Annotated in this window: 47 protein-coding genes (1 of these 47 running past the window's edge); 23 read left to right on the top strand and 24 right to left on the bottom strand. The window is 64.6% G+C overall.

Translation table 11 applies throughout. From position 1 onward, the window contains the following. The 3 genes in view from ACH2CY_RS16680 to ACH2CY_RS16670 are tightly spaced (at most 12 nt apart) and all read right to left on the bottom strand, a layout consistent with a single transcriptional unit that may run on beyond the window. A protein-coding gene (locus tag ACH2CY_RS16680; protein ID WP_395020441.1) for a fumarylacetoacetate hydrolase family protein crosses the window boundary here: on the bottom strand, positions 1-665 show its 5' portion. The gene continues 184 nt to the left of window position 1, outside the view; only the first 665 of its 849 coding nucleotides appear in the window; it begins with the start codon at positions 663-665; its stop codon lies off the left edge, out of view. A gap of 12 nt (positions 666-677) precedes the next feature. After that, a complete protein-coding gene (locus tag ACH2CY_RS16675) occupies positions 678-1,433 on the bottom strand; it encodes an SDR family oxidoreductase (RefSeq protein WP_395020440.1) in 756 nt (251 codons plus the stop codon). 8 nt (positions 1,434-1,441) lie between these two features. Next, on the bottom strand, positions 1,442-2,455 hold the full coding sequence (locus ACH2CY_RS16670; RefSeq protein WP_395020439.1) for an aldo/keto reductase: 1,014 nt from the start codon (positions 2,453-2,455) through the stop codon (positions 1,442-1,444). 101 nt (positions 2,456-2,556) lie between these two features. Between ACH2CY_RS16670 and ACH2CY_RS16665 the strand changes: the two genes are divergently transcribed. The 4 genes from ACH2CY_RS16665 (at position 2,557) to ACH2CY_RS16650 (ending at position 7,548) form a co-directional block, all read left to right on the top strand. Next, the gene (locus ACH2CY_RS16665; RefSeq protein ID WP_395020438.1) at positions 2,557-3,768 is read left to right on the top strand and encodes a fumarylacetoacetate hydrolase family protein; all 1,212 of its coding nucleotides are present in this window, start codon (positions 2,557-2,559) and stop codon (positions 3,766-3,768) included. Then, positions 3,765-4,895: an NAD(P)/FAD-dependent oxidoreductase gene (locus tag ACH2CY_RS16660; RefSeq protein ID WP_395020437.1), complete on the top strand. Its 1,131-nt coding sequence runs from the start codon at positions 3,765-3,767 to the stop codon at positions 4,893-4,895. Before ACH2CY_RS16665 ends, ACH2CY_RS16660 begins: the two co-directional genes overlap by 4 nt. Positions 4,896-4,907: 12 nt before the next feature. Next, positions 4,908-5,672, top strand: a complete 765-nt coding sequence (locus ACH2CY_RS16655) for an SDR family NAD(P)-dependent oxidoreductase (RefSeq protein WP_395020436.1) — start codon at positions 4,908-4,910, stop codon at positions 5,670-5,672. A gap of 181 nt (positions 5,673-5,853) precedes the next feature. Continuing rightward, a complete protein-coding gene (locus ACH2CY_RS16650; protein WP_395020435.1) occupies positions 5,854-7,548 on the top strand; it encodes an ABC transporter substrate-binding protein in 1,695 nt (564 codons plus the stop codon). A 62-nt stretch (positions 7,549-7,610) separates the two neighbouring features. Here the strand turns inward: ACH2CY_RS16650 and ACH2CY_RS16645 are convergent, their stop codons facing one another. From ACH2CY_RS16645 to ACH2CY_RS16620, 6 genes are all read right to left on the bottom strand, one after another. Continuing rightward, positions 7,611-8,642: an isopenicillin N synthase family dioxygenase gene (locus ACH2CY_RS16645; protein ID WP_395020434.1), complete on the bottom strand. Its 1,032-nt coding sequence runs from the start codon at positions 8,640-8,642 to the stop codon at positions 7,611-7,613. Between the two features lie 68 nt (positions 8,643-8,710). Continuing rightward, on the bottom strand, positions 8,711-10,816 hold the full coding sequence (locus ACH2CY_RS16640) for a dipeptide ABC transporter ATP-binding protein (RefSeq protein ID WP_395020433.1): 2,106 nt from the start codon (positions 10,814-10,816) through the stop codon (positions 8,711-8,713). A gap of 8 nt (positions 10,817-10,824) precedes the next feature. After that, complete coding sequence (locus tag ACH2CY_RS16635; RefSeq protein WP_395020432.1) at positions 10,825-11,697, bottom strand: ABC transporter permease; 873 nt, start codon at positions 11,695-11,697, stop codon at positions 10,825-10,827. Then, complete coding sequence (locus ACH2CY_RS16630; RefSeq protein ID WP_395020431.1) at positions 11,694-12,635, bottom strand: ABC transporter permease; 942 nt, start codon at positions 12,633-12,635, stop codon at positions 11,694-11,696. Before ACH2CY_RS16630 ends, ACH2CY_RS16635 begins: the two co-directional genes overlap by 4 nt. 148 nt (positions 12,636-12,783) lie before the next feature. After that, positions 12,784-13,962, bottom strand: coding sequence for an endo-1,4-beta-xylanase (locus ACH2CY_RS16625; protein WP_395020430.1), 1,179 nt, complete (start codon positions 13,960-13,962; stop codon positions 12,784-12,786). Next, positions 13,959-15,293, bottom strand: a complete 1,335-nt coding sequence (locus ACH2CY_RS16620) for an O-antigen ligase family protein (protein ID WP_395020429.1) — start codon at positions 15,291-15,293, stop codon at positions 13,959-13,961. Before ACH2CY_RS16620 ends, ACH2CY_RS16625 begins: the two co-directional genes overlap by 4 nt. Positions 15,294-15,896: 603 nt before the next feature. On the opposite strand from ACH2CY_RS16620, the gene ACH2CY_RS16615 reads away from it, so the two are divergent. The 5 genes from ACH2CY_RS16615 to ACH2CY_RS16595 are packed head-to-tail and all read left to right on the top strand — an operon-like array spanning position 15,897 to position 21,409. After that, the gene (locus ACH2CY_RS16615; RefSeq protein ID WP_395020428.1) at positions 15,897-16,697 is read left to right on the top strand and encodes a sulfite exporter TauE/SafE family protein; all 801 of its coding nucleotides are present in this window, start codon (positions 15,897-15,899) and stop codon (positions 16,695-16,697) included. Positions 16,698-16,726: 29 nt separating this feature from the next. Then, the gene (gene cysD / locus ACH2CY_RS16610; protein WP_395020427.1) at positions 16,727-17,641 is read left to right on the top strand and encodes a sulfate adenylyltransferase subunit CysD; all 915 of its coding nucleotides are present in this window, start codon (positions 16,727-16,729) and stop codon (positions 17,639-17,641) included. Further along, positions 17,641-19,527 (top strand): sulfate adenylyltransferase subunit CysN, encoded by a 1,887-nt coding sequence (cysN, locus tag ACH2CY_RS16605; protein WP_395020426.1) that lies wholly within the window; start codon positions 17,641-17,643, stop codon positions 19,525-19,527. Before cysD ends, cysN begins: the two co-directional genes overlap by 1 nt. After that, positions 19,524-20,891 (top strand): nucleotide sugar dehydrogenase, encoded by a 1,368-nt coding sequence (locus ACH2CY_RS16600; protein WP_395020425.1) that lies wholly within the window; start codon positions 19,524-19,526, stop codon positions 20,889-20,891. Before cysN ends, ACH2CY_RS16600 begins: the two co-directional genes overlap by 4 nt. Then, complete coding sequence (locus ACH2CY_RS16595) at positions 20,891-21,409, top strand: adenylyl-sulfate kinase (RefSeq protein ID WP_395020424.1); 519 nt, start codon at positions 20,891-20,893, stop codon at positions 21,407-21,409. The genes ACH2CY_RS16600 and ACH2CY_RS16595 overlap by 1 nt, the downstream gene beginning before the upstream one ends. On the opposite strand, the gene ACH2CY_RS16590 is transcribed toward ACH2CY_RS16595, so the two are convergent. Then, positions 21,406-22,248: a sulfotransferase domain-containing protein gene (locus ACH2CY_RS16590; protein WP_395020423.1), complete on the bottom strand. Its 843-nt coding sequence runs from the start codon at positions 22,246-22,248 to the stop codon at positions 21,406-21,408. The genes ACH2CY_RS16595 and ACH2CY_RS16590 overlap by 4 nt on opposite strands. Before the next feature lie 152 nt (positions 22,249-22,400). Between ACH2CY_RS16590 and ACH2CY_RS16585 the strand changes: the two genes are divergently transcribed. Genes ACH2CY_RS16585 through ACH2CY_RS16570 form a run of 4 tightly spaced genes read left to right on the top strand, consistent with a single transcriptional unit; the run spans position 22,401 to position 26,900 of the window. Beyond that, on the top strand, positions 22,401-23,183 hold the full coding sequence (locus ACH2CY_RS16585; protein ID WP_395020422.1) for a class I SAM-dependent methyltransferase: 783 nt from the start codon (positions 22,401-22,403) through the stop codon (positions 23,181-23,183). Between the two features lie 2 nt (positions 23,184-23,185). Next, positions 23,186-25,540, top strand: a complete 2,355-nt coding sequence (locus tag ACH2CY_RS16580; RefSeq protein ID WP_395020421.1) for a PEP/pyruvate-binding domain-containing protein — start codon at positions 23,186-23,188, stop codon at positions 25,538-25,540. Continuing rightward, positions 25,537-26,151, top strand: coding sequence for a gamma-glutamyl-gamma-aminobutyrate hydrolase family protein (locus tag ACH2CY_RS16575; protein ID WP_395020420.1), 615 nt, complete (start codon positions 25,537-25,539; stop codon positions 26,149-26,151). The genes ACH2CY_RS16580 and ACH2CY_RS16575 overlap by 4 nt, the downstream gene beginning before the upstream one ends. Continuing rightward, the gene (locus ACH2CY_RS16570) at positions 26,148-26,900 is read left to right on the top strand and encodes a phosphocholine cytidylyltransferase family protein (protein ID WP_395020419.1); all 753 of its coding nucleotides are present in this window, start codon (positions 26,148-26,150) and stop codon (positions 26,898-26,900) included. Before ACH2CY_RS16575 ends, ACH2CY_RS16570 begins: the two co-directional genes overlap by 4 nt. Here the strand turns inward: ACH2CY_RS16570 and ACH2CY_RS16565 are convergent. From ACH2CY_RS16565 to ACH2CY_RS16555, 3 genes are all read right to left on the bottom strand, one after another. Next, entirely contained in the window at positions 26,881-27,651 is a 771-nt protein-coding gene (locus tag ACH2CY_RS16565) for an alpha/beta fold hydrolase (RefSeq protein WP_395020418.1), read from the bottom strand. The genes ACH2CY_RS16570 and ACH2CY_RS16565 overlap by 20 nt on opposite strands. 11 nt (positions 27,652-27,662) lie before the next feature. Further along, on the bottom strand, positions 27,663-28,436 hold the full coding sequence (locus tag ACH2CY_RS16560) for a TylF/MycF/NovP-related O-methyltransferase (RefSeq protein ID WP_395020417.1): 774 nt from the start codon (positions 28,434-28,436) through the stop codon (positions 27,663-27,665). Positions 28,437-28,581: 145 nt separating this feature from the next. Beyond that, positions 28,582-30,084 (bottom strand): undecaprenyl-phosphate glucose phosphotransferase, encoded by a 1,503-nt coding sequence (locus tag ACH2CY_RS16555; protein WP_395020416.1) that lies wholly within the window; start codon positions 30,082-30,084, stop codon positions 28,582-28,584. A 536-nt stretch (positions 30,085-30,620) separates the two neighbouring features. Here ACH2CY_RS16555 and ACH2CY_RS16550 point away from each other — a divergent pair. Genes ACH2CY_RS16550 through ACH2CY_RS16540 form a run of 3 tightly spaced genes read left to right on the top strand, consistent with a single transcriptional unit; the run spans position 30,621 to position 34,411 of the window. Beyond that, the gene (locus tag ACH2CY_RS16550; RefSeq protein WP_395020415.1) at positions 30,621-31,376 is read left to right on the top strand and encodes a polysaccharide biosynthesis/export family protein; all 756 of its coding nucleotides are present in this window, start codon (positions 30,621-30,623) and stop codon (positions 31,374-31,376) included. A 28-nt stretch (positions 31,377-31,404) separates the two neighbouring features. Beyond that, positions 31,405-32,634 (top strand): DUF481 domain-containing protein, encoded by a 1,230-nt coding sequence (locus ACH2CY_RS16545; RefSeq protein ID WP_395020414.1) that lies wholly within the window; start codon positions 31,405-31,407, stop codon positions 32,632-32,634. 1 nt (position 32,635) lies between these two features. Continuing rightward, complete coding sequence (locus ACH2CY_RS16540; RefSeq protein ID WP_395020413.1) at positions 32,636-34,411, top strand: GumC family protein; 1,776 nt, start codon at positions 32,636-32,638, stop codon at positions 34,409-34,411. Positions 34,412-34,477: 66 nt separating this feature from the next. Here the strand turns inward: ACH2CY_RS16540 and ACH2CY_RS16535 are convergent, their stop codons facing one another. The 4 genes from ACH2CY_RS16535 to ACH2CY_RS16520 form a co-directional block, all read right to left on the bottom strand. Beyond that, on the bottom strand, positions 34,478-36,865 hold the full coding sequence (locus tag ACH2CY_RS16535) for a tetratricopeptide repeat protein (RefSeq protein WP_395020412.1): 2,388 nt from the start codon (positions 36,863-36,865) through the stop codon (positions 34,478-34,480). A gap of 235 nt (positions 36,866-37,100) precedes the next feature. Further along, on the bottom strand, positions 37,101-38,594 hold the full coding sequence (locus tag ACH2CY_RS16530; protein ID WP_395020411.1) for an undecaprenyl-phosphate glucose phosphotransferase: 1,494 nt from the start codon (positions 38,592-38,594) through the stop codon (positions 37,101-37,103). Positions 38,595-38,752: 158 nt separating this feature from the next. After that, the gene (locus ACH2CY_RS16525; protein ID WP_395020410.1) at positions 38,753-40,354 is read right to left on the bottom strand and encodes an ExeA family protein; all 1,602 of its coding nucleotides are present in this window, start codon (positions 40,352-40,354) and stop codon (positions 38,753-38,755) included. A gap of 65 nt (positions 40,355-40,419) precedes the next feature. After that, positions 40,420-41,217, bottom strand: coding sequence for a CpsD/CapB family tyrosine-protein kinase (locus ACH2CY_RS16520; protein WP_395020409.1), 798 nt, complete (start codon positions 41,215-41,217; stop codon positions 40,420-40,422). A gap of 569 nt (positions 41,218-41,786) precedes the next feature. Between ACH2CY_RS16520 and ACH2CY_RS16515 the strand changes: the two genes are divergently transcribed. From ACH2CY_RS16515 to ACH2CY_RS16505, 3 genes are all read left to right on the top strand, one after another. Next, positions 41,787-42,425 (top strand): hypothetical protein, encoded by a 639-nt coding sequence (locus ACH2CY_RS16515; protein WP_395020408.1) that lies wholly within the window; start codon positions 41,787-41,789, stop codon positions 42,423-42,425. A gap of 166 nt (positions 42,426-42,591) precedes the next feature. Then, positions 42,592-43,107: a hypothetical protein gene (locus tag ACH2CY_RS16510; RefSeq protein ID WP_395020407.1), complete on the top strand. Its 516-nt coding sequence runs from the start codon at positions 42,592-42,594 to the stop codon at positions 43,105-43,107. A gap of 219 nt (positions 43,108-43,326) precedes the next feature. Beyond that, positions 43,327-44,559 (top strand): acyltransferase family protein, encoded by a 1,233-nt coding sequence (locus ACH2CY_RS16505; RefSeq protein ID WP_395020406.1) that lies wholly within the window; start codon positions 43,327-43,329, stop codon positions 44,557-44,559. Positions 44,560-44,570: 11 nt separating this feature from the next. On the opposite strand, the gene ACH2CY_RS16500 is transcribed toward ACH2CY_RS16505, so the two are convergent. Continuing rightward, on the bottom strand, positions 44,571-45,527 hold the full coding sequence (locus ACH2CY_RS16500; RefSeq protein WP_395020405.1) for a sulfotransferase family protein: 957 nt from the start codon (positions 45,525-45,527) through the stop codon (positions 44,571-44,573). Between the two features lie 386 nt (positions 45,528-45,913). Here ACH2CY_RS16500 and ACH2CY_RS16495 point away from each other — a divergent pair, with 386 nt between their 5' ends. Together ACH2CY_RS16495 and ACH2CY_RS16490 are read left to right on the top strand one after the other, a co-directional pair. After that, positions 45,914-47,269, top strand: coding sequence for a hypothetical protein (locus ACH2CY_RS16495; RefSeq protein WP_395020404.1), 1,356 nt, complete (start codon positions 45,914-45,916; stop codon positions 47,267-47,269). Further along, a complete protein-coding gene (locus ACH2CY_RS16490; RefSeq protein WP_395020403.1) occupies positions 47,266-48,324 on the top strand; it encodes a glycosyltransferase family 2 protein in 1,059 nt (352 codons plus the stop codon). Before ACH2CY_RS16495 ends, ACH2CY_RS16490 begins: the two co-directional genes overlap by 4 nt. 50 nt (positions 48,325-48,374) lie before the next feature. Here the strand turns inward: ACH2CY_RS16490 and ACH2CY_RS16485 are convergent, their stop codons facing one another. The 3 genes from ACH2CY_RS16485 to ACH2CY_RS16475 form a co-directional block, all read right to left on the bottom strand. Next, the gene (locus ACH2CY_RS16485) at positions 48,375-49,550 is read right to left on the bottom strand and encodes an acyltransferase family protein (protein WP_395020402.1); all 1,176 of its coding nucleotides are present in this window, start codon (positions 49,548-49,550) and stop codon (positions 48,375-48,377) included. Between the two features lie 97 nt (positions 49,551-49,647). Beyond that, a complete protein-coding gene (locus ACH2CY_RS16480) occupies positions 49,648-50,565 on the bottom strand; it encodes a family 16 glycosylhydrolase (RefSeq protein ID WP_395020401.1) in 918 nt (305 codons plus the stop codon). 140 nt (positions 50,566-50,705) lie between these two features. Next, positions 50,706-51,692 (bottom strand): NAD-dependent epimerase/dehydratase family protein, encoded by a 987-nt coding sequence (locus ACH2CY_RS16475; RefSeq protein WP_395020400.1) that lies wholly within the window; start codon positions 51,690-51,692, stop codon positions 50,706-50,708. Positions 51,693-52,079: 387 nt separating this feature from the next. Here ACH2CY_RS16475 and xrtD point away from each other — a divergent pair, with 387 nt between their 5' ends. Continuing rightward, a complete protein-coding gene (gene xrtD / locus ACH2CY_RS16470; RefSeq protein WP_395020399.1) occupies positions 52,080-53,648 on the top strand; it encodes a VPLPA-CTERM-specific exosortase XrtD in 1,569 nt (522 codons plus the stop codon). Positions 53,649-53,657: 9 nt separating this feature from the next. Here the strand turns inward: xrtD and ACH2CY_RS16465 are convergent, their stop codons facing one another. Then, entirely contained in the window at positions 53,658-54,557 is a 900-nt protein-coding gene (locus tag ACH2CY_RS16465; RefSeq protein ID WP_395020398.1) for a family 16 glycosylhydrolase, read from the bottom strand. A gap of 170 nt (positions 54,558-54,727) precedes the next feature. Between ACH2CY_RS16465 and ACH2CY_RS16460 the strand changes: the two genes are divergently transcribed. Further along, positions 54,728-55,762: a glycosyltransferase family 2 protein gene (locus tag ACH2CY_RS16460; RefSeq protein ID WP_395020397.1), complete on the top strand. Its 1,035-nt coding sequence runs from the start codon at positions 54,728-54,730 to the stop codon at positions 55,760-55,762. Between the two features lie 237 nt (positions 55,763-55,999). Here ACH2CY_RS16460 and ACH2CY_RS16455 read toward each other — a convergent pair whose 3' ends face one another. Both ACH2CY_RS16455 and ACH2CY_RS16450 read right to left on the bottom strand, forming a co-directional pair. Beyond that, positions 56,000-57,259, bottom strand: a complete 1,260-nt coding sequence (locus ACH2CY_RS16455; RefSeq protein WP_395020396.1) for a glycosyltransferase family 4 protein — start codon at positions 57,257-57,259, stop codon at positions 56,000-56,002. Beyond that, a partial coding sequence (locus ACH2CY_RS16450) for a UDP binding domain-containing protein (RefSeq protein ID WP_395020395.1) occupies positions 57,256-57,548 on the bottom strand: 293 nt, incomplete at its 5' end. The genes ACH2CY_RS16450 and ACH2CY_RS16455, both read right to left, overlap by 4 nt.

The raw sequence follows: 57,548 nt of genomic DNA, 5'->3' as shown, positions 1-57,548 counted from the left end.
AACGGCACCTTGTAGACCATCGTCTTGGTGCTGCCGTTCTGATAGCGCTTGCCGTTCACCTCGAGCCACATGTCGAGATTGTTGAAGTCCTTCACCTCGTCCTGGGTGACCAGCCAGGGGCCGATCGGCCCGAAGGTGTCGCAGCCCTTGCCCTTGTCCCACTGGCCGGAGCGCTCGATCTGAAATTCGCGTTCGGAGACGTCGTTGATCACGCAGAAGCCCGCGACATGCTTCATGGCATCCTTCTCGGAGACGTATTTCGCCGCGGTGCCGATCACCACGCCGAGCTCGACTTCCCAATCGGTCTTCTTCGACTTGCGCGGGATCTCGACATTGTCATTGGGGCCGCAGACCGCGCTGATCGCCTTCATGAACAGCACCGGCTCCGGCGGTACGGTCAGGCCGGATTCCGCGGCATGGTCGGCGTAGTTGAGGCCGATGCAGAGGAACTTGCCGATCGAGCCGACGCAGGGCCCGATCCGCGGGTTGCCGCGCACGGCGGGGAGCTTGGCGGGATCGAGCTTGGCCAGCTTCTTCAGCACCGCCGGGCTCAGCGTCTTGCCGCTGATATCGTCCACATGCTTGGCAAGATCGCGGATCTTGCCGTTGGCATCGAGCAGGCCGGGCTTCTCCTTGCCCTTCGGTCCATAGCGCAGCAGTTTCACTGGGTTTCTCCTTTAGTTGGTCCAGCCGCCGTCGATCACGTTGATCGTGCCGGTCGTGTAAGCGGATTCATCGGAAGCGAGATAGACCGCGAGCATGGCGATCTCCTCGGGCGTGCCCACGCGGCCGATCGGCTGGCGGGCGGTGAAGGCCTTGCGCACCTCCTCGGTGTCGACGCCTTGTGCTTTGCCTTGGGCCGCGAGCCGCTCGTCGAGCGAGGGCGACTGCACGGTGCCGGGGCAGATCGCGTTGCAGCGGATGCCCTTGGCGACATAGTCGGCCGCGACCGCCTTGGTGAGGCCGATGGTCGCCGCCTTGCTGGCGCCGTAGACGAAGCGGTTCGGCACGCCTTTGACGCTGGAGGCGACCGACGACATATTGACGATCGAGCCCTTGCCGGCGGCCAGCATGCCGGGCAGGAAGGCGCGGATCATGCGAAACGCCGCCTTGGCGTTCAGGTTGAAGGCGAAGTCCCAGTCGGCCTCGGTCGCTTCCATGATGTTGCCGGCATGGACCACGCCCGCGCAATTGAACAGCACGTCGATATTGCCGGTCGCCTTTCCGAAGGCCTCGATCGCACCTGCATCCAGGACGTCGAGCTTGGCAACGGTGATCCCCTCAACCTCGGCCTTGAGACTTTCAAGCGTCGCCATGTTGATGTCGGTCGCGACCACCTTTGCGCCTTCGCGCGCAAACGCGATCGCGCTCGCCCGTCCGATGCCCTGGCCTGCGGCGGTGATGACCGCGCGCTTCCCTGCCAATCTTGCCATGCTTTCTCCTAAGGTGTCGGTGCGTCTTGCCGCATGAGGCCCGCGCTCTTCAGGTCGCTCCAGAGCGCCTTCGGGATCGGCGTGCGGAACAGCTCGAGGTTGCGTTTCAGCTCATCCACGCTGCGCGAGCCCGGAATGACCGAGCAAACGCTGGGATGGGTCAGCGGGAATTGCAGGGCGGCGGCGGGCAGGGCGACCTTGTGATCGGCGCAGACCTGCTCGATCTTCGCGACCTTGTCCAGGATCGCCTGCGGCGCCGGCTTGTAGTCGTAGTGCACGCCGGGCTTGGCGCCGGTCGCGAGGATGCCGGAGTTGAACGGCCCGCCGATGACGATCGTGGTGCCGCGCTTCTGGCACTCCGGCAGAAAGGAGGTCAGCGCTTCTTGCTCGAGGAGCGTGTAGCGGCCGGCCAGCAGGAACACGTCGAAATCGCCGTAGTCCATCGCCTCCATGCAGACCTGCCACTCGTTGACGCCCAGGCCAATCGCACCGATCTTCCCCGCCGCGCGCAGCTCGGAGAGCGCCTTGTAGCCGCCTTCCATGGCGGCCTTCATATGCTTGGCGTGGCTGTCGCCGTGATCGCCGACGCCGAGATCGTGCATCAGCAGGATGTCGATCTTGTTGAGCCCCAGGCGCTGCAGACTGTCCTCGAAGGAGCGCATCATCCCATCGTAGCCGTAGTCGAACTCCGGCTCGAAGGGCAAAGGCTCCTTCCAGAGATCGCTCGGGTCATAAGGCGTGACGCGCGGCCGAAGCAGGCGCCCGACCTTGGTCGAGAGCACGAAGTCCTCGCGCCTGTGCTTCCGGAGCGCGTTGCCGAAGTAGTGCTCGCTGAGGCCGTAGCCGTAGAACGGCGCGGTGTCGTAGTAGCGGATGCCGTTCGCCCAGGCGAAATCCATGACCGCCTCGGCCTGCGGCCACGGGGTTGGCGCGCGGTGGCCACCCAAAGGCGCGCCGCCTTGGCCGAACCCGGTGACCTTGAGCTGGGTGCGGCCGATCGGCCGGCTCTCGAACTGGCTCATCCTGCTTTTTACCGGAAAACTGACCCTGACAATTGCCGTACAATATGAAAAGGTCTCCCCCAAATAAAGCCCGGTTTTCGGGGCCTCAGAAGGGAATGCGGATGACGAATACGGGGACCAATCCTGGTGCAAAATTGGGCGGCCTCACCGTCGCGGAAATCCTCCCGCAAGACGCCGACCGCGCGACCCTGGTCGGCCGCATCTGGGACCCGGCGGTGGGCGGCCCAACGCCGATCTTGATCCGCCGCGGGCGGGCCATCGACATCAGCCGCGTCGCGCCCACCTTGAGCGCCCTCTTCGAGATCGACCATGTCGCCGCGACCCTGCAGGCCGCCGCCGGTTTGCCGGAGATCGCCTCGGTCGAGGCGCTGATCGCCAACAGCGACGAGCGCCAGCGCGACCCGATGCAGCCCTGGCTGGTGGCACCCTGCGACCTGCAGGCGGTGAAGGCGGCCGGCGTCACCTTCGTGGCGTCGATGCTGGAGCGGGTGATCGAGGAGCAGGCGCGCGGCGACTGGACCAAGGCCGAGGAGATCCGCAAACGCATCACCGGCATCATCGGCGACAACCTCGCGACCGTGAAGCCGGGCTCGCCCGAGGCGCAGAAGGTGAAGGACGTGCTGCTCGCCGCCGGCGCTTGGTCGCAGTATCTCGAAGTCGGCATCGGCCCCGATGCCGAGATCTTCACCAAATGCCCCTCCATGGCTTCCGTGGGCCTCGGCGCCGATATCGGCTTGCACCCGAAGTCGCAGTGGAGCAACCCGGAGCCGGAAGTGGTGCTGGCCTCGAACAGCCGCGGCGAGGTGGTCGGCATCACGCTGGGCAACGACGTGAACCTGCGCGACTTCGAAGGCCGCTCGGCCCTGCTGCTCGGCAAGGCCAAGGACAACAATGCCTCCTCCGCGATCGGACCCTTCGTGCGCCTGTTCGATGCCGGCTTCAGCATCGACGATGCGCGGCAAGCCGTCATCACGGTCAAGGTGATCGGCACCGACGGCTTCGTGATGGAAGGCTCCAGCAGCATGGCGAAGATCAGTCGCGACCCGCTCGATCTCGCCGGCCAGGCGCTGAACGCGACGCATCAGTATCCCGACGGCTTCATGCTGTTCTGCGGCACCATGTTCGCGCCGGTGCAGGACCGCGAGAAGCCGGGCATGGGCTTCACCCATCATGTCGGCGATGCGGTCAGCATTTCCTCGCCCAAGCTCGGCACCTTGTGGAACCGGGTCGATCACTCCGACAAGATCGCGCCCTGGAGCTTCGGCATCAACGCGCTGATGCGCAATCTCGTGCACCGGCAGCTGCTCGGATGACGGAAAGCGTCGACGCAGTCGTCGTCGGCGCCGGGGTCATCGGCCTCGCGATCGCCCGCCGCCTGGCGCTGGACGGGCGCGAGGTGCTTGTGCTGGAGCGGCATGACGCGATCGGCAGCGAGACCAGCTCGCGCAATTCCGAGGTCATCCACGCCGGCATCTACAACCTGCCGCGGCGCCTGAAGACCACGCTCTGCGTCGCCGGCCGCGCGATGCTTTATCGCTACTGTGTGGAGCACGGCGTTCCACATGCCCGGCTCGGCAAGCTGATCGTCGCCGCCGAGCCGGCGGAGATTCCGAAGCTCGCCAAGATCAAGGAGCAGGGCGAGCTCAACGGTGTCGATGACCTGGTCTGGCTGACCGGCGACGCCGCGATGGCGCTCGAGCCGCAGCTGGTCTGCGTCGCCGCCGTGCTCTCGCCCTCGACCGGGATCGTCGATGCGCACCAGCTGATGCTGGCGCTGGAAGGCGACCTCGAGGACGCGGGTGGTTTCGTCGTGCTGAAGGCGCCGGTCGTGGCCGGCGAATTGCGCAATGACGGGATCCGTCTTTCCGTCGGTGGCGCGGAGCCGATGCAGCTCCAGGCGCGAACCGTGATCAATGCCGCCGGCCTCGGCGCCCTGGACCTGGCGCGGGCCTTGAAAGGCCTGGCGCCGCAACACGCGGCGCCGCTCTGGTTCGCCAAGGGCAACTATTTCCGTCTCACCCGCAAGGCGCCGTTCAGCCGGTTGATCTATCCGATCCCGGTGCCGGGCGGGCTCGGCACGCATATGACCCTCGATCTCGCCGGGCGCGCGCGCTTCGGGCCCGATGTCGAATGGGTGGACAGCCCGCAATACGCGGTCGATCCACGGCGCGGCGACAGCTTCTACGCCGATATCCGCCGCTACTGGCCGGACCTGCCCGACGGAGCGCTGGCGCCGGATTATGCGGGCATCCGCCCGAAGCTCGGGCCGGCCGGCGCGCCCGTTCTCGATTTTCGCATCGAGGGGCCGGCGCAGCACGGCGTGCCGGGCCTGGTCAATCTGTTCGGCATCGAATCGCCGGGGCTGACGTCCTGCCTGGCGATCGCCGAGCATGTCGCCGGCCTCATCGGCGAAAGCGATCGGATCCAAAGACGCGCATAGGGGAGAGCATCCATGAAATTCTTCGATCTCAAGGGCAAGGTCGCGATCGTGACCGGCGGCAACGGCGGTATCGGTCTCGGCATGGCGAAGGGCCTGGCCCAGGCCGGCGCGAATATCGCGATTGCCGCGCAGAACGAAGCGAAAGCCAAGGGCGCCATTGCCGAGATCGAGAAGCTCGGTTCTGAAGCGACCTTCTTCAAGTTCGACGCCGGCAGCGAGGACGATTGCCGCAAGATGATCGCGGCGGTCGCGGCCAAGCTCGGGCGCATCGACATCCTGGTGAACTGCTCCGGCATCGCGATCCGCAAGCGCCCGGAGACCTATACCGATGCCGAGTGGCACAAGGTGATGAACATCAACCTGACCGGCGTCTTCGCCTGCTGCCAGGCGGTCTATCCGGAGATGAAGAAAGTGGGCGGCGGCAAGATCATCAACATCGGGTCGCTGATGTCGGTGTTCGGAGGGCCCCTGAGCCTGCCCTATGCCGCCAGCAAGGGCGCGGTGGTGCAGATCACCAAGTCCTTGGCGGTGGCATGGGCCAAGGACAACATTCAGGTGAATGTGATCCTGCCCGGCTGGTTCGACACAGAGCTCACCGTGGCGGCCCGCGAGCAGATGGAAGGCCTGGACGAAAAGGTACACACGCGCACGCCGGCCGGCCGCTGGGGCCGACCCGACGAGTTCGCAGGACTCGCAGTGTTCCTGGCCAGCGAGGCCTCCAGTTACGTCACCGGCTCGGCGATCACCATCGACGGCGGCTACTCGGTGGCGGGCTAGGCGCGATTGGTTCGGACCAGGATTAACTTATGCGCCGAAGTCATCTTGATATGTCATTTTGCTATCGAATTTTCGGCGTTTGTGGCCGGAAAGCCAGGGTTTAAGCTGGCTGTCCCGGCATAAGCGGGGCCTCGATCTCGCGAGACCGGCATCATGTAGCTGCGTGAACAGGGAGATCAAAATGGCTTATCGGAACGATCCGGATCGCCATCATCCAGCGATTCCGGGAATGGTCGAGGCGCTCGAGCAGCGCCGCATCGACCGGCGCGAATTTCTTCGTACGGTGACTCTGCTCGGCATGTCGGCGCCTCTGGCCTATTCGATCGCCGGCAAGGTGCTGGGTGAGCCGCTGGTCGGCTCCGCCAAGGCGGCGACCCCCAAGAAGGGCGGCATCGTCAAGATCGGCGCGCGCGTGCCCGCGGTGGACAACCCCGCGACCTTCTCCTGGGTCTATGACTCCAATATCGTCCGCCAGGCGAACGACTACCTGACCCGGACGGGCGGCGACAACGTCACGCGTCCATGCCTGTCCGAGTGGGAAGCGAGCGAGGATCTGAAGACGTGGACCTTGAAGCTGCGCAAGGACGTGAAGTGGTCGAACGGCGACGCTTTCGTTGCCGACCACGTCGTCTGGAACATCTCGCGCTGGCTCGACCCCGCGGTGGGCTCCTCGGTGCTCGGCCTGTTCAAGGGCTTCATGCTCAAGGACAAGGATACCGGCGAGAAGGACGACAAGGGCAATCCCAAGATGACCACCGAACTCTGGGATGCCAATGCGATCGAGAAGAAGGACGACCACACCGTGGTCCTGCACGGGCAGTCGGCCATGCTGGCGATGCCCGAGAATCTGTTCCACTACCCGGCTTTGGTCCTGCATCCGAAGGATGACGGCAAATGGGGAGTCGGCGCGATAGGCACCGGCGCTTTTGAGCCGACCGAGATCGAGGTCGGCAAGAAGGCGGTGCTGAAGGCGCGGAAGGATTATTGGGGCGAAGGTCCCTATCTCGACGAAGTCCATTTCATCGACCTCGGCGACGATCCCGCGACCAAGTTCGCCGCGCTGGCGTCGAAGCAGGTGGACGGCCTCTACGATCCGGACATCAAGATCTTCGAGCAGTGCAAGAAACTGCCGCATGTCGAAGTGCACACGGTCACCACGGCGCAAACCGCCGTCGCCCGCATGCATGTCGACAAGGCGCCCTTCGACAATCCGAAAGTCCGCAAGGCGGTCCGCATGGCGATCGATCCGGAAGCGGCGCTGAAGATTGCGCATCGTGGGCTGGGTGCGCCGGGCGAGAGTCATCACGTTGCGCCGGTCCATCCGGAATACGTGAAGACCGACTTCAAGTACAACGATCCGGAAGGCGCCAAGAAGCTGCTTGCCGAAGCCGGCCATCCGGACGGCATCGACGTGACCATGCAGTGCAAGAAGGATCCGGACTGGGAGCCGACCGCCGCCCAGGCGATGGTCCAGATGTGGGGGAAGGCCGGCATCCGGGTGAAGCTCGAAGTGCTGCCGTCCGCCCAGTACTGGGACGTCTGGACCACGGTGCCGTTCGGCTTCACCACCTGGACCCACCGCCCGCTCGGCGTGATGGTGCTGGGTCTCGCCTATCGCACCGGGGTCGCCTGGAACGAGAGCAACTACGCCAACCCGAAGTTCGACGAGCTGATCACCAAGGCCGAGGGCATTCTCGACGTCGAGAAGCGCAAGGTCGTCATGAAGGAGATCGAGGAGCTGATGGACGAGGACGGCCCGATCGCGCTCCCGCTCTGGCGCGCGGTGTTCCAGCCCTTCGACAAGCGGCTGAAGGGCTTCACGCCGCACCCGACCGACTACTACTTTGCCGAAGAGTGGTGGTACGAAGAGGCCTGATCGGCGCTTCGGTTTGAGACAAGAGCGGCGGCCCGGGCAACCGGGCCGCCGTTTTCCTTTGGCTAGTAAGCCGAGCCGGGACCGGTCGCGCGCAGCTCTTCGGCCGTCAGCAGGTCGGCGTAATGCGCCCGGGCGACGTCGGGATGCGAGCGGATGCGGCTCTTCAAGTAGTTGCGGCCGACTTCCTTGAACAGCGGGTTCATCGGGTCCTGGGTCACGCCGCGGGCTTCCGCTGCCAGATGCGGCGGCAGGTCGAGCACGGGCACGGTCGCATCGAGTTTGGCGCCGAGGAAGAAGGCGACGGACAGCCGCTCCTCGCCGGCCGGCGGGCTGACGACGCGGTGCATGGTCGCCTTCAGATAGCCGTTCGAGGCCATCTCCAGCAGCTCGCCGATGTTGATGACGAAGGTGCCGGGCTTGGGCGGCGCCTCGATCCAGCCATCCGGCGTCTCGACCTCGAGGCCCCGCGCCGTGTCCTGCAGCAGCACGGTGACGAAGCCGCTGTCCTTGTGCGCGCCGACGCCCTGGTCATAGTCGGTCGCGTCGCGGCCGGGATAGCGGATGATTTTGATCCGCTGGTTCGGCAGGTCGTTGTAGATCGGCGCGAAGACGTCTTCCGACTGGTCCAGCGCGGCGGCGAAGGCCTGGATCAGGCGGATCGAGAGCCCGGTCGCCTCGTCCTGCCAGCGCAGCATCGCCGCGCGGAAGCCCGGCACCGCCTCCGGCCACTGGTTGGGTCCCTGCAGCCGCGACCAGGCGGGCAGGCCGGTATCGCGGGGCAGGCTGGGACGCTCGGCCGCGAGGTCGAATTGCTCGCGCCAATCAGGCTTGCCGCGGGTGAGTTCCCAGCCGGGCCGGTTGTAGCCGCGGAAATGCGGCGAATGCACCATCTCGACTTTTAGCTTCTCGGCCTCGGGCAAGGCGAAGAAGCGGCGCGAGGCGTCGAGCACGGCCGCCGGTACGGTTTCCGGCACGCCATGGCCGGTCACGTAGAAGAAGCCGATCTCGCGCGCGGTCCGGCGCAGCTCGGCCAGAAAGGCGGCGCGGTCAGACCCGGCGAAACGGCGGAGATCGAGGGTCGGCAGTTCTTTCATGCCGGCAAGATTAACCGGCGATGGCGCTTGGCCAAGAGAAAAATACTTTCCGCCGCCGGAACGTGAAATCAGAAGGCCAGGCGCTCGGCGGCCTTCAGCTCTTCCAGCGGAATATGGCAGGCGATGCGATGACCGTCCTCGGTCCGCTGGTCGGGCGGGACCTGCTCGTCGCAGATCGGGCCGACCTTGCGGTGGCAGCGGGTGGCGAAGGGACAGCCCTTGGGTCGCTCGGTCGGGCTCGGGATGGCGCCTTCGAGGATGATGCGCTCGCGCTTCACATCCGGGTCGGCGATCGGCACCGCCGACATCAATGCCTCGGTATAGGGGTGATAGGGCGGCGCGAAGACGTCGGCGACCTTGCCGAACTCCATCACCTTGCCGAGATACATGACCGCGACATGGTCGGCGAGATAGCGCACCACCGAGAGATCATGCGAGATGAACAGCATGGTGGAGCCGCGCTTCTGTTGGATATCGACCAGCAGGTTAATGATCGCCGCCTGGACCGAGACGTCGAGCGCCGAGACCGGCTCGTCGGCCAGGATCAGCTCCGGCTCACCGGCGAGCGCCCGGGCGATCGCGACGCGCTGCTTCTGACCGCCGGAAAGCTGGCGCGGCTTGCGGTTGGCGAACTCGGTCGGCAGGTTGACGGTCTGCAGCAGCGCCTCGGTCTCCTCCCGGGCCTGGCGTGAGCTGATGCCCCGGAGCTTGCGGATCGCGCGCGACAGCACGTAGCCGATGCTGTGGCTGGGGTTGAGCGTGCTGTCCGGATTCTGGAACACCATCTGGATCGCGCGCTTGGTGGCGGCGTCGCGCGCCTCGACCGGCGTCTTGCCGATCTCCGCGCCGGCCAGCTGCACCGTGCCGCCGGTTGATTGCTCGATGCCGGTCAGTACCTTGGCGAAGGTCGATTTGCCGCAGCCGGATTCGCCGACGATGGCGAGCGTGGTGCCGCGCCCGGCTTCGAGATCGATGCCGTCCACCGCGTGGACTTCGTAGCCGCTGCCGCCGAAGACGCTGGCCGATTGATGATAGGCCTTCTCGAGATGCCCGATCCGCAGCATGGGCTCGGCCGCGCTGGGATCGCCGGCCTGGTTGGCGTTGGCCGCGGTGGGCCGGCTGTGCCGCGGCAGCTCGCGGGTGCGCACGCATTTCACGCGATGCAGCCCGGTCTCGCCGTAGAACTGGGTATCGATCGGCTTCGAGGTGCAGCGGCCGGGCTCGACATAGACGCAGCGCGGCGCGAAGACGCAGCCCTTCGGCCGCGCCAGGATCGGCGGCACCTGGCCGGGAATGGCCGAGAGCGGGCTGCTGCGCTTGTCCGCGTTCAGGCTCGGGATCGCGTTCAACAGGCCGCGGGTATAGGGATGGCTGGGGTCGCGGAACACCTCGGTGATCGGGCCTTCCTCCACCAGCTCGCCGGCATACATGACACCGATGCGGTCGCAGACCCGGACCACGGTGCCAAGGTTGTGGCTGATGAAGACGATCGCGGTGTTGTGCTTGCGCCGCAAGGTCGCGACCAGGTCCAGCACCGCTGCTTCCACCGTCACGTCGAGCCCGGTGGTGGGCTCGTCCATCACCAGCAGCGAGGGCTCCGCCATCAGCGCCATGGCGATCACCACGCGCTGTTGCTGGCCGCCGGAGAGCTGGTGCGGGTAGCGGTCGAAGATCGCCTCTGGATCGGGCAGCTTCACCTCGGCCAGCATGGTGAGGGCGCGCTGCCGGGCCTCGGCTTCGGTTGCGCCGGAGTGGATCAGCGGGACTTCCATCAGCTGCCGGCCGATCGGAATGACCGGGTTGAGGCTGCTCATCGGGTCCTGATAGACCATGGCCATGCGGCTGCCGCGGATCTGCCGCAGCTCCGCGTCCGACATCTTGCCCATGTCGCGGCCTTCGAACAGGATCTGGCCGCCGGACAGCCGCCCCGCGCCGCCGAGATAGCGCATGATCGCGTAGGCGAGCGTCGACTTGCCGCAGCCGGACTCACCGACCAGGCCCAGGGCCTCGCCCTCGTGCAGGGTCAGGCTGACATTGGGCACGACCTTCAATTCGCCGGCCCGCACCAGGTAGGAGATGGCGACATTCTTCAGCTCGAGGATCGGCTTCGGCTTGACCAGCCGCGGGCCGGTCGGCGGCTGGGAAGACGCTGTGCGCGCGGCTGTTGCGGTCATCCCAGGCCTCAATCCCTCAGGCTGATTTCGCGGATGCCGTCGGCCAGCAGGCTGAACCCGACCACCAGCGAGGAGATCGCCAGCGCGGGGAACAACGACATATGCGGGTAGATGGTCATCATCGCATAAGTGTCTTTCACCATACCACCCCAATCAGGATCCGGCGGCGGCAGGCCGAGGCCCAGGAAGCCGAGAACGCCGATGGTGATCGTGGTGTAGCCCATGCGCAGGCAGGCATCGACGATCAGCGGGCCGCGGGCGTTGGGCAGGATCTCCGCCAGCATGATGTAGAACGGCGATTCCCCGCGCATCTTGGCCGCGGCGACATAGTCGTGCTCGCGCAGCTCGAGTGTCATGCCGCGGACGATGCGCACGATCTGCGGGGTTGCGATGAAGACCACGGCCATGATGATGTTCGCCGCCGAAGGCCCGAGGCGCATGATGACGATGATGTAGAGGATGATCGCCGGGAAGGAGAGGATGATGTCGGCGATCCGGTTGATGACCTGGTCGACCCAGCCGCGATAGTAGCCGGCCAGCAGGCCCAGCAGGCTGCCGAGGGTATAGGCGACGATGACGGCGATCGGCGCCACGACCAGCACGGTACGCGAGCCCCAGATGATCCTGGAGAGGATGTCGCGGCCCTGGTTGTCGGTGCCGAGCCAGTTGACCGCGGTCGGCGTGGGGTCGATCAGCGCATCCATGTTGCTTTCATTGGGATCGTGCGGCGCGATCCAGGGCGCCACGATCGCCACCAGCACCCAGAACAGCACCAGGAAGGCGCCGATCATGCCGACCGGCGATTCCTTCAGCAGCCGGATCCGGGCCCAGCTGCGCCGCGTGAAACCCGGTCGCGCGGGCTGAGCGGTCGCGGTCGTCATGCGAAGCGGATCCGGGGATTGAGGTACATGTAACCGAGATCGCCGAGGATCTGGGTCATCACGGTGACGAAGACGGCGAACAGCGAAGCCGCTTCCACCACGGCGATGTCCTGGGCCAGCGCCGCCTCCAGCAGCATCCGGCCGAAGCCGGGATAGGCGAACACCGCCTCGACCACGACGACGCCGGTGATCAGGTAGTTGATCTGCAGCAGGATCACGGTGAAGGGCGCGATCATCGCGTTCCTGAGCGCGTGCTTCAGGATTACCTGCCTGAAGGAGAGGCCTTTGAGGATCGCGGTGCGGATATAGGGCTTGGTCATCACCTCGACCATGGAGGCGCGCACCATGCGCACGACGTAGCCGAGGTCATAGAGCACCATCACGGCGACGGGCAGCACGAGCTGGGCGGCGATCGACCATTGCCCGCCGGATTCCAGCGGCGAGGTGCCGGGCAGCACGCCCAGCCAGATCACGAAGATGCTGGCCAGGAAGACGCCGGAGGCGAACTCCGGGACCGAGGTGGTGACGATGCTGGCAACCGATATGCTGCGGTCGAGCTTCGAGCCCTCGCGCATGCCGGCGGCGATGCCGAGCACGATCGACAGCACGACGATGATGACGAAGGCGACGGCGGCCAGCAGCAGGGTATTGCCGAGCCGGTCCCAGATGATGTTGTTGACCTCGGTCTTGTAGAGCGTCGAAGTGCCGAGATCGCCGGAAACGGTGTTGCCGAGCCACTCGAAGTAGCGTTCATGCACCGGCCGGTTGAGGCCCATCCGTTCGGTCAGCTGATCGACCTGGTCCTGGGTGGCGAAGGGCCCGAGCACCTTGCGCGCGACCTGGCCGGGCGTGAACTCGAAGGCAGCGAACACCAGGACGGAAACCGCCAGCATGGTGAAGATCAGCGAGAGGAGACGCTTGCCGAGAAACGCCAGCATTCCGGTCGAACTGCCCCTGTTTTCATGACCTTCGCCGGTTGCTCCGGCGGCTTTTGTGGGGTCACTAGAACAGGAATTTTGCCGGATTTCCAGGAGATTGCATGGAACTCCGATGAGAAATCAGGCTGCCGGCATTCCCTTCGGTCGCTCAGGGCAGCAGCGTCAGCGGCGCGCTGCGCGCCGGGGCGGCGTTGAGCGCGTCGACGACTGCCTGATAGACCGGCTTGGGCGCGAGATCGTCGTCGAACAGCTGCGCGCGCGAGCGTCGGCCGTCCTTGCGGCGCATGCCGGAATCCTCGATCCAGTTGTAGCGGTCGGAAAGGCCCCAGCTGTTGATCATCGCGACCGCGGGATGCGGCAGGACCACGGCGAGGAACTCCTGCACCGCAGCGGCGGCGCCCTGGTCGCGGGCCGGAATGTCGGCGGGCAGGCGCCGGTCGACGACATCGAGCTCGGTGATGAAGACCTTGAGGCCCAGCGCCGCCACGTCGTCGAGGAACTTGCTCAAGACTTCCGGCGTGAACTTGAGCCAGCCCGGCTCCAGATGCGACTGGATGCCGAGCGCGTGGATCGGCACCTTGGCGTCGAGCAGGCGGCGCAGCTGCCCGAGCGTTTTCTCGCGGCGATAGTCCTGGGAATCGACATCGTATTCGACCGCGTCCTGGTTGAGGCAGAGCAGCGACTTCGGGTCGGCCTCGTGCGCCGCCTTGAAGGCGATGTCGAGATAGCGCGGGCCCATGAGATCGTAGAGCGGGCCTCTGCGCAATCCGTCCTCGGCGGCCTCGTCGCCGTCGGTGATCGCCTCGTTCACCACGTCCCAGGAGATGACGCGCCCGGCATAGCGGCCGGCGACCTTGTGGATATGGTCGGTGATGAAGGCCTCGGCGTTGCCGGCATCGACCTCCTGCGCGAACCACTTGGGCATGACGCTGGACCAGAGCAGGCAATGCCCGCGGAAGGCCATGCCGCTCTTGGTGGCATAGTCCAGCAGCATGTCGGCGGCGTCGAAATCCCAGGTGTCGGGGCGTGGCCGCGTGTTCGGCATCTTCACTTCGTATTCGGTGGTCAGCATCCGGCATTCATGCTGGAACAGCGCCGAATAGGCTGCGTCGTTGCCGACCCGGAACGGCCCGTTCTCCGGAATGAGCCCGCGCGAGCAGGCGCCGAACAGGATGTTCTTCGACGCCGCGATGGCGCCGAGCCCCGGCCGCGTCGCCAGTCCCGGCGGCGGCGTGTCGGCGCCGGCGCAGCCCGGCCCGATCGCCACCGCCGCCGCGGAGGCGGCGAGGAAGCTGCGGCGTCCGATCGCATGGGGGAACCGGCTCATTTGGACTCCTTGGTCTCGTTCGATTTGAAGGCGCTCCAGCGCCGCGCCGCCGGGCGCGCCTTGGGGCGACTCAACGCCTGGTGCCTCCAGAGGACGAAGCAGCAGAACAACAGGGCGAACTCCCAATTGTCGCTGATCCGCAGCAGGCTGGATTCGACCATGTTGAGGATGGCGAAGGTGACGGCGAAGACCAGCACATTCAGCACCCAGGGTGCTCTGTCATCGTCCAATCGCCGCACCGCGCCGGCAATCAAGCGAAGCAGGATCAGCGTGCCCAGCACCGCGCCCGGAATGCCGAGCTCGACCGCGAGGTTGAGATATCCGTTATGGGCATGCGGCGCCGGCCAGCCGACGATGCCGACCAGCCGCAAATAGTCGGGATTTGCCGGAATGAAATAGGTGTTGAAGCCCCAGCCGAAGATCGGGCGGCTCGGGATCACGTGGTCCAGTACGACGATCCAGATCGGCACGCGGCCGGTCAGGGTTGCGTCCTTGCCGACCAGCGCCGTGAACTGGTCGGGCAGCATGAGCGCGGCAACCAGCACCGCGGCCGCGACCACGAACATCGCGAAGAATATCAGGCCGCGCAGCCGCCGCGCCTTCCGCAGCACGTGGACAAAGAAATAGGTGCCGAGCGTGAGCGCGATCAGCAGCGCCGAGGTGGCGGAGTGGCTCTTGTAGGCGACGAAGATGCCGAACAGGATGATCGGGCCGAACAGCCAGCGCTTGTCGCGTTCGACATACCAGCGCCAGGCGAAGACCTGCGTGTTGGCCAGCGTCGCGAAACCGAGCACGTTCTTGTGGCCGAGGATGCCCGACCAGTCGCCGCCGAGCTTCTCGCCCTCCGCCAGGTTGGCCCATTTCAGCGCCTCCCAGCTGTCCTTCATCACGCCGATGTTGGGAAGGAGTATCGCGACCGCGGCCGAAACGAAGATGGTCCAGAAATAGGCCCAGCCGGACAGCTTGATCGTGGTCGAGGGGTCGAAACGTGCGGCGGCATAAAGCGCCACCAGGAGCGGCGCATAGAACAGGATCAGCCGCCGCACGGCGAGGTTCGCATCGAGCGACCAGACGATCGAGGCGGTGGCCCAGGCCATGAAGATCCAGATCAGCTTGCTGCTGGCCAGCAGCGGTATCACCTCGCGCCGGCGCATCCAGAGCAGCAGGCCGACCCCGACCAGCACGACAAGGTAGAGCCCGGTGTTCAGCGGGTTGTGCTGGGGGCCGCCGTTGGGGTCGGTGGTCCGGCCGAGGTTGGAAAGGCCCAGGAAAACTGCAACCGAAAAGATTACAAAGCCGCCTTCGATCAACCCCGCACGGTGGGTATTCACACTTTGTGCCTGGGTAACCGGTCGCCGCTTGCGAAAGGCAAGGCCCGCGCGCGCCGGGGGTGGCGCGGACGGAGCGCTCGCTTGGTCGGTCATCGCGTCAGCTCCTGGTCATCCATAGGCGAAGAACCACGTAGATTCAAGGCGATCCAGACTATAGCGGCCGGGGGCACCGGTGTCGAAACCTGCATTCCTGCGACCGAAACGCAAGATATCGGCGTGGCTTCATGCCCGCCCAGGTCTCGCGGCAAGGGACAGCCACGATGAACCAAATGGGAATTGGACCGTTGCTCCGGCGCTGATGCCAAGCTTGAGCTCCGATGCGCGGGCTGACCCTCGGCCCCGATCAAATCTCCCCCGCCGATCAATTTGTATGGATAGGCGTGCTGCGGTGCAATATAACGAGATTCCATTGGACAAAAACCTGATCGATCTTGAATTTCTTGCGCAAGGCGGGTCTCGAAATGGCTGATCACCATTGTACAGAATTGACCGCACCGGCGATGGGCAGGCAACGACTTGGTGTGCCGCACCAACTCACTGCGCCGACGGCATCGGCGCGGCATGGCGGCGCCTTACGAGCAGCCGAGCCGGCATAGCCAAGCAATGGATTTTCCGTCGGATATCAGCCCACTCTACGTGGCGTCGGGGTTCTGTGTTGGGCTGCTGGTGGGCCTGACCGGGGTCGGCGGCGGATCGCTGATGACTCCGGTCTTGATCCTGCTCTTCGGGGTCGCGCCGGGAGCCGCGGTCGGCACCGACCTGCTTTACGCCTGCGTCACCAAGACGGGCGGCGTTCTGGTTCACGGCCTGAACCGGACAGTGGACTGGCCGGTCGTGCGTCGGTTGTGTCTCGGCAGCTTGCCTGCGTCGGTGCTAACTCTGCTCATGCTCTATTATCTCGACATGGACAGCGCTGCGGGCAACACGCTGTTCGTCGTCGCGCTCGGCGTTGCCTTGATGTTTACCGCGCTTGCCTTGGTCTTCCGCCGCCGATTCACGGCATTCTACATGGAGCGCATCGGCATATTGCCGGAGCGACTGCTGTTCCGACTGACGGTTGTCGTCGGTATCGCGCTCGGCGTGCTGGTCTCCATTTCGTCGGTCGGAGCCGGGGCGCTTGGCGCCACGGCGCTCATTCTGCTCTATCCGGAGCTTCCCGCTTCTAAGATCACCGGTTCCGACATCGCCCATGCCGTGCCGCTTACCTTGGTGGCTGGCATCGGTCATTTGATGCTCGGTACTATCGATCTCATGCTCCTGGTTGCCCTGCTACTGGGGTCGCTTCCGGGGATTGTCCTCGGCTCCGCCCTGGTGATGAAGATTCCAGAGCGAATCCTGCGCCTGACGCTCGCCGCAGTCCTCGCTCTGGTGGCGGTGCGATTGCTTGGGTCGGTGATGCCTTGAGAAATCTGATTGCTGAAAGGGATGGAAATTTGTCGAACCGGCGCACCCTGGTTTCCCACCTTCATCGCCTGGAGGCGGAGAGCATCCACATCATGCGCGAGGTGGCGGCGGAGTTCCGCAACCCCGTGATGCTATATTCGATCGGCAAGGATTCGTCGGTCATGCTGCATCTGGCGATGAAGGCCTTCTATCCGTCGAAGCCGCCGTTCCCGCTGCTCCATGTCGATACCACCTGGAAATTCCGGGAGATGATCAGCTTCCGCGACGAGACCGCGAAGCGGCTCGGGCTCGACCTGCTGGTTCATGTGAACGAGGAAGGCGTGAAGCGCGGGATCAACCCGTTCGATTCCGGTTCCTCGCTCCATACCCAGGTGATGAAGACCGAGGCCCTGAAGCAGGCGCTCGACAAATGGGGATTCGACGCGGCCTTCGGCGGCGCGCGGCGCGACGAGGAGAAGTCCCGTGCCAAGGAGCGCATCTTCTCCTTCCGCACTGCGGCGCATGCCTGGGATCCGAAGAACCAGCGGCCGGAGCTCTGGCGAGTCTACAACACGCGGATCAACAAGGGAGAGTCGATCCGGGTCTTCCCGCTCTCCAACTGGACCGAGCTCGACATCTGGCAATATATCCTGATGGAGCAGATTCCGATCGTCCCGCTCTATTTCGCCAAGCACCGGCCGGTGGTCGAGCGCGACGGCATGCTGATGATGGTCGATGACGATCGCATGAAGTTGAAGGCGGGCGAGACGGTCGAGCAGCGCCTGGTGCGCTTCCGTACCCTCGGCTGCTATCCGCTGACCGGTGCGATCGAATCCCCGGCGGCCACCTTGGAGGACATCGTGACCGAGATGTTCACCGCGACCACCTCCGAGCGCCAGGGGCGCCTGATCGACCACGACGAGAAGTCCTCCATGGAAAAGAAGAAGAAGGAGGGCTACTTCTGATGAGTGCCGTCGAACAAGATCTCAAGGCTTATCTTGCGGCCCAAGAGAAAAAGTCCTTCCTGCGCTTCCTGACCTGCGGCTCAGTCGATGACGGCAAGTCGACCCTGATCGGCAGGCTGCTCTACGACACCAAGCTGCTGTTCGAGGACCAGCTGGCGACCTTGGAAAAGGATTCCAAGAAGCACGGCACCACCGGCGACGACATCGATTTCGCTTTGCTCGTGGACGGGCTCGAGGCCGAGCGCGAGCAGGGCATCACCATCGACGTCGCCTATCGGTTCTTCGCGACCGACAAGCGGAAATTCATCGTCGCCGACACCCCGGGCCATGAGCAGTACACTCGCAACATGGCGACCGGCGCCTCCAACGCCGATCTTGCGGTCATCCTGATCGACGCGCGCAAGGGCGTCCTGACCCAGACCCGGCGGCATGCCTATATCGTCTCGCTGCTCGGCATCCGGAACGTGGTGCTGGCGGTGAACAAGATCGACCTGGTGGAATTCTCCGAGGTCGTGTTTCGGACCATCGTCGAGGAGTTCGAGAGTTTCGCCAAGGATCTCGGCTTTACCAGCGTGACGCCGATCCCGCTCTCGGCCCGTTTCGGCGACAATGTGATCGCGAAAAGCGCCAAGATGCCCTGGTTCGAGGGGCCGGCGCTGCTGGCGCATCTGGAGCAGATAGACGTCAGCAGCGCGGTCGCCGACAAGCCGTTCCGTATGCCGGTGCAATGGGTCAACCGGCCGAACCTCGATTTCCGCGGCTTCGCCGGGACGATCGTGAGCGGCCGGGTGCGTCCGGGCGACGTGGTCGCGGTCGCGAAATCCGGCCGCACCAGCAGTGTCACGCGGATCGTGACCTGGGACGGCGACGTGACCGAAGCGGTGGCGGGCGAGGCGGTGACCCTGACCCTCGCCGACGAGATCGACATCTCCCGAGGCGACGTGCTGGCGGCGAGCGCGGCGCGGCCCGAGGTCAGCGATCAGTTTGCGGCGCACCTGCTGTGGATGGCGGAAGAGGAGATGCTCCCGGGCCGGCCCTACATGCTGAAGCTCGGCCCGGCCATGGTGCCGGCGCAGATCACCGATCTCAAATACAAGACCGACGTCAACACACTGGCCCACAACGCGGGCAAGACCTTGCACCTGAACGAGGTCGGCTACGCCAATATCTCGGTCACCCAGCCGCTGGCCTTCGACGCCTATCGCGAGAGCCGCGACATGGGCGGATTCATCCTGATCGACCGCTTCAGCAACACGACGGTCGGCGCCGGCATGATCGATTTCGGCCTCCGCCGCGCGACCAACGTGCACTGGCAGGCGCTCGACGTGGCGAAGTCCGGGCGCGCGAGCCTCAAGGGCCAGAAGCCGGTCATCCTCTGGTTCACCGGTCTTTCGGGTTCGGGCAAGTCCACCATCGCCAACCTGGTGGAACGCGCCCTCTTCGCCGAAGGCAAGCACACCTACCTGCTCGACGGCGACAACGTGCGGCACGGGCTGAATCGCGATCTCGGCTTCACCGATGCCGACCGGGTCGAGAACATCCGCCGCGTCGCCGAGGCAGCCAAGCTGTTCGTCGATGCGGGAACCATCGTGCTGGTCTCCTTCATCTCGCCGTTCCGTTCCGAGCGCCGCATGGCGCGCGAGCTGGTGGAGGCGGGGGAGTTCGTCGAGATCTTCGTCGACACGCCGATCGAGATCTGCATGCAGCGCGACCCGAAGGGCCTCTACCAGAAGGCCAAGGCGGGGGCGATCAAGAACTTCACCGGCATCGACAGCCCCTATGAGGCGCCGGAGCATCCGGAGCTCACCATCAAGACCGAGGAAGCCGATCCCGCGACCCATGCCGCGGCAATCGTTTCCTACCTCAAAGGGGCCGGGTACGTATGAGCCGTCGCGCCGCGCAACAAACTCGGTCGCGGCGCGCCGGGACGCCGGATCTCGCCGGGAGGATCGCGGCCAGAACCGCCAAGGTCGGCATCATCGGTCTGGGCTATGTCGGCCTGCCTTTGGCCTGCCTCTTCGCCGAGAAGGGCTTCAAGGTCACCGGCTTCGACATCGATCCGAAGAAGATCGACGTGCTCAGTGCCGGCCGGAGCTACATCAAGCATATTCCCGCGGGCCGTATTCGGCCGCTGGTGAAGGCGAAGTACCTCGCCGCGAGCGGCGATTTCGCCGGCTTGAAGCAGATGGACGCGATTATCATCTGTGTGCCGACGCCGCTCACCAGGTTTCGGGAGCCGGATCTCCGCTTCATCGTCACGACCGGTGAGGAGGTAGTGCGCCACCTGCGCAAGGGCCAGATCGTGGTACTGGAATCCAGCACCTATCCCGGCACCACGACCGAGGTCTTGAAGCCGATCCTGGAGCGCGGCGGCTTGAAGTCGGGCCGCGACTTCCATCTCGCCTATTCCCCCGAGCGCGAGGATCCCGGCAACGAGACCTACGGCACCGCCGCCATTCCCAAGGTGATCGGCGGCGACGGCGCCAAGGCGCTGAAGCTGGCGAAGGCGCTCTATGACGGCGTCGTGGTGAAGACGGTGCCGGTCTCCTCGCCGGAGACGGCGGAAGCGATCAAGCTCACCGAGAACATCTTCCGCGCCGTCAACATCGCGATGGTGAACGAGCTCAAGGTGATCTTCGATGCCATGGGCATCGATGTCTGGGAAGTGATCGAGGCGGCGAAGACCAAGCCCTTCGGCTACATGCCCTTCTATCCCGGCCCGGGCCTCGGCGGCCATTGCATCCCGATCGACCCCTTCTATCTCACCTGGAAGGCGCGCGCGTTCGGCATCAACACCCGCTTCATCGAATTGGCCGGCGAGATCAACACGCTGATGCCGCGCTATGTCGTCGGCCGTCTTGCGGAAGCCCTGAATGCCCATGCCGGCCGCGCCTTGAAGAAGGCGAAGATCCTGATGATCGGCCTCGCCTACAAGAAGAACGTCGATGACATGCGCGAGAGTCCCTCGCTCACCCTGATCGGCATGCTGGAGGAGGCGGGCGCTGTGGTCGAGTATCATGACCCGTTTATTTCAAGGGTCAAACCGTCGCGTGAGCATGGCCATCTGACCGACCGCCGCTCGGTGCCGCTCACCGCCAAGCGCATCGCCGCCGCGGATGCCGTGCTGATCGTCACCGACCATGACAACGTCGACTACCAGCGGATCGGCAAGCATGCGCGGCTGGTGGTGGATACCCGCAACGCCATGGAAAAAAGCAAGGCGCGCGGCCGCCGGATCGTGAAGGCGTGATGCAGGGCCAAGTCTACTGGATCACCGGGCTCTCCGCTGCCGGCAAGAGCAGCGTGGCGCAACGCCTCGTGGACCGGATGGTCGCCGCGGGCCGGCGCCCGGTGCTGCTCGACGGCGATGTGCTGCGCGCGATCTTCGGCGTCTCCGGCGCCCATGACCGCGGATCGCGCCTCAATCTGGCGCTGCAATATGCGAGGCTTTGCAGCGAGCTTTCACGCCAGGGCCATACGGTGATCTGTGCGACGATCTCGCTGTTCCACCAGGTGCATGACTGGAATCGCGCCAACATTCCCGGCTATCACGAGATCTATCTGCGGGTGCCGATCGAGCAGCTGCAGGCGCGCGATCCCAAGGGCATCTACGCCCGGGCCAAGGCCGGCGAAGTCAAGGACGTCGCCGGGCTCGACTTTGCGATCGAGGAGCCGCGCGCGCCCGATCTGCTGATCGATAACCATGGCGACATCACGCCCGAGGACGCGGTCGCCCAAATCCTTCGGAAGTTTCCGATCCGCCGCTAGGCGGAGAATTTCATCTCCAGGCCGATCTTCGCGGCGGCCGGGCCGAACAGGTGACGGGCCCTCTCCCATTGCGCCGGTGAGAGACGATCCTTGCCGTAACCCGACAGGCCCTTGCCGTGGTAGCGCCAACCCTGCGCATAGGCGGGCGCCCAGGCCGGCTTGAAGAAGCGGCTGCGCTCCTGGTTCCGGATGGCGTTCTCCTCGAGAAGGGCACTCGCCTTCAACGACCAGGATTCCAGCGCCTGCTCGATCCGGCCATCCGGAAGGTTCTTTATGCCGACGAATTTGGCCAGTTCACCCAGGACCTCCGCGCCGCGGTGTCGCATGTCGTCGAATTTGACGACCATCATCTCGACGCGCGCTTCCTGGGCATAGGTGAGCCAGCTCAGAACATGGCTCGACCAAGTGCCGTAGTCGTAAGAGACGTATTCGGGATAGGTGCCGTAGTCCAGAAAGCTTTCGATCAGGGCATCGCGCGTCGCCTGCATCTCGGCTTCGGTGGCGCTGCCGAGCTTGATGCGTTGGTTGAGCAGGTAACCCGCGGAGGAAATGCCGGCATCGATCGGATCCCGGACCACATAGACGATCCGATAGGTCTTCACCTGGGTCAGCATAAAGCGGTTGGCCAGGTGATGGGTGAAGATGAAGCGCAGCGGGAAGCCCTCCGGGCAGGGCGGGATCTGCGGCCCGATCGACATCACCGGGATGTTGGTATCGAGCTCGGTGATCGACTTTGGCGCCCCGAACAGCAGGGTCGCGAGGCCAAGCTGCGCTTTCAGGTTGCCCGAGCTCGGAAAACCGCAGAGCCAGACCACGGGCCGCTGATCGGCATTCGCCACGAGAAAGTCCTTTCAAATCATCGGTGCGCAGCCGCCGCCCGCCGCCATGCCGAACTGTAGGGGCGAGGGTATTAACGTCTCGTAAACCTTAACTGGCCTAGATTGCGGCACGGAACTTGCGACGTTTTCACGTCGTAACCAGCGAGACAGAGATGGCCCAGACCGCCTTGAAACACGGTGATTTCACCGGCCTTGCCGAGAATTATTCCCGTTACCGCCCCGGCTACAGCCGGTCGGTGCGCGACGCCCTGCTGGCGATGTGCGCCGACGACGTGGCGTCGATGAAGGTGGCGGATATCGGCGCCGGTACCGGGATCTGGACCCGCCTCATGGCCGAGCGCGTGGCCCATGTGACCGCGGTCGAGCCCAACGAGGACATGCGCCGCTGCGGTATCCGGGATAGTGAAGGCCAGCGGGTCAGCTATCGCGAAGGCAGCGGCGAGGCCACAGGTCTGGCGGACCAGTCGGTCGATATGGTCTCCATGGCCTCGTCCTTCCATTGGGTCGACTTCGATCGCGGCCTCGACGAGTTCCGCCGCATCCTGAGGCCCAAGGGCCGCTTCGTCGCGCTCTGGAATCCGCGGCTCATCGAGATCAATCCTTTCCTGGTCGAGGTCGAGGACTACATCAAGTCGCTCTGCCCGCCGACCATGAAGCGCGTCTCCTCCGGCGGTTCGGGCATCACCGAGACGCTGACCGAGAAGCTCTGGGCCAGCGGCAAGTTCGACGACGTGGTCTATCTTGAGGGCCGGCACACCGCCGAGCAGACGCCGGAGCATTACATCGGCGTCTGGCGCTCGGTGAACGACATCCAGGTGCAGATGGGCCCGGAGAACTGGGCGAAGTTCCTCGGCTGGCTCGAGAAGCGCACCGCCGGCATGGACAAGATCGTCACCACCTACCGCACCCGGGCCTGGTCGGCGCGAAAGATCTGACCATGGCGCTGCCGCGGGACGCAACGGCTCAACGCCCTCTCGAGTTCGGCACCAAGGCGGAGACGCTCGCGCGGCTGCGCCCGGTCCTGCACAGTGCCGAGATCCTGCCGCTGCAGATCGTCGAGCGAAAGGGCTGGGAGGCCGCCTCCGACGCGACTCTCAAGATTGCCGAGCGTGACGGCTGGCTGAAGGCGCCGCTGATCGTGCGCTCCAGTGCGCGGCATGAAGACAAGGCCGGCGCTTCGCAGGCTGGCCGCTTCCTCTCCATTCCAAATGTGCTTGGCCTCGCCGATCTCAAGGCGGCGATCGACCGGGTCTTCGCCTCTTACGACGAGACCGACCCGACCGACCAGGTCCTGATCCAGCCGATGCTGCAATCGGTCGACATGTCGGGCGTGGTCTTCACCAGCGATCCCAACAGCGGCTCGCCTTACCTGGTCATCAACTACGAGACCGAAGGCGACACCGCGGCGGTGACCGGCGGCAAGCAAAGCCCGCTGGAAACCCATCTGCACTTGAAGGGCGAGAATCCGAGCCTCTGTCCGGCGCCGCTCCGGCCGCTGCTGACGCTGGCGGGGGAGCTGGAATCGATCTTCGGCCTGGCCGAGCTCGACATCGAGTTCACCTTCGCCCAGGGCAAGCTCTACCTGCTGCAGGTCCGGCCGCTGGTTGGCGGCAGCCTCTCGCCGCGCGAGACGGCAGCGCATCGCGCCCGGCTCCAGACCATCGCCGACAAGATTGCCGTCGCCAACCGCCCGCATCCCTATCTCCGCGGCCGGCGCACGGTCTATGGCGTGATGCCGGACTGGAATCCGGCGGAGATCATCGGCGTGCGGCCGCGGCCGCTGGCACTCTCGCTCTATCGCAATCTCATCACCGACAGCGTCTGGGCCTATCAGCGGCACAACTACGGCTACCGCAATCTCCGATCCTTTCCATTGATCGTGAGCTTCCATGGCCTCCCCTATGTGGACGTGCGGGTGAGCTTCAACAGCTTCGTGCCCGGCGACATCGAGGACGGGCTCGCCGACCGGATGGTCGATGCCTATATCGACCAGCTCCTCGCGGCGCCGACCTTGCACGACAAGGTCGAGTTCGAGATCGTCCATTCCTGCTACAGCTTCGATCTTCAGGATCGGCTGAAGCGGCTCCGCGACCGGGGTTTCAGCACTGGCGACCTCGATTGCGTCACCGAGAGTCTGCGCCGCCTTACCAACCGCGTGGTCCATGCCGAAAGCGGGCTCTGGAAGCAGGACAGCGCCAAGATCGAGGTGCTGCAGCAGCGCCAGCAGACCATCCTCAACGCCGACATGGACGAGCTCGGCAAGGTCTATTGGCTGCTCGAGGACTGCAAGCGCTACGGCACTCTGCCCTTCGCCGGCTTGGCGCGCGCCGGCTTCATCGCGGTGCAGATGCTGAAGTCGCTGGTGACGGTCGGCATCCTGGCCCGGGAGCAGTATGACTGCTTCATGGCCGGGCTCGACACAGTCAGCGGCCGGATGGCGGAAGATTTCCGCAATCTCTCCAAACCCGCCTTCCTGGAACGCTACGGCCACCTGCGGCCGGGCACCTATGACATTCTCTCGCCGCGCTACGACGAAGCGCCGGACCGCTATCTCGACTGGTCGAAGCAGTCGGCGCCGGCGAAGCCGCACCAGCCCTTCGCGCTGTCGCTGGCGCAGATCCGCCAGATCGACAAGCTCCTGGCGGAGCACAAGCTCGACATGGACGTGGTGCGCCTGTTCGATTTCATCCAGGCCAGCATCCAGGGCCGCGAGCACTCCAAGTTCGTTTTCACCAAGTCGCTCTCGGACTCGCTGAAACTGCTGACCACGCTCGGCGCCAAGCACGGCTTCGACGCCGAGGCGATGTCCTATTTCGACGCCGCCCTGATCGAGGAGCTCTACGTCTCGGCCGGCAATGCCGCCGAGATCATGGAGAGCAGCATCGCCAACGGCCGGGTGCGCTATGCCCAGGCCAAGCAGATCGTGCTGCCGCCGCTGATCCAAGGGTCGGACGATGTCTTCTCCTTCAGCCAGCTCCAGGCCGAGCCCAATTTCATCACCCAGGGCAAGGCCGAGGGACCGGTCACCGGCCATGACCGCCCGCTCGAGGAGCTCAAGGATGCGATCGTCATGATCCCGAGCGCCGATCCCGGCTTCGACTGGCTGTTCTCCTGCGGCATCCGCGGCTTCATCACCGCCTATGGCGGCGTCAATTCGCACATGGCGATCCGCGCCGGCGAGCTGCAGCTCCCGGCCGTGATCGGCGCGGGCGAGCTGCTGTTCAACCAGTGGCGGGGTGCCCGGCGTCTCGGCCTCGACTGCGCCAACCGCCGGGTCGACGTCATTCAATGACCTCACGGCGGGTCGCGATCAGCCAGCGGGTCGAGTTCCTGAAGGATCGCAACGAGCGGCGGGATTCGCTCGACCAGCGCTGGTCGCCGCTGCTGGCGAGCTGCGGCCTTCTTCCCGTGCCGATCCCCAACGCGCCCGACAGCACAGACGCGCTGCTGGCGGAGTTCGATCCCGCCGGCGTCATCCTGTCCGGCGGCGGCGATCTTTCCAGCCAGGGCGCCGATGCGGCGGATCGCGATGCAGTCGAGCGCAAGCTGGTGGATTGGGCGCGGTCGCAGCAGCGGCCGATCCTCGCCGTCTGCCGCGGCATGCAGCATCTCTTGACGGTGCTCGGCGCCGAGCTGGTCGCCGTCACCGGCCATGTCGCGGTGATGCACCCGGTCCGCTTCGCCGACGGCTCCGAGCGGGCGGTGAACAGCTTCCACAATTGGGGCTTTCGCGGCGTGCCGGTGGATTTCGACGTGATCGGCATCGCAGCGGACGATACGATCGAGGCGGCGCGCCATCGGCGCGAGCCGATCCTCTGCGTGATGTGGCATCCCGAGCGGATGTCGCCGTTCGCGCCCGAGGACCAGGACTTGCTGCAGAAACTCTTCGGAACACGCGCATGAGAGCCATCATTCTCGCCGCCGGGCGCGGCAGCCGCATGAAGGCGGCGACGGAAGACCGCCCGAAATGCCTGGTCGAGCTCGCGGGCCGCAGCCTCTTCTCGATGCAGCAGGCGGCGTTGCGCGCGGGCGGAGTCGCCGAGATCGCGGTCGTGGGTGGCTATCGGGCCGAGCAGCTGGTCCGTCCCGATGTGAAGCTGTTCCGGAACGAACGCTGGGCCGAGACCAACATGGTCATGTCCCTGGCCGCCGCGGCGCCCTGGCTGAAGCAGTCGGCCTGCCTGGTCAGCTATGCCGATATCTTCTATCCGGCGTCGACGGTGCGGCGGCTGGCGGCCCTGGCCGGGCCGGAGCTCGCCATCGCCTATGACCCCAACTGGCGCGCGCTCTGGGAAGCACGCTTCGCCGATCCCCTGTGCGACGCGGAGACCTTCCGCATGACCGACGGCAACCGCCTGGTGGAGATCGGTGCACGGGCGACCTCGCTCGACCAGATCGAAGGCCAGTATATGGGCCTGCTGCGCTTCACGCCGGAAAGCTGGGCCGGAGTCGAGACATTGCTTGCCGAGTTGGAACCGGCGCGGCGCGACAAGCTTGACATGACCGGTCTGCTCTCGCTGCTGCTAAAGCGCGGCCTCGACATCCGCGCGGTGCCGACCGATGCCGGCTGGGGTGAGGTCGATAGCGAGAGCGATCTCGCCTATTACGAAGCGGAAGTGGCGTCGGGCCGCATCAAGCTGCCGGCAGCGTAGCGTATTGCTCCAGGAACGGCCGGATCGCGGCGATCGCCAGATCCGGATGGGTCTTCAGCAGGCGATGTCCGGCCCCGGCTATCTCCACCACCGAGAACGGCCCCTGATAGGCGGCGCCGATCCTGGCTCGATCCTGCTCCGAGAAATAGGCGCCGGGTTCCGGGGCTTTCGGATGATCGACGGCCTTCCGCGTACCGGATACCATCAGCAGCGGCAGGCGCAAACCTTCCAGCCGGTCGAAATAGCTGAGCGGCCGCACCTTGCGCGCCACGACATCGAGACCGAAGAAACCTGCGCTGACGCCGGCAATGGCCTCGCGCTGCTCGGCGCGCGACTGGTAGGCACGCACCAGGGCGACCAGTGAATCCGGCATGCGCTGGTTGTCGAAGGGCGTGTCGACCATCGCTAGGCATTGCAGCTGCTGCGTTCGCCGGGCGAGGTCGAGCGCCACGATGCCGGAGAAGGATTCCGCCACGACGGCGAAGGGCGCCGCGCCGAAGCTCGCATTGATCGGTGCGATGAGCTCGCCCGCCAAAGTCGCAGGATCGTAGCCCCCAGCGGCTTTCTCGGACTGGCCATGGCCCTTGAGATCGCAGAACAGCAGGTTGAAATCGTCGAAACCGGACGCGAGATGCATGATCCGCTCGGAACTGCCGAGCGCGCCGTGCAGCATCAGCAGGTTGCGCTTGCCCGTCTCCGGCGGCGTCGCAAAGAAGACGGTCGGGCCGATCTGATCCCGCGTGAACTCCATGACCGGATCGGTTACCGCGGCTTCATCCAGAGGCCCTGGCCGGTCGGCAGCGACAGGATCTCGATGCCCTTCTGCTTGGCGAAGACGTCCCAGGCGCGCTTCTGGTGGATATGCGGCGCCCAGCCGTAGTCGTCGAGCAGCACGAAGCCGCCGGGCGAGAGCTTCGGCCAGAGCCATTCGGCGGCGGCGATCTCCGGTTCCACCACGTTCATGTCGATCGAGGCGAAGGCGAATTGCTGCGCGCTCACCTCGGCCAGGGTGTCCGGCACGCGGCCGCGAATGAGCTTGGCGTTCGGCCAGCGCGCGAACTTCCGCTGCACCATGGCGAAGAGGCTGTCGCCACCCTGGTATTTCGCATTCATCCCGGCGACGCCGAGCTTGCGCTCGGAATCGGTGATCTGCTCCTCGGGAATTCCGGCGAAGGTGTCGAGCAGGTAGTAGGTCCGGTCGGCGCGCTTCGCAAAGTCGAGATAGGTCATGACGGCGCCGGAGACGATGCCGGTGTTGACGCCGCATTCGATGAAGTCGCCTTCGAGCTGTGCCGCCTGCACCGCGACCCAGATCGCCATATGCACGCGCCATTCGAGATGCCGGCCGGCGGGGCCGTCGGTCATCCCAAACGCGTAGGCGGCGGCGAATCTCGGATCCTTGATGAACTCACAATTGTGCTGGGTGGCGAGCCCGTCGGTGTTGTAGGTTAGCGGCCCCTGCACCAGCATGCGGCCGTCGGGCAGCGGGAACTTCAAGTCGATCTTGACGGGAAACTGCAGGGACTGCTCGACCACGGGATCCACCTCACTGCCGGTCGCCGCGCTCCAGGCGGCGAAGCGGGATGATAGCGGATTCGGCCGCCGCCGAAATCCCCGCAGAAAAACCGTTTGTTGTGAGTCGATTAGCCGCTCGAATCGGGCCGCGCCGGCGGGGCGGCGCTCAGTAGGCGTTGCGTCCGGAGAAGCAGACGAAGGCGGTGCGCCAGAGGATCTTGATGTCGAGCCAGAGCGACCAGTGGTCGATGTAGTAGAGGTCGAGATCGACGCGGGCCTTCAACTGGTCGGGAGTGTCCACCGCGCCGCGATAGCCGTTCACCTGGGCAAGGCCGGTGATGCCGGGCTTCACGCGGTGGCGGAAGCTGTATTCGGAGACGATCTCATAGTGCTTCTTGTCGCCGATCAGCATGTGCGGCGTGTGCGGACGCGGGCCGACCAGCGACATCTCCCCGCGCAGCACGTTCATCAGCTGCGGCAGCTCGTCGAGGCTGGTCTTCCTGAGGAATGCGCCGATCTTGGTGACCCGCGGATCGCCGCGCTTGGTCTGCTTGGCGCCCTTCGGATCGGCAAGGTCGCAATACATGGTGCGGAACTTGTAGACATCGAACAGCCGGTCACCGAGACCCTGGCGGCGCTGGCGGAAGAAGATCGGGCCCTGGCTGTCGAGCCGGATGATGAGCGCGATCAGCAACAGCAGCGGCGAAAGGAAGATCAAGGCTCCGGAGGCCGCGGCGAAGTCGATCGCGGTCTTGATCAGCCGCTGCGGCTCGCGGATCGGCCGGTGCGCCAGCGAGTGCAGCTTCAGGCCGGCCATTTCCGCGGTTTCCTGATCGGCGGCGTTGAAGCCCATCAGGTCGGGCGCGAGCACGATGTCCACGGGGAGGACGCGCAGATTGCGGAGCAGGTCGAGGAGGCGCGCCTCGGCGGAATGGGGCAGGGCGATGACCACCTTGTCGAAGGCGGCGGATTTGTAGAGCTCGACCAGGTCGGCGGTGCTGCCGCGAATCTGGTGCGCGACGCTGGAATTCAGGGTGCGGCGGCTGTCGCGGTCGTCGAAGACGCCGATGATCTCGAACAAACCGGGCGCGGTCAATTCCACCCACTTGATCAGCCGCGCGGCCGATTCCCCGGCGCCGATGATGGCGACGCGCTGACGGGCCAGGATGCGATCGCTCAGCATCGGCCGCACCACCTGGAAGAAGCCGTGCGCCACGACCGTCGCCGACATCGCTATCAATTCAAACCACAGCAGCCAGGAGATCAGGTGATGGACCTCGGTCTCGGCGCTGCGCACGAAGAGAAGGCTCATCGCGAGCGGAAACAGCAGCGGCAGGCCGGTGCAGACGATCATCCGCGGCATGCGCGAGATGGCGGTGGTGTGCAGCAGCAGCAGCGGGTCGTGGACCTTCAGCGCCCGGCAGAAGCCGAGGAAAATGATGCAGGCCATGCCGGCGATGCCGAGCGCCATCAGGCGATAGATGTCGGCGCCGGGGACCGAGGCCACGACCCAGGCAACCGCTCCGGCGCCGACGAACAGCGCCAGGTCGATCGCCAGGCTGATGTAGCTCAGCTGCTGCGGCTGCAGGCGCCCGGTCGGCGCGCGCTTTGCGACGGGTGATGCCAGTCCTAGGAGTTCCAGCTTCCGACTTGGACTACGCATATCCATCAAATTCTGCCCCGACGAAGAAGCCCCCCGGCCGCTGCGGGAGGAGAACCCGCTGCCACGGCTGGCAGATCCGCTTTCGAATTTATTCCAAACTTTAGGTCATTTATTTGGATCTGCGTTTGGAAAACCGGCGAATTTGCTACCACCATATTGTGATTAACCATCTAATTCCGGGCCTCTGACTGGAGATTGATGGTATCCCGTTTTAATTGAATGTTGGAATTAGGGAATACCGTAGCACGGGCCGGCGTAATCGAGCGTGACAAGCCCGAATCCGGGCGGCAAAAACGCAACCTTCAAGGCGCGTTGCGCATTTACGGGGAGCCCGTGACCGCCGGTCCGGGCAGTCCAGCAACATTCCGTTGCCGCAGCTTCAGTTCGATCGACCTGCCAATAGCCAAATTAAAACGGGACATGATTAACGCTCGGTATTTAGCTGTATCATCAAGCAAATTTAGATTATTTTGCCCTCGGTATCAGCGGCGGAGATCGAACTTGACGGTTGTCGACGACGGGTCGAAAACGGGAAGAAAAAGATGAAACGGCTCCTCACATCTATCGCGTTAATCACGGCCGTTGCCTGGATGGCCGGGGCGGCGATCGCGCAGGATTCCTCCGCGACGCAAACGCCGGCCGCGACGACCTTGCCGGTCACCACGGTCCCAGCTGGAGCCACGCCCGCGGCGGCGCCGGTCCCGGCTGTGCCGGCCGAGCCGGCCACCGTGGTGGAGCCCGCAACGGCTGAACCCGGGCCGGCGCAGGCCGCACCGCAACCGCTCTATCGCATCAATGGCGGCGACACGATCCATATCTCGGTCTATGGCGAGCGTGATCTCGATCGCGACGTCGCGGTCGAGCCGGACGGCGGCATCGCCTTTCCGCTGGTCGGGAACATCAACGCGCGCGGGCTGACGCTCAGCGATCTGTCGAAGAAGATCGCGGATGCGCTCCGCGCCGGCAACATGCTGCCGAACGTGACCGATCCGGAGGTTACCGTCTCGCTGGTCAAGAGTTCGGGCAACTCCTTCTCGGTGATCGGCCAAGTGAAGCAGCCCGGCACCTTCGTGACCGACACGCAGGTCGATGTGATGCAGGCCCTGAGCTTGGCCGGCGGCCTGACGCCGTTCGCCAGCAAGAGCCGGATCATCGTGCTGCGCCGCGACAGCGGGGGCGTGCAGACGAAGATTCCGTTCGACTACTCCAGCGTCGAGGACGGGGAGCAGCTCAATATGAACATCCAACTGCAGGGCGGCGATGTGGTGGTCGTGCCGCAGGCCGGTCTTGGATTCTGATCGCTAATTTTTGCTTCGGGGGATTGGTATGGCCATCGGTGGGCGGGGACTGCGCGGGGTGAATCGCGCCCTCGCGCTGGCATTCGGGTTGTTGGTCAGCAGCCTCTGTATGATGTGCTTCCAGACGGGTACCGCCTTGGCGCAGGAATGGACCTTCGAATCCGCCTTGTCACAGCGGATGGGCTACAACAGCAACCTGCTGCTCCAGCCCAATGACGAAATCAGCACGTTCAGCTCGCAGACCACGCCGGAGTTCACGCTGTCCCGCACCAGCCCGACCTCGAAGATCGCCTTGCAGGGCCTGTTCGAGTTCAACCAATACATCAACCACTCCGATCTCAACTCCGAGGATCAGTTTGCTCGGCTGAACGCATCGAAGGACTTGAGCGAACGCAGCAAGGTGAGCTTCCGCGGCAGATTCGACCGTGACACCACGCTGGAATCCGAAGAGGAAGCGACGGACCAGTTCGTAAACGACTCGATCCGGCTGTATCGTTGGGATGCCAATCCCTCCTGGGATTACCTGCTGTCGCCGATCGACCGCCTCAACCTGTCCGCGCGGTACCTGCGCACCACCTATGACTCGCCGGAAAAGACCGACTACCAGGACTACGGCCCGACCGTCACCTATTCCCACGATCTGAGCGAGCTGGCGTCGGTCACCGCCAGCCTCAACTACTCCCGCTTCGAGCCCGATCAAACCGACAACGAGGGCCTGGACGGCGACACCGCCGAAAGCCAGGACACCTATGGCGGCCTGTTCGGCTACGAGTACCACCCGACCGAGCGCTTCACGATCGGCGGCGCCGCCGGCCTCAATTACAACATCACCCACCGCGAGAACCGGAAAGATCAAGACAGCATCAGCTATCGTTTCCAGTTCAACATGAACTATCAGATTAATGAACAGACCAACGCCCAGGTGACGCTCTCACGCGACACCGAGCCTACCGGCGACGGCGAAGAGCGGACCCGCAATCGCGGCTCGGTTAACCTGTCCTACCAGCTGAGCGAACTCACGGCGCTGTCGCTCAACACCAGCTATGTGGACGACCAGGAAACACAGTCGGAGGACGGCCTGTCGCGCTACCTGACGGTACAGCCGGCGGTCACCTGGAACGTGACCGAGGACCTCAAATTCCAGGCGTCATATCAGTTCCGCTACAAGAACGTCGAATCGGGCGGATCCGCCTACGACAACGCAGCGTTTATAACGCTGCGCTACGCGCTTCCCGATTTCAACTGGAGTGGTTTCTAGAATGGCCATCGCTCAATCCGGGTCATTGGGCTTTGACGGTGACAACCTCCTGGCCAACATCAACGTGCTGCACACTTTGCGGCGCAGAAAATGGATCGGCCTGGCGGTCGGCTTCGTGGCGTTTTCCGGCGCCGTGGCGATCGCACTGATCTGGCCACCGACCTATCAATCGACCGCGACGATCCTGATCGAAGAGCCGGATGTCCCGAGCGATCTCGTCAAGTCGACCGTGTCGACCTACGCCGACCAGCGACTGCAGGTCATCGAGCAGCGCGTCATGACGAACCAGAATCTCGGGGAGATCATCGACCGGTTCGGACTCTACCAGGCGGCGCTGGCGACCACGCCGCGCTCGGAGCTTATCAACCTCCTGCGCAGCAAGATCGATCTTGCCGTGCTGAGCGCCGATTTCGTCAGCAGCACGCGCAACAGCAACCAGCCGCAAGCGACGATCGCATTCACGGTCTCCTACGAGGACCGAAATCAGCGCGTCGCCCAGCAAGTGGCGAGCCGGCTGACCGACTTGTATCTCGCCGAGAACGTACAAACCCGTACCGAGAAGGCGGCGGGGACGACCGAGTTCCTGGCCCAGCAGTCGCAGAAGCTCTTTCAGGACGTGGAAGACGCCGAGAAGCGGCTGACCGAGTTCAAGACCAAGAACTCCAGCACCCTTCCCGAGCAAATCGACACCAACATGCGGATCCTCGAGCAGTTGCAGAGCCAGCTGCTGCAGAACCGCAGCACCCTTGAGCAGCTGACCGAGAAGCGTGCCTTCCTGCAGGGACAACTCGGACAGATCAGCCCCTATATGCCAATGACTTCCGGCGGGACGCCGGCGACGCCGCAAGCCCAGCTGATGGCGCTGGAACTCGAGTACATCGACCTTTCGGCGCGGTACGGCCCCAAGCATCCGCAGGTCGCTCACCTGAAGAAGCAGATCGACTCGCTGAAGGCCCAGGTTGGCACCAGCGACGAGCCGACTTCTACCCAGGCGCGCCTGTCCCAGTTGCAGGCCCAGCTTTCGGAAGCACTGCAGCGTTACGGCGAGAAGCATCCCGATGTGCAGAAGCTGCGCAAGCAGCTCGATGATCTCAAGGCCGAGATCGGCAAGGAGCCGAGCGTCTCGATGCTGTCGACGCCGAAAGGGCCGCCCGACAACCCGATGTACATCCAGATGCAAAACCAGCTCGGAGAATCCACCGCCGTGATGCAGGGCCTGCAGATGGAGACCGCGGCGCTCCAGGCCAAGATCGAGGAAACGCAGCAGCGCGTGCTCCAGACCCAGGCCTTGTCCGGCCAGTACAATTCCCTACAGCAGCAATACGAAGCTGCTGTGAAGCGCTACCAGGACTTCAAGGACAAGGAAGCGGATGCCCAGGTTGCCCAGAGCATGGAGCAACAGAGCAAGAGCGAGACCTTCTCTGTGATCGAGGCGCCGGAATTCCCGGAACTGCCGATCAAGCCGAACCGTAAGGTCCTGCTGCTGGCAGGTCTCGCGATGTCGGTGCTGCTTGCCGCTGGCGCTATGCTCGCCTTGGAGATGCTGGATTCGAAGGTCTACGAGCCGCGCGGCCTGGAGCGGGTGTTCGGGGAAGTGCCGCTCGCGACGGTTCCCTACATCACCACGCCACGGGAACGCACCAGCCGCTGGGTGAAGCTCGCTGCGGCCGTTCTTGCGGTCATCGCGGCGATCGCCGGCGCGCTGGTGGCGATCGATACGTTCTTGATGCCGCTCGACGTGCTTTGGGCGGCGCTGCAGACCAGGATCAATCCGTAGGCAATCGCGGGCAGGGCGATCAATCGTCGGATCGCCCCGGCCTGGTCCGCTGTGGCGGTCTCGCGTCTACTTCAAGGTCGAGGACACCTGGTGGGCTTCGTCCTGGCCGCGATAGTCGGGTTTGCCGGCCAAGGCCAGCGAGAAGGCGGCCTGCGCCTTGGTGGTCAGCCCCTTGCCCTTCAGCGCCATGCCGTAGTGGAACTGCATCTGCTGATTGTCGGGCAGCAGTGACGTTGCCCGCGCCAACAGGATGGCGGCGTCGTCGAAGTTGCCCTGGCGGACCAGGACCCAGCCGAGCGTATCCAGCAGCACCGCATTGTCGGAGCCTCTGAACTTCTCGGTGAGCTGGCGCGCCCGGTCCAGCAGCTGCGCGTCGGTCGGCCAGACATCGGCGATCAGGGCGGCGAGATTGTTGGCAGCTACCATGTCGTCGGGCCATTTCGCCAAGATCTTCTCATAGCCCGCTTTCGCCGCCTGGAAGTTTCCCGAGGTGTCGTAGGCGATGGCGGCGACCAGACCCATGCTTCGGTCATTCGGAAATTTCTGCGATGCGGCCTCGCTGACCTTCACGACTTCGTCGCTCTTGCGCTGCTGCGACAGCAGCTGCACCAGGCTGATATAAGGTTCGGTCGAATCCGGCTTGGCGGCAATGGCTTGCCGCAGCAGCTTCTCCGCCTCGTCTGCCTTGCCGGCCTGCATGCGGACCGCCGCCAGCAGCACCATCGACTTGGCGTCGCCGGCATCCTTGGCGATGCGCTCGCTCAGCAGCTTCTCCGCGAGCTCGGGCTTGCCGGATCGCATATAGGCGGCCACCAGCATCGGCCCGGTCTTCTCAAATGGTTCGCCGCCGTCCGCCGCCAGCTGCAACTCCGCGATCGCGGTCGCGAAGTCGCTACGTGCCATAGCGGACATGGCGACGATCCTGTGCCCGACCGCAGCAGTCGCGGGGTCCTTGATCAAGGTCTCGGCCAGCGCTTCGCCCTTGTCCGGGGCGCCGGTCCGTACCAGGAACTCCGCCTTCTGCACCTTGAGCTCGGGTGCGGCGGGGCGCATCGCGATCGCGACATCGAGATGCTGCAACGCCTCGTCCGGCGCCTTGGCGGCCAGCAGGCTGGCGAGACGCAGCCGCGCATCGACGTCATTCGGCGCGAGCCGCGTGATGTTGCGCAGCGCATCGATGGCAAGAACGGTGTCGCCGGTCGCTTCGTAGGCCTTCGAGAGCAGCACCAGCGCGGCAACCGAGTTCAGGTCTTTGTGCAGCACGGACTTCGCATCGGCGATGACGGCGTCGTACTTCTCGGCGTTGAGTTCGAGGCCGCTGCGCAGAAGCAGGGCGGGCTCGTTCTCCGCATCTTCCTTCAAAATCGCCTCGATCTGGACCAGGGCCTCGTCCGGTTTGCCCTGCAGCGCGGTCAGGCGCGCCAGCTCGACCTTGGCCCGCAGGCGGTCGTTAGCATTCGCGCCGTTCTGCTCGAGATCGTGCATCAGCGCCGTTGCTTCGTCGAACTTCTTGGCCTGCACATAGAGCTGCTCCAGCAGCAGCACGTATTTCGGCGCCAGCTTGGTCTGCTCGGCGAGCACCTTGATCTGCTTGATCGCCTCGTCGAGGCTGCGCTTCTGGACCAGGAAGCCGGCATAGGCGGCGATCAAGGCGTCGTTGTCGGCATTTGCCTCGAGCGCCTGCTTGAAGATCGTCTCCGCTTCGCCGAGTTGGTCGATCATCGCGAGCTGATTGGCGAGGTCGATGACGTAGTTCGGATTCTTGGGGTCGATCTCATGCATCTGGCGCAGCACCGTGACGACCTCGGTGGTCTTCTTCTGGTCAAACAGGATCTTCAGCTTGACCAGCAGCAGGTCCGTGCTCTTCGCATTGTCGGCGAGGCCCTGCTCGACGGTCGCCAGCGCCGCGTCGAGAGCGCCGCCGCGCGCCTGCCGGCCGGCCAAGACAACAAGGGCATCGACATTCTTCGGGTCGAGCGCCAGCGCTGCGCGCGCTTCCTTCTCCGCCTCGGGCAGCTTGCCTTCCAGCAGCAAGGCGGCCGCCATCAAGGTATGGCCTTCCGGCTTACCCGGGGCGTTGGCGAGGATCTGCTTGGCGTAGCGCTTGGTGCCGTCGACATTGGCGCCCAGCAGGGCGTACTGGCCGGCTTTGCGATTGGCGTCGAAATTCTTCGGGTCGGCGTCAGCGACCTTCTGGAAGGCCGCCGCCGCGGCGTCGCGCTTCTCCTGCTTCTCGGCGATCAGTCCCAGGTAGTATTGCGGTTCGAGGTTGGCCGGCTGGATCTGCAGCGCGTTTCGGAACTCGACCGCGGCCTTCGCGAAATCGCCGCTTTCATAGAGCGCCTTGCCGTTGGCGATGTATTTGGCCTCGAGGTCTTTCGGCGAATCGCAGCCGCCCAACCAAAGCAGTGCGGCGATACCAACCACGCCAGCACAGCGGAACAGCATCCGCATCTTAAAGTGCTCCCGGAAACCGCGCGTCCACTACACCCAGGCAACGCGCCGACCGCCGCAACATCCCATCGAATCGACTCTAATTCGAGAGTAAAATACTTGTCGAATCACACGATGGTGAGGGAGCGTGCGGGCGGTGCCCTTCGCACGTTCCGGTAAGGAGAACCGGGGTGAATCCTAGCCCAAGAGCAGCAGGGGGTGCGCTGCTGAAAAAGCCCCGCCACGACCGCCGTGGCTAGTATGCGTTCACGCCTTTGAAGCAGATCACCGCGGTGCGGACCATGATCTTGATGTCCAGCCACAGCGACCAATGATCGATGTAGTAGAGATCGAAGTCGATGCGGGCGCGCAGATGCTCGGGGGTATCGATGGCGCCGCGAAAGCCGTTCACCTGCGCCAAGCCGGTGATCCCGGGCTTCACCCGGTGACGAAAGCTGTATTCGTCGACCAAATCGAAGATCTGCTTGTCGCCGATCAGCATGTGCGGCGTGTGCGGGCGCGGTCCGACCAGGGACATCTCTCCGCGCAGCACGTTCAGGAGCTGCGGCAGTTCATCGATGCTGGAGCGCCGCAGCCAGCCGCCGATCCGGGTCACGCGCGGATCGCCGCGCTGGGTCTGCTGTCGCCCGCGGGTATCGCCGAGATCGGCACGCATGGTGCGGAACTTGTAAACCTGGAACAGGCTGTCGCCGAGCCCCTGGCGCGGCTGCCGGAACAGGATCGGGCCGCGGCTGTCGAGCTTGATCGCCAGCACCACCAGGAGCAGCAGGGGCGACAGGAACATCAGGGCCAACCCGGAGAGCAGCCGGTCTATGGCGCCCTTCACCAGGCGCTGCGACTCGCGGATCGGGCGATCGGTCAGCTTGTAGAGCTTCAGCCCGGCGATCTCCGACTGCCCCTGGTTGGCCGAGCGGAAGCCGATCAGATCCGGCGCCAGCGCGATATCGACCGGCAGCTGCCGGAGCTTCCTCAGCAGATGCAGCAGGCGGTCTTCCGCCGAATGCGGCAGGGCGATGACAATCTTGTCGAACGGCGCGCTCTTGTAGAGTTCGATGAGGTCGGCCGTGTTGCCGCGCACCAGGGGCGCCAGATTGCGGTCCACGAGCCGCTCGCGGCTCCGGTCGTCGAAGATGCCGATGACTTCGACCAGGCGCGGCTCGGTGACTTCGAGCCAGCGGATCAGGCGGCCCGCGGTTTCGCCGGAGCCGACCACCGCGACCCGCTGCGCCGCGACCAGCCGCTTGCTGGCGCCGGCGAGGCCGCCGAACAGAACCGTCCGTGAGACGACCGCAATGGCCGCGGCCGCCACCGCGCTGTAGCCGAGCCAGCCGGCAAGCCGGTCCACATTGGGATCGCCGTGCCCGACGAACGGCGCGCAGACCAGCATGGTGAGGGCCGGTGGCGCCCCGAAGCAGGCGACCGCCTTCAGGAAATGCGCCGAGACCGGCATGCGCGCGAGCGCCCTTGGCTCATGCAGGCGGGCCAGCGAGCAAGCGGCCGCGAACAACGCCATCAGCAGTGCGCCAATGAAGATCTGCGCCACACGATAGAGATCGCTCGGCTCCTGGCCCATCCACCAGGCCACCGCGACAATCGCGATCACGAACAGCGAGAAGTCTATAGCAACGCCGATCAGCCGGACATTCTGCGGCGAGAAGCCGCGAACACGGCCGCCTGCCGTCGTTCTGCCGAAATCGCCAGCATGAACGGCGGGGTTGTTGAGTTCCATCGAGAAGGCTCCCGTTGGTCAATGCTCCCCTGGAACTTCTTTTAGACCCCTAACCGTCCGCAGTTCTGTGGAGGAAGCGAAATTTACCATGTTCAGTTCGATCCTTGCGCCGGGAATGCTGTTCACATTCCTGTCGCAGTTCGAGTTCAATCCGAATTTCAAGAGTTGTGCCCGATACTCCGACGCCACCAAGAACGCCGTGGCAGCGTTCCGGTTCCATGTTCCTTTGCAGGAATCGGAGCGCCCAGTCGCCGCTCGTTGATCGACGGCCACGGCATGGGATCAACGACTGAATTGGAGCCTTCTTCCATTCGCTGAGATTGATTCGGAGCAAGTTCGGCGCGGAGAGGTGTCGGACTAATGCTGCGCGGCGCCTCGAGGTATGGCTCCTCGCGATCCGGCGACGAAACATGCGAGGTCGCACGCGGCGCCGGCACGACATGGTCGTGTGCGTTGCGCGAAGAATCATTCATTTCCCGCGTCAGCAACAGCTCCTCGTCATCTTCCACCTCGCGGAAGAAATACGGATTGGCACGCGGCGCGGCGCGGAGCGGTGCTTCCCGCGCTGGCACTTCGCGCATCGACGCTTCCCCCACGAACGGAGTTTCGCGTGCCGGGCGCTCCTGGATGTGCGTTCCGCGCAGAGGTGTTTCTTTCACCAGGACCTGCTGGATGACCGCATCATCGAGCGGAATCTGGTGCGCCACAATCGGCGCGACCTTGCCGCCTTGACGGCGCTCCGGCGCACCGGTGAAAGGTCCAGGTTGTTCCGGAATCGTTGCGACGAAGTCGGGCGTTTCGCGCGCCGGACCCGGGGCGGGCGGCTCAGCTCTCGGCGCGGCGGGTTTGGCGGGCGGAGGCGCCTCGCTTGCAGCCGCGCCGAGGTTGGCGAGCTTCATGATCTCGGCCCGCACCGTCGGGTCATCCGCCGGTACCGCCTGAGCAAACGGCGCGATCCCGCTCAGCTGGCGATCCGACACCACGCGGAAGACGAGATCCTCGCCGATCACCGGTGTCTCGTCGGCAAAGCCGTACACCAGGGCCATGTCGCAGATCGAGTTGATCAAGCGCGGAATGCCGCCCGAGAAATACTGGATGGCACCCATCGCCATCTCGGTGAACAGCGGCCGGTCGGACCCGGCGACCTTCACCCGGTGCTCGATGTAGCGCCGGGTCTCCGCATAGGGGAGCGGGGTCAGATGATGCGAAACCGCGATCCGCTGCGCAAACTGCGAGAGCTCCGGGCGCCGCAGCTTCTCAAGCAGCTCCGGCTGCCCGACCAGGACGACCTGCAGCAGCAGATCCTTGCCGGAATTGATGTTGGAGAGGAGCCGCAGCTCCTCCAAGACCTCGATCGACAGGTTCTGCGCCTCATCGACGATCAGGATGCACTGCCGGCCCGCGCCGTATTCGGCGATCAGGTATTCCATCAGCTCCTGATAGGTCTCCGCCGGATGGGTGCCGCTCGGCTTCTGGCCGAACGACGTCATCGCCCAGGCGGCGATGTCCTTCAACGCGTGATGGGTGTTGGAAATGAGTCCAACGGTGAAGTCGCGGCCGACCCGGCCGAGGAATGCGCGCACCAGCGTCGTCTTGCCAGAGCCGATCTCGCCGGTGATGACGCAGAAGCCGGCTTGGCCGGTCAGGCTGTATTCGAGCAGGCTGAGGCCGACCGCGTGGCGGCTGCTCAGGAACAGGAACTCCGGGTCCGGCAGCAGACTGAACGGCTTGTTCTTCAGATTGAAGAAGGCTTCGTACATCTCTCGTCCATACAACGCTTACTCGGATCGGACCGGCGGTGAAGCCGATCCGCGGCTCTCGGATGTCAACGCGATCCGTTCAGCAAGGTCCCGATTATCTGGTAGTTGCGCAGGAGATCGGCGGCCCGATCGAGCTCGGTCTTGGTGGTGTGCCCGCTGCGCGCGACGAACAGCACCCCTTCGACATTGGGCAGGAACCCCAACGTCTCGCCGGATTCCAGCAGCGGCGGGGTATCGAAAATGATGATGCGGTCGTGATAGCGGTTGCGCAATTCGCGCACCAACGCCGCCATGCGCGGCGAGCTGATCAATTCCGCGGATTCACCCTTGGAGACGCAGGCCGGCAGCACGACCAGGCGGCGCATGCCCGGGTTGACCAGGCAATCCTTGATGTCGCATTCGCCGTGCAGATAGTTCTCGATGCCCTTGGCCGGCGTGAGGCCGAACTTGCGGTGGATGCTGGGCTCGCGGAGATTGAGATCGACCAGCAGCACGGTCTGGTTCACGTCGAGCGCGATCGAAATCGCGAGATTGGCCGCCGTCGTGGTGGCGCCGTCGCCGTGGCTCGCGCCGGTCACGGCGATCGTGCTGATGTCGAGCTTCTTCATCCGCTGCAGCACCTGCGCGCGCAGCACGCGATAGACGTCAGCCACCGGATTGCGCAGATCGTCGGCCACCAGACGCTCCTCCGATGTCTTGCGGGCATTCGTCGGCAGCACGGCAGTCTCGGTGTAGTCCGGCATGACGCCGTGCACCGAAGCCTGCGTATTCGGCCGCCGCGCGGATTCGTTCGTCGCGCTGGAACTGCGATGACCCGACCGCATCTCCCGGGCGCGGGCCAAGGCTTTCTCGATATGCTCCATCAGCGTGTCCCCACTGTAGCAACAGCAACCGTCTGAGCCGGGTTCAGGTCCCGGAAGTTACTCACGTGCTCCGGGACGGTTCCATTCGGTCGGATGGCCCGGACCGCTCGCTGCGAGCGAGCCGCCCCCGCTGTTTATGCTGCAACCGCGAAATCGTTCCCACATTAGCGGAGCGGCCCGGCATTGATAAGCGGATTTCCGCGAAGCAAATCGGGCGCGCGGGGGAATTCTAGGGATAGCCCAGTCAGCCGCCAATCCGGAACCGACCGATCAACCACACTATCGTATACTGGTTGCTTAAAATTTCGTAAAATTCGCGCTTTCGCAGTTGCACAAATCCATCGACTTTGCTCCACTGGAAATCGGGGCCGAATCCGGGACTTTTGTAACGCGTTTGTCGTTGCACACCGAGGCTTCCAGCCAGCTCCGAGACGACCCGTTAACTATGTGTCGCACTTGCGGAATGCCTAAAATACACGGAACATCCCGCTGAAATTCGAGGAAGGTCACTCGGCGGCTGGATTGCCGGAGCTGAGTTGGGGTTTTGTGGGTAGGAATCAGAGGAATAGATGAATCGTTTTCTGATGTTGATGCTGTTCTTCGCCGCGGTCGCCCTCGGCGCGCTGCCGGCGAACGCCGTCACCATCACCTACAGCACCAGCGGCAGCAACGCGCAGGTCTTCCTCACCCCGACCAGCAGCGGCAACATCTCTGGCTTGAACAGCAGCTTCAGCCTGAGCGAAGTGCTGGATTTCGGCGACACCAGCAACGGCCACTACGGCCAAGCCTACACTTACATCCCGTTCACCGTGACCAACTCGATGACTCTGCATGCGACGGTGACCGATCTCGCGGTGTCGGATCCGGGCGCCAAGCCGCTCGACTGGCTGACGCTGAGCCTGTTCACCTATACCGGCAGCAAGTACACGAACTGCGGCGCCAGCGCGCTTTGCACCCTGGAGGCCTATGATTCCGATCCGCCGTCCGCTTCGATCTTCGCCGGAGTGGTCGCGGGTACCCAGTATCTTCTGAAGATCGGGTTCGGCCTCTGTGGCTGTGCGGCCGACTATGCCGGCATCAACCTTACGGTGACGACCACCCCGATCCCGCCGGCGCTGCTGTTGTTCATGAGCGCGCTGCTGGGTATGGGCGCTATGGTCTGGCGCCGCCAATGGGCCGCCGGAAAGGCGTTTATCACGGCGGCTTAGCCGCTAAGGCCTTGGGGTGATTGGAATCCCAAGGAAAGGGTCCGAATCCGAGTTTGGCGTCCGAATGCGGGAACTTTTTCTTGTTGCGGTGCGTTCGGGTCTGGTAAATTTTGAGTTAAAGGCGTCAGAAGGCGGCAGCGGCCGCTCGTCCTAATAGGAGGCTCTCGTGAAGCGCTTTATGCTGGCTTTGGTGTTTGCGGTGATGGCGATTGCCACCGCGCAGGTTTCGGCCAAGGCCGCAACGATCGATCTCGGCGACGTCACTGATTCATCGAACTCCTCGTTCGGTGGAGCGGTGGGCTTCTTCCAGCCGCCGACCGTGATCTCCGACGACATCAAGTTCACCGTGACGAACCCGTCCTTCGTCACGGGCACGATCAACAACATCGAGATCGCCTTCGGTCCCTTCACGCTGCTCGGCATCAGCGGCTTCACGGCGACCTTCCTCGGCAACCCGCTGACCTTGGCGCCCGACGGCAGCTTCTCGATCGCCGGCATTCTTGCCGCGGGCGACTATCTGATCCAAATCGCCGGAACCACCACGGGCTTCCTCGGCGGCGCGTACTACGTCGAGGTCGCGGCCGCGACGGCGCCGATCCCCGGCGCGCTGCTGCTCTTCGTCACCGCAATCGGCGGCATGGGTTTCTTCGGACTGCGCCGCCGCCGCAACACGGTCGCCTAAGCGGTCCTCATAGTCGGATATTCGAACCCCCGGTCGACAGACCGGGGGTTTTTGCATTTCAGGCGGACCTCAAAACTTCACCTTATTCGCGGCCTCTCACAACTTCGTGGAACTTCGACAAAGACGTGGTCCGCAGACGTAGCGCCTGCAGAAAAATCTCCGCTCCGTTGGTGCGGTCCATGCTAGGAACTCGGATCGAGGTTCGTACGGGCGAAATGGATGACAGAGTTGACGTGGCAGCCTCCCGTTCCGTCACCAGTCCAGGAGAATCCGGTCGGCGCTCCGGCCGCATCCGGTGAAAGCCAGGGTGACGATCCGAACAGCGGTCGGTTCCAGAAGGCCAGCGCCGAGCGTGTGTTGAACGAGCGGGGAAAGAAGAACCCGCATATCCAGGGCGCCCGCGGCCTGTTCTGCCTCTTCGTGTTCTTCTATCACGTCCATCATTCCGGGGCGGGGACGATCCCCGTGCTTGCTTCGGGCGTTCCGAACTTCCTGTTGAATACGCTTCAGCACGGCGTCGAGCTGTTCTTCGGCATCAGCGGCATCGTGATCCTCGGCAGCTTGCTGCGGACGCGCAATTCGGCCCTGTTCATGTGGGACAGGATCACGCGGCTGTTTCCGGTGCTGTGGGCAAGCACGATCGCGACGATCGTCGTTCAGCTGACGATGGGGTTTTCTTTCCCCGAGCCGACAAGGATCATCGGCTCGTTTCTGGCGGTACCGCCGTTCTTCGAGATCGACGCAATCAACCCGATTGCCTGGACCCTGGCATACGAAATGATGTTGTACTGGTTCTGTGCGATCGCGTGGCTGTTGCGCGGAAGCAGGCTGGGCATCGCGATGCTCGCGGTCGTTGCCTGCGGTTTGATGATCTACTACCCGAGGACATTGATGATGCTGTCGGGGGCGATCGTCTTCTATCGCTTCTTGAAGCCGTCCCGGGTCGATCTGATCGCCCGGTATCCGCTGCTGTTTCTCGTGGCCTTTCTGGTCGGGACGCGTCTGCTGGTCGATGCGGCCGGCGACCACGTGGAAGCGCTCGCGCCGCTCGAATTTCCACTGCTCAAGGGCCTCATGCTGCAGGGCGGCTTGATCCTGGTCGCTGTACTGGGCGGAATGGCGCTGATCGGGATCGCCAAGGGATATGGTCTGCTGGGCAAGCTGCTCGGCTCGGCGACCTTCGTCTGGCTGGGCGCGATCAGTTACAGTTTCTACCTCTGGCACATTCCGATCTTGGCCGGCGTGAAGCGCGTTCTCTACGCACTGGATCTCGGCCGCCAGGAATACAGCCAGGCTCTGCTCATGGTTATCTCATTGCCAATAGCCCTCGTGGTGGCGACGATCAGCTACAAGATCTTCGAGGTCCGCGTGACCGGCCTGCTGCGCGGGCTGTTCCCGAAACTGGGCCATCCAACCGTGCCCGCAACCCTGCCGACTTCAGCTAAACTCTGAACCTCGCGGCGCTAGGAGCGCCGCCAGTGGCTCAGGTCTTCATCCACCAGTCGGCCCAGCGTGGACATATCTCCGGCGAAGGCTTCAGTCCAGCGATCGAGGTCTTCCTGGCCGAGCTTGGGTGGAGCCGCATCGGAGTAGTAGAGCTTCTTGAAGCCGGCTTTAACCCCGGCCGGGAGCGACCGCGAGACCCAGCCCTTGATGCCGCTCTCGAACAGCAGGCGGTTGAGAGTGGGAAAGGCCGCTAAACCGGCTTCGTTGAGGCGCGGCACCTCGGCTTGCGCCTGTAGTCCCAGGAAGTCGCAGAGTTCCCGGGCCACGCCGTTGATATCCCGCCCCGGCCGGTCGATCGCGGCGATGAAGATGCGCTCGCGCGGGAACACCTCCAGGAACCGCTCGACTTGCGCGGCATACATTCCGGCATAGATGTAGCGCTCGAACAGCTTGAATTCGCCGCGCCGGTAGCGCTCGAGATCGGCGGCCATTTCCTCGTCGAAGGAGCCTTTCGCCAGACCGATCTTGCGGTTCATCTGATATTCGGAAAAGGCGCGGCGCACGGGGTGGCGCAGCAGTATGACGATCCGCGCACCGGGACTGAACGCGGCGATCTCCCGCGCGGCAGCCTCCGAATAGAGATAGGTCGTCGAGGCCTCCGCAACGTAGCGGCTGTTCGCATCGCCGGGGAACAGGGCGAGATAGTCGTCGCGATCGCGGATCCACTCCTGGCCCATGAAACCGCGGATTTGCGGCAGGCTCGAATACTCGGGATGCTGATAGAGGTCGGTGCAGAAGTGATGCGGCTCCTTCTGCCGGCACATTTGCACGCCATCGACCGAAGCCAGAAATTGCGCGATGGAGGTGGTCGCCGCCTTCATCGCACCGACAATAAACAGGTTTGGCCGCATCGAAGAACTGACAACCATCACGGAGGAAGATCGACGAATCGCAGAGCCTGCCGCGATTTGCAATGCTATTTAATGTGCGATCCAGGCGTTGTGTTCCGGCCTGCCGCGAAATTGCCGCAACTCATTTGTATTATGAAATATAGGTTCAACCGCAAGCCCCGCTCTAGGGTTTCGGTCCGGCCGGGGGCGATCCAACAGGGCGGCGGCCTTTCCAGGCCGAGATATGCCACGATAATGTAGGGGGCGGGGTGCGATTCCTACTGCGGTCCCCGGCGGGATCGGGCACGATAACTTCTTGATGTTACCTAAGAATCTCCTTTGGAACCAGCACCGTACCGATCCGGTTTCAGCCACCCGTTTCCCGCGCTATCCGGTAGCCCGCAAGATGCCCCAGACTGAGACGATGCCGAGCTCCTTCCACCCGCAGGGGTGCCCCATTGGCTGAGACCTTGCAGCACGCGGGCTTGCAATCTGCCGGGAGCGTGCCGCGCAGCCGGGCAGGCGCCCAGGACAGCGCGCGCGCGCTGCGGATCCCGTTCCTGTTGCGCTTTACCATCACCCTCGCCTTGGCGAGCACCTTGATGCTCAGTCGCTTCCAGTTGAATGTCGGCAGCTATTTCCTGAGCGTCGGCCTGATTGCCCAATACCTCCTCGTCCTGGTCTTGCTACTCCTCGGCCTCGCCCGGGTCGATCCGATGCGGATGTTCCTGTTCATCGGCTGCGCCGGCGTCGCACTGGTCAGCTGGGTCGTGAACTCCGAGATCGCGTCGAGCTCGTCGGTTCTCCTGATCGCTGCCGCCTACCTGGTCTTTGTCTTCGTGGCGCGAAGCACGGACCGGACGCAGTACATTGCAAGATGGACCCTCGGCGTCTTCCTCAATCTCATGCTGTTCTGTGCGATTGCCGGCATCGCGCAGTTCTTCCTTCAGTTCGTGGTCAAGTGGCCCTGGCTGTTCAACTTCACGGACTACATACCGGAAGCTTTCCGCGGCGGTGTCGGCTATAACACCGTCATTCGCGTCAGCGGCCATTTCTACAAGTCCAACGGCTTCTTCTTCGTTGAGCCGTCCCGGTTCTCCCAGGTCCTGGCGCTGGCGCTGCTCTGTGAGCTCGCCCTGCACCCGAAGTGGCGCTTGATCCGTCTGGCGACGCTGGGCCTCGCAATCCTCCTGTCCTATTCGGGAACCGGGTTGCTGACCTTGGCGGTCGGCTTGCTGTTTCCGCTCGGGCCGAGAACGGTGATGCGGCTAATCATCATGCTGCTCGGCGGCGCATTCGTCTTCTTCGTCCTCGGCGACGCCTTGAGCTTGTCTGTTACCGCCGGCCGGGCCGGCGAGTTCACGGCGGTCGGCTCGAGCGGCTTCGCCCGATTTGTGGCGCCGTTCCTGTTTGTGCGCGACTATATCGATTCGACGCCCTGGTCGTTGCTGATCGGCCACGGGCCCGGATCGATCTTCAAGGTCATCGCCGCCAGCAACGTCGGCTATGAGGTCGCGGGTCCAACCTGGGCCAAGCTCGCCACGGAATACGGCGTTCTCGGGTTCGCCGCGTTCACCGCCCTGATCCTCTATACGATGCTCGGGTCGCGGGTTCCGCTGGAATTGCGTGTCGGGATCATATTCGGCTGGTTCATCCTGTGGGGCGGCGTGCTGCTCGCCCCCGACGTCACCGCGCTGTTCTACATCCTGGTTGCCCTTTGGCCGCGAAAGCAGGCGACGGCCCGGGGGCGGCTAACGCCACCCGTCCCGCGAGATGGGAGCGCAACGACCGGGCGCAACATGACGTCGCCGGAGCGATCTCGATGAACGAGAAGCCGGTCTCGCTCTCGGTCATCATCGCCAACTACAACTACGCGGAGTTCGTCGGACAGGCGATCGAAAGCGCGCTGGCGATAGACTGGCCCGACGTGGAGGTCATCGTCGTCGATGACGGCTCCACCGACAATTCCAGATCGGTCATCGAGCGGTTCGGTGACCGGATCGTCGCGATCTTCCAGCCCAACGCCGGCCAGGTCGCCGCGCGCAACGTGGGCTTTGCGCGCTCGCGCGGAGATGCCGTCATTCTGCTCGATTCCGACGACGTGCTTCATCCTTCCATCATGCGGGCGGCCGCCCGGGTTTGGCACCGCGGCGTCAGCAAGGTCCAGTTCCGCATGCGGATCATCGATGCCGGAGGCAGGCCCAACGGCTCGCTGTTCCCCCAGTACACGGCCGAGGCAACCGTTCCGGCCAATGTCCGGCGCTGGGCGCTGGCTACCGGCTCCTATCCGACGCCGCCCTGCTCGGGAAACCTGTTCTCGCGCGCCTGCCTCGCGGCGATCTTTCCATTGGATGAATCCTGCGGCAAGGCGCCGGATACCTGCTGCATCGCCGCCGCCCCGTTCCTCGGCGACGTCGTCACGGTCGACCAGCCCTTGGTCGACTACCGGGTTCATGGGCGTAATGACGGGGCGGTGACTGAACTCGACGAAACCCGCTTCGGCTGGCAAACGGCCAATGCAATCCAGCGGTTCGAATACGCGCAACGCATCGCCGCCAGGGCGGGCTTTGCGATTCCCGACAGCGCGAGGCACCTGGCATTCCCGCAATTGCGGTTCCGGATCGCGTCTTATCGGCTGGCGCCGGAGCGCCATCCGATCCGGGGTGACAGCACCCTGCGCGCGCTTCGCGACATCATTCGGGCCGCGACGACGCCGCAGGGAGCCCGGCTGCAGGCCGTGCTTGCAACCGCCGCCTGGGGCGTGCTGGTGCTGCTCTCGCCACGCGGGATCGCCAAGGGCCTGATCCACTGGCGGCTCAGCCCGGGCGCTCGGCCGCCCGCGCTCCGCAGCGCGCTCTCCGCCATCGGTATCGTGAGATAGGCCGGCCGGGTCTCCCTCGCCCGCCTTGGCAATGGCGGTCGAGACGACGTCTATTGGGCACCGAGCCGGTTCTTCAGCCAGCGCCCGACCTTGTGATAGTGTCGCTCGAAGAGAAGATAGAAGACGAAGGCGACGAAATGCGCGGCGACCATGGCTGCCAATGCCGAGCCGAGCGAGGCCGGTATGCTATCCCGAAGGAGAATGAGGACGGTGTTGTGCACCAAGTATAGCGAATAGCTGTAGCTGGCGAGAAACCCGAACCCCTTCTCGAAGAGCCGGGCGCGTCTGCCCACTGCATTGAAGATCAGGAAACCGCCGAACAGCACCAGGGCGATCAGAAAGCCCTGCTGAAACTCGTATATCCCAAACCCGGCCTTCAATATTCGTCCCGCCAGGCAGATTCCGCCGAAGGCGACCAAGATCAACCCGGTTGTCATGGATCTCGATCGGACGGTGGTCGCGCCGAGCCAGAGCCACGCTGCCAGCGAGCCGAGTATCCAGATGAGGCTGAGATCTCCGGCACCTCCGGCAAAGGTGTTCCAGAGGAAGATCGGCAGTGCTACCGCCAAGAGTGCGAGCTTCCCCACGCCAAAACGCTCTTTCCGGAGAAACGTAAAGAAGAACACCGCGAAGACCACATACGTCCAGAACTCGATCGGGATCGTCCAGAACGGTTCCGCTGTGTTGTAGGCGCGCGGATAGAAGTCGGCGATGTTGGCGACGTGACTGGCAGCCTGGAGCACCGGATAGTCGTTGAGAAGGAACAGATTGGCGATGAACGCGATCGGACCGGTGTTCACCCCGAGCGGATCGGCGCTTCGGAGATCGAACATCGCGTTGAGGACCGCCACGCAGATCAAGATCGGCACGAACGGAACGAAGATGCGCGCGCAACGGTCGATCATGAAGGGAAGAAACTGCGGTTCCGCGCGCCGCCATCTTCTGTAACCGGCCATCGTGATGAGGAAGCCGGACAGCAGGAAGAAGAGTGTAACGCCGATGCCCCCGAGCGGCGTCGGCGGCGTGAGTTCGAAGAGAACCAGGGAATGGCCCAACAAGACCAGATTCGTCGCGACCACGCGGACGAAATCGAGATAGGAGGCCCCATTCGGGGTGATCAGATCCGTGCTCTTCAGCGCGTCCTTGAGCGATTCGCCTCTTGCTGTTTCAGAGTTGTCGCCTCGGCTGACAAAAGGCTTATCCTGGATCTGGTCCACGCTGCTCATCTTCTTCTGCTCTGCCGGCCGAGAGCGGGCCTGCCAAAGGAATCACTTGGCCCGGCGGACGGGCATGGCTGCAGGGGCCGGCTTAGCATCGGCTCGGTCACTTCGGTGCGTACTCGCTTCTGCCGCAGGTTTCCTGGCCGGGAGTGTCCCCCGCCCGCTTGCAGACCCGGACGTAATCCACCTGAAGCGACGCCGGAAACACGGCATTGTCGATCCCGCCGGCGCCGGCCCATTGCCCGCCGACGGCAAGGTTGATCAGGATATGCGCCGGGCCCGCCTTGCGCCCGTCGTTGTAGATCCATTTGTATTTCCGCTGCCAGAGCTTCTTCCCGTCGAGGTAGGCGGTAACGGTGTCATCCTCATCCCAAAGCAGGCCGAATACGTGCCAGTCCTGGGTCAGGTCTTCCTTGGCGTTGTAGAAGGTCCAGCGCTGGTCGAAGTTCGGGTCGCGATAGATCCACTCGCCGCCCTGGGCGCCCTTCTTGTTCATGGCGACGTTGGAATGCACCATGTTGGGATGCTCGTTGGTGCCATTCTGCACGAACTCCATGATGTCGATTTCCGGCGGCCAGTTCAGCTTGCCGTTCTCGTCATAGTCGGAGTTGAGCCAGAAGGCAGGCCACAGACCGCGGCCCTTCGGCATCTTGATCCGGGCTTCGAAGTAGCCGTAGCGGAAAGTCTGCCGCGAGCGGATCATCCCGGACGGATAGAGACCCTTCGAGTTCGGCTGCTTGGCCACCAGGTTCAAGACGCCGTCCGCCAGCACGTGATTGCCGTCATCTCCGTAGCGTTGCTTCTCCTGCTTCAGGTGGTCCAGCTTGCCGTCCTTGTAGATGTAACGTGTGTACCATTTGGAGCGATCAAGGCTGGAACCGCTGAAGTCGTCCTCGAAAGTGATCACCCATCCCGAGGCACGCGCGGGCTGCATGGGAATGGTCGCGGCGAGCGCCAGCGTGGTTGCGACCGCTAGAAAGGCGAATCCAAGTCGGCAATAGCGATGCAAAGCGTCAGGCATTTCCACTCCTCGGCTCAGGGACGTGCGGCCATCCGATTCAACATCGCAACGGTCCGCTGGGCTGTCAACGCGGGCAGCATGGTTAAGAAGAAGCCGGCGCCAGCACCCCATCGAAGTGAAGCCGCCGAGACTTGGTTCCATCAATCGAAGTCCGTCGCGCTCGATTTCCCGCGCCAGTCCTCGAGCGAGGACCCGATATCGAAGCCATAGGGGAAGCCCGCTTCGACCAGGCGCCGCGGCACGATGTTGGTCGAGTTCATCAGCTTGGCGATGCGCGGCCGGTTGACCGTGTTGCGGTAGCCGAGCGCATTCAGGATCTCGAAGCCGAAGGCGCCCAGCATCATGAACCAGGACGGCGCCAGCAGCCGCGGCATCCTGTAGCCGGCGACCGCGCAGAAGGCGGCGCAGATCTGCTCGGTGGTGTAGCGGTCGGGATAGGCGAAATTGTAGGTCACCACCGCGCTGTTCCGCTGCCGCATGAACAGCATGGAGGAGATCAGGTCCTCGACATAGCCGCAGGCCTTGATGGTGTCGCGCCGGCCCGGATAGATGAACCGGCCCTTGGCCAGCAGGCGCGCGAGACGGGTGAAGTTGCCGCGCTCGTATTGTCCGTAGATCACCGCCGGGCGGACGATCGTGATCCGCCGCCGCTCGCCGGATTCCGCCTGCCATAGGCGATGGACATTCTCGGAAAGCAGCTTCGAGCGGCCGTAGGCGCTGTTGGGTTCGAGCTGTGAATCTTCATCCTTCTGCTGTTCGCAGGGGCCGTAGACCGAGATCGAGCTGGTGAAGACGATGTTCTCGGCGCCGGTCTCGGTCGCGAAACGGCAGACATGCGTAGCGCCATGAAGATTGGTCCAGTAATACTCCCAATCCTCATGCCCCGGCGTGGTGTGAACGGCGGCGAGGTTGAAGATATCCGCCGGACCCGCGCCGCAGAGTTCCGCGGGGATCGGCTCCCTGACGTCGTGCGTCAGGTAATGGACGCCGGCAACCTCGAAGCGCGGCTTCGCGATGTCAACGCTGTAGAACTGGTCATAACGGGACTCCTGCACAAGTCGCGCGAGGAGATGCGAACCGATGAAGCCGGCGCCGCCGAATACGACCGCCTTCGAAATGCCTGCCATTGCCTGCCGTCGACCTCTTGTTGCGCGGGAAACCGCCCCGACCCTGGATCATCTGCGCCTCCCGGAAATTTCTGCGGCGACCGCCGCCATTGGCCGATGGGTGGTTAACCGCCCCCGGCGGGCCGGCCGAAACTCAACGGACCGGGGAATCCGAAAATAGAGGAAAGCCGTGACAATTGGAATGAGTCCGCGGGCCCTCCGGCGCAGATCACCACCGGAACCATCACAAATGGGTGCGCCTGCACAAATGGGCGCGCCTGCGCGGATGAAACGGCTGAAAACCATGGTTGTTCCCGACCCCATCCGCTAATATGCGGCGCAGTTCGCCCCAGAGGTCGATTGCCGGGAGAGACGGTCATTTTCGACACCCAAAGAATGCCTCGGCAGATGCCGGGAATCGACCCCGGGCTGCAGCTGGCGCCCGCAATCCGCTATGGGCTGGTTCCGGCGGTCATCCTGCTGCTGGGCGGCTATATCTTCTGGAGCCCGCTCTCGACCATCGTCCGGATCTGGATGACGTCGGAGGAATACAACTACGGTCCGCTCATTCCGGTGCTGGCGGCGGTGATGCTGGCGCGCGACCTCCGGCGCTCGACCGCCGGCGAGGGGCCGGGCTGGACCGGACTCGGCCTGCTGGTGATCGGCCTCATCTTCGGCATGTTCGGCAAGGTCGCCGCCTTCGTCTATTTGGCCGAGATCGGCATCTTCTTCTTCCTGGTCGGGCTGTTCGCCGCGGTGGCCGGCGATGCACGCGCCCGCTCGGTCTGGCCGGGGCTGCTCTACCTTGGCTTCGGCATCCCGCTGGCGCGGCTGCTCCAGGCCAATCTCTCGGCGCAGCTGCAGCTCATCTCCTCGCAGATCGGCGCCGGCACGATCCGGATGTTCAACATCCCGGTATTCCTCGACGGCAACGTCATCGATCTCGGCGCGATCCAGCTCGAAGTCGCCGAAGCCTGCAGCGGCCTCCGCTATCTCTTCCCGCTGGCGAGCTTCGGTTTCCTCTGCGCCTATATCTACAAGGGGCCGTTCTGGCAGCGGCTGCTGATCCTCTTCAGCACCGCGCCGATCACGATCCTGCTGAACTCCCTGCGGATCGGCGTCACCGGCATCCTGGTCGACCGCTTCGGCATCGAGGCCGCCCAGGGATTTTTCCACGATTTCGAGGGCTGGCTGATCTTCTGCGGCTGCGTCGCCATCCTGTTCCTGGAGATCAAGCTGCTCTGCATGCTCGGCGGCGGCGACCGGTCACTGCTGCAACGGCTCGACTTCTCCTGGCCGCCGGCGGCGCCGAAGGCCGCGCCGCGCGGGGGCGCCTCCAAGACCGCGGTCGCCGCCCTGGTCGCGACGATCGCCACGGCGGCGGTGTTCCCGGTCCTGAAGCTGCCCGATGCGAGCGCGCCGGGCCGCGTCGAGTTCAGCCATTTCCCGCGCAACATCGACCGGTGGTCTGGCAGCGACCTGGCGGTCGACCAGGTGGCGCTCGACTCGCTGAAGCCGACGGATTATCTCAGCGTCAATTACGTCAATCTCGCCCAGCAGAGCGCGGTCGCGCTCTGGGTGGCGTATTACTCGACCCAGGAGATCGGCGAGGCGATCCACTCGCCGCGCATCTGCATCCCGGCCGGCGGGTGGCAGATCAGCGAAATCCGTCCCATCACTGTCGACTTCAAGGACGGGGCCGCGCCGCTCACGACCAACCGCGCGATCATCAAGAAGGGCAACGAGAAGGCCCTGGTCTATTACTGGTTCCAGGGCCGCGGCCGCACCGAAGCCAGCGAGTTCGCAGTGAAGCTGCATCTGATGGGTGACGCGGTAATGCGGCAGCGGACCGACGGCGCCTTGGTGCGGCTGGTGACCCCGATCCTCGCCACCGAGCCGGTCGAGGCGAGCGAGGAGCGGCTGCGTGCCTTCCTGACCGAATTGCGCCCCCAGCTCACGCCCTATCTGCCCGACTGAAGGCGCTGGTCATTTGGGCGTGTAGGGGCTGCCGGCACAGCGCTTCGCGCTCACCGCCGCCGACCTCTGGCACACGATGACATAGTCGATCTGCAACCCCGCGGGCAGGGCGGTGTCATCGACGCCGTTCAGCCCGGCCCAGGGGCCGCCGACAGCGAGGTTCAGCAGGATATGGGCCGGGCCGGCGGCGACGGCGTCGCTGTAGACCCAGCGATAGGTCCGGACCCAGAGCTTCCGGCCGTCGAGGAAGACCGTGACGCTGTCCGGCTCCCAGAGCAGGCCGTAGGTGTGCCAGTCCTTCGACATGTCCACCGGGGCGTTGAAGAAACCCCAGCGCGGTTCGTAGTTCGTGTCGTTGTAGACGAGCGTGCCGCCCTGGGCGGTCGGGTTGTCGACCCTGAGGCCGGAATGCACCATGTTCGGGCGCTCGGTCGTCCCGTTGACGGCATATTCCATGATGTCGATCTCCGGCGGCCAGTCCAGCCGTCCGTTCGCGCCGTAGTCGGAGTTCAGCCAGAAGGCGGGGAAGAGTCCGCGGCCGCTGGGCAGCTTGATCCGGGCCTCGAAGTAGCCGTAGCGGAAGGTCTGGCGCGAGCGGATCATCCCGGACTCATAGGCGATCGCGCGGCCGTCGTCGTAGGCCTTGGTCGCCACCAGATGCAGGATCCCGTTGGCGACGATGTGATGGTCGCCGTCGCGATAGACCTGCTGGTCCTGGTTCAGGCGGTCCTGCGTGCCGTCCTTGTAGATGAAGCGCGTATACCAGGTGTTGCGGTTGAGCGCGGTGCCGTCGAAATATTCGCGGAACACCGGTTTCCAGCCCGCCTGCGCCGGCGGGCCGGCGGCAAGGCCGCAGGCCAGCAGCAGTCCCAGCACCCGGCCGCTTCGCAAGATCGACTGTCTCGACATGTCGCCCACCCCGAAATTTGCTATGCATCCCCGACAGCGGAACGGCGGAAGCCGCCGGTGGTTCCGATGCGGGGCCGAAGGACTGGACCCGCCGCAGCCGCTGTGGCCTGATCCGCGCCGGACACGACACTCCAGGATGACGATCGCGTGACGATGGAAGAGCAATGCCCGTGAACATACCGAGCCGAGGCCTGCGCCCCGAGGGGGAAGAAGATGCGGCGCCCAGCGCCCAGCCGCGGGTGATCGTGGTGATCCCGACGCTGAACGAGGCGCGGACCATCCGCGGGCTGATCGGGACCCTGCGCTCCGACCGCCTCGATCCCGGGCGCACCCGCTTCGTGGTGGCGGACGGCGGCAGCACCGACGGCACCCGCGCGATCGTCGCCGAGCTGATGGCGGAGGCGACCGACCTCCATCTCATCGAGAACCCGCAGCGGATCCAGTCGGCCGGCATCAACCGTGTGGCGCGCGAGCTGGCGGAAGAATGGGACGTGCTGGTCCGCTGCGACGCCCATGCCGGCTACCCGGCGCATTTCGTGCCGATGCTGCTCGAGAGTCTGGCCCGCAGCGGCGCGGATTCGGTGGTGGTGCCGATGGATTCGATCGGCGACACCTGCCTGCAGCGGGCGGTGGCCTGGGTCTCCAACACCCCGGTCGGCACCGGCGGCTCGCGGCACCGCGCCGGCACCAAAAGCGGCTTCGTCGATCACGGCCATCACGCGGCCTTCGCCGCAGAGATGTATCGCCGGCTCGGCGGCTATGACGAGACCTTCAGCCACAACGAGGACGCGGAATACGACTGCCGCCTGCGCAAGGCGGGCGGGCGGATCTATCTCGACGCCGAGATCCGCATCGACTACCACCCGCGCGGCAGCTTCGGCCGGCTGTGGCGGCAATACCTCAACTACGGCGGCGGCCGGGCCCGGACGGTGCTGCGGCACCCGGATTCGCTGCGGCTGCGCCAGGCCGCGGTGCCCGGCCATGTCCTGCTGTTCCTGGCGAGCCTGGTGGCGATCCCGTTCACCCCGCTCGGCTGGGCCTGGCCCGCGCTCTATGCCGCGATCCTCGCCGCGACCTCGCTGGCACTGGCGGCCAAGCACCGCTCGGCCTGCGGCCTGCTGGCGGGGCCGGCCGCCGCGATCATGCATTTCGCCTGGGCGTTCGGCTTCCTCGGCACCTTCCTGCGCGCGGCGGCGGGACGGTAACAATCTTGCGTCTTCGGGTCGGCGATCCGCGAGGCCGATCAAGGGCTTGGCGGCCGCTTGACAATGCTCACACTGGGGTGTACGGTCTTGACGACCTCAGGAGCAGCGAGAGGAAATCCGTCTGCGCGCGCACCTGCGGTGGGCCCCCCTCATCCAACTTCGGCTAGTCTCGGCTGCGCCTCGCCAAGCCTGCGTATCCTTCTCACGAGGGGAGAAGGGCACAGGCAATACCCCCGATCAGTTCAGCGGCTGTTTCAGGATCTCCTGGTAGTAGGCGCGATACTGCCGGGCGACCTCGGTATCGGCGAAGCGGGCCTCGGCGCTCTGCCGGCAGGCGGCCCGCGCCCGGTCGCCGGTCCGCGCCAGCACCGCGGCGATGGCGCGCGCCAGCGCGTCCACGTCGCCGGCCGGGGCGAGCGCGCCGCAGCTTTCGTCGCGCACCAGGTCCGGCATGCCGCCGATCTCGAAGGCGACGCAGGGGGTGCCGCAGGCCAGCGCCTCGACCAGCGTGTTCGGCAGGTTGTCCTGCAGCGAGGGCGCCACGAAGACGTCGGCCGCGGAATAGATCAGGGCCATGGCGAGATCGTCGCCGAACTGCCCGAGGTAATGCACCGGCAGGCCGAGATCGATCGGCTCTTTGGGTGCCCGGGCGCCGAACACCAGGAGCTCGGTGCGCGGGCCGCAATCGGGATCGCGGGCCAGCGCCTGGAGCGCCGGCACCAGCAGATGGAAGCCCTTGCGGCGGTCGGTGGTGCTGGCCATCGCGCCGAACAGGACCAGCCGCTTGTCCTGCGGCAGGTTGAGCGCGCGCCGCGCCTCGCGGCGGTCGAGCGGCTTGTAGAGGTCGAGGTCGATGCCGTTCGAGATCACGCGGCAGGGCATCCGGGAGAACAGCAAACTCGCCTTGGCACGCTCGGCCAGCCAGCGGCTCGGGCTCGCCAGGTGGAAGGTCTTGCCGCCCCAGGCGCGGCGCTTGCGCCGGAACACCCAGGCGTCGAGATCGGGGCCGCTGTCGGTCGCGGCGCGCGAGGCCGGCGTGTAGCCGTCGTTGGCGCGCGGCCGGCCGGCGATGTCCTCGTAATGCTCGGCGCCGGAGAACGGCCACATGTCGTGCATGGTCCAGACGATCGGCTTCCGGATCGCCGCGATCTCGCCGATGCTGAGCGTCGCGGCGGCGACCCAATGCAGGTTGACGAGATCGGCGTCGCTGGCGTTGAGCCAGCGCGCCAGGCCGGCGCCGAACAGGCCCAGCGAATGGAACACGGTGTTGGCGCTGCGCTGGCGGGAAAGGATCTTCGCCTCCGCCCGGCCGCCCAGCACCGCGCGAACCCGGCCGGTCATGCCGAGCGGCGCGATCACCGAGGGATCGTCGAGCTTCTTGTGGATCACCGCCATGCGGCTGTCGATGCCGATCTTGCGCTGGCCGAGATGAATCCGGTGGGCCGCGCGCGCCGCGCCGCCGTCATGGGCGGTGGAGTTGACGTGGATGACCTTCACGCGGTCCTGCCGAGGCTGGAATAGCGGAAGCCGGCGGCCTGCATCTCGGCCGGGCGGTAGATGTTGCGGAGATCGACGAAGACCGGCGCCTTCAGCAGCGCCTTCACCCGGTCGAGGTCGAGGCTGCGATAGCTGTTCCACTCGGTCAGGATCACCAGCGCATCGGCGCCGTCGATCGCCGCGTAGGGATCGTCGCGATAGTCGAGGTCCGGCAGCTGCTTCTTCGCTTCCGCCATGCCCTCGGGATCATGGGCGCGGATCTTGATGCCCTGCTGCTGCAGCAAGGGCA

Origin of the sequence: Dongia sp. (genome assembly GCF_041905885.1) — a bacterium.
Lineage (GTDB): Bacteria > Pseudomonadota > Alphaproteobacteria > Dongiales > Dongiaceae > Dongia.
This window is presented reverse-complemented; position numbering and strand designations above follow the sequence as displayed.

Coding starts and splice junctions, on each gene's coding strand:
- ACH2CY_RS16655 (WP_395020436.1), top strand. CDS start 4,908: ATGAAATTCTTCGATCTCAAGGGCAAGGTCGCGATCGTGACCGGCGGC.
- ACH2CY_RS16660 (WP_395020437.1), top strand. CDS start 3,765: ATGACGGAAAGCGTCGACGCAGTCGTCGTCGGCGCCGGGGTCATCGGC.
- xrtD (WP_395020399.1), top strand. CDS start 52,080: ATGCCGGGAATCGACCCCGGGCTGCAGCTGGCGCCCGCAATCCGCTAT.
- ACH2CY_RS16515 (WP_395020408.1), top strand. CDS start 41,787: ATGAATCGTTTTCTGATGTTGATGCTGTTCTTCGCCGCGGTCGCCCTC.
- ACH2CY_RS16580 (WP_395020421.1), top strand. CDS start 23,186: ATGGCGCTGCCGCGGGACGCAACGGCTCAACGCCCTCTCGAGTTCGGC.
- ACH2CY_RS16550 (WP_395020415.1), top strand. CDS start 30,621: ATGAAACGGCTCCTCACATCTATCGCGTTAATCACGGCCGTTGCCTGG.
- ACH2CY_RS16575 (WP_395020420.1), top strand. CDS start 25,537: ATGACCTCACGGCGGGTCGCGATCAGCCAGCGGGTCGAGTTCCTGAAG.
- ACH2CY_RS16490 (WP_395020403.1), top strand. CDS start 47,266: ATGAACGAGAAGCCGGTCTCGCTCTCGGTCATCATCGCCAACTACAAC.
- cysN (WP_395020426.1), top strand. CDS start 17,641: ATGAGTGCCGTCGAACAAGATCTCAAGGCTTATCTTGCGGCCCAAGAG.
- ACH2CY_RS16520 (WP_395020409.1), bottom strand. CDS start 41,217: ATGGAGCATATCGAGAAAGCCTTGGCCCGCGCCCGGGAGATGCGGTCG.
- ACH2CY_RS16530 (WP_395020411.1), bottom strand. CDS start 38,594: ATGGAACTCAACAACCCCGCCGTTCATGCTGGCGATTTCGGCAGAACG.
- ACH2CY_RS16640 (WP_395020433.1), bottom strand. CDS start 10,816: ATGACCGCAACAGCCGCGCGCACAGCGTCTTCCCAGCCGCCGACCGGC.
- ACH2CY_RS16670 (WP_395020439.1), bottom strand. CDS start 2,455: ATGAGCCAGTTCGAGAGCCGGCCGATCGGCCGCACCCAGCTCAAGGTC.
- ACH2CY_RS16630 (WP_395020431.1), bottom strand. CDS start 12,635: ATGCTGGCGTTTCTCGGCAAGCGTCTCCTCTCGCTGATCTTCACCATG.
- ACH2CY_RS16565 (WP_395020418.1), bottom strand. CDS start 27,651: ATGGAGTTCACGCGGGATCAGATCGGCCCGACCGTCTTCTTTGCGACG.
- ACH2CY_RS16475 (WP_395020400.1), bottom strand. CDS start 51,692: ATGGCAGGCATTTCGAAGGCGGTCGTATTCGGCGGCGCCGGCTTCATC.
- ACH2CY_RS16480 (WP_395020401.1), bottom strand. CDS start 50,565: ATGCCTGACGCTTTGCATCGCTATTGCCGACTTGGATTCGCCTTTCTA.
- ACH2CY_RS16465 (WP_395020398.1), bottom strand. CDS start 54,557: ATGTCGAGACAGTCGATCTTGCGAAGCGGCCGGGTGCTGGGACTGCTG.
- ACH2CY_RS16595 (WP_395020424.1), top strand. CDS start 20,891: ATGCAGGGCCAAGTCTACTGGATCACCGGGCTCTCCGCTGCCGGCAAG.
- ACH2CY_RS16555 (WP_395020416.1), bottom strand. CDS start 30,084: ATGGATATGCGTAGTCCAAGTCGGAAGCTGGAACTCCTAGGACTGGCA.
- ACH2CY_RS16585 (WP_395020422.1), top strand. CDS start 22,401: ATGGCCCAGACCGCCTTGAAACACGGTGATTTCACCGGCCTTGCCGAG.
- ACH2CY_RS16535 (WP_395020412.1), bottom strand. CDS start 36,865: ATGCGGATGCTGTTCCGCTGTGCTGGCGTGGTTGGTATCGCCGCACTG.
- ACH2CY_RS16665 (WP_395020438.1), top strand. CDS start 2,557: ATGACGAATACGGGGACCAATCCTGGTGCAAAATTGGGCGGCCTCACC.
- ACH2CY_RS16675 (WP_395020440.1), bottom strand. CDS start 1,433: ATGGCAAGATTGGCAGGGAAGCGCGCGGTCATCACCGCCGCAGGCCAG.
- ACH2CY_RS16645 (WP_395020434.1), bottom strand. CDS start 8,642: ATGAAAGAACTGCCGACCCTCGATCTCCGCCGTTTCGCCGGGTCTGAC.
- ACH2CY_RS16540 (WP_395020413.1), top strand. CDS start 32,636: ATGGCCATCGCTCAATCCGGGTCATTGGGCTTTGACGGTGACAACCTC.
- ACH2CY_RS16545 (WP_395020414.1), top strand. CDS start 31,405: ATGGCCATCGGTGGGCGGGGACTGCGCGGGGTGAATCGCGCCCTCGCG.
- ACH2CY_RS16525 (WP_395020410.1), bottom strand. CDS start 40,354: ATGTACGAAGCCTTCTTCAATCTGAAGAACAAGCCGTTCAGTCTGCTG.
- ACH2CY_RS16635 (WP_395020432.1), bottom strand. CDS start 11,697: ATGACGACCGCGACCGCTCAGCCCGCGCGACCGGGTTTCACGCGGCGC.
- ACH2CY_RS16600 (WP_395020425.1), top strand. CDS start 19,524: ATGAGCCGTCGCGCCGCGCAACAAACTCGGTCGCGGCGCGCCGGGACG.
- ACH2CY_RS16485 (WP_395020402.1), bottom strand. CDS start 49,550: ATGAGCAGCGTGGACCAGATCCAGGATAAGCCTTTTGTCAGCCGAGGC.
- ACH2CY_RS16650 (WP_395020435.1), top strand. CDS start 5,854: ATGGCTTATCGGAACGATCCGGATCGCCATCATCCAGCGATTCCGGGA.
- ACH2CY_RS16505 (WP_395020406.1), top strand. CDS start 43,327: ATGACAGAGTTGACGTGGCAGCCTCCCGTTCCGTCACCAGTCCAGGAG.
- ACH2CY_RS16570 (WP_395020419.1), top strand. CDS start 26,148: ATGAGAGCCATCATTCTCGCCGCCGGGCGCGGCAGCCGCATGAAGGCG.
- ACH2CY_RS16625 (WP_395020430.1), bottom strand. CDS start 13,962: ATGAGCCGGTTCCCCCATGCGATCGGACGCCGCAGCTTCCTCGCCGCC.
- ACH2CY_RS16615 (WP_395020428.1), top strand. CDS start 15,897: ATGGATTTTCCGTCGGATATCAGCCCACTCTACGTGGCGTCGGGGTTC.